We start from the raw sequence: 53,321 nt of genomic DNA on the forward strand, positions 1-53,321 counted from the left end.
CAGGATCGCGTCGGCGTCGTTGTTGCCGCTGACGAAATCGGTCTCGCGGCCATGCTGCACGTCGTTCCAGGCCTGCTCGAACAGCTGGTGCATGGCCTCGCGGGTCATCTGGTGGTGAGCGTCGGCCTTGCGGCTGCGCTTGCCGCGGCCGCTGTAGTTGAGGTGCGAGAGGTAGAACTTCTGCACGTCGTGTTCGCGCATCAGCGCCAGCAGGGCCGGCAGCTGCGGGTAGTTGTACTGCGTCAGGGTGGTGCGCAGGCCGACGCGGATGTCGTGCTGGCGGCACAGGTCGATGGCACGCATGGAGGCCGCAAAACTGCCCTTGAGCTGGCGCCAGTCGTCATGCACCGCTTCCAGACCGTCGATGCTGATACCGACGTAGTCGTAATGTGCGGCGGCGATCCGCTCGATGTTGCGCTCGTCAATCAGCGTGCCGTTGGTCGACAGGGCGACGAAGAAGCCCAGTTGGCGCGCGTACTCGGACAGCTCGAAGATGTCGTCGCGCAGCAGTGGTTCGCCGCCGGACAGGATGAGCACGCGCACCCCGGCGTCGTGCAGGTCGTCGATGACCCTGAGCGCTTCAGCTGTGTCCAGTTCATCGCGGAAGGCGCTGTCGGCCGAGGTGGCATAGCAGTGCTTGCAGGTGAGGTTGCAGCGGCGCAGCAGGTTCCAGATCACCACGGGCGGGCGGGCTGCGCCGGTGCTGCGCGCGCCGAGTACCGGCAGGGCCGGTCGAGCGAGCGCGCGCAGGTAATGGCTGATTCTCAACATGAGCGTCTCCTCGGAGCGGGCCCTGTCACGCCGTGCGGCGGGGTTCGTTGGGCGCAGCATCTCCGAGCCAGGGCAGCCCATCCTTGACCGGAAACAATAAAAAGCCCTGGTCAGGGTGCGGTCATTCATCCGCGTTCGGCGCTGCGCTCGATCTGATCGTCGTCACATTCCGCGGGGAGGATCGACCGCTGCGATAGACGCGCGCGAGCGGTCTCGATAATGTCGCGAACGCACCGCTTCCATTGGCGATGTACGGGCGGGAGGCCCAGCTCGAACAACCTGCATGCAAAAGGATTTGAAGATGGAAGGATCAGAAGCGGTCAAGGTCGACATCGACTATGCCGAGGTGCCGTTCTTCCGACGGCGCTGGTTCATTTTTCTGCTGGTGCTGGGCTGCATGCCCGCCGCGCTGATCATCGCGCTGACGGGCGATATCTATCTCAAGAGCAAAGGCGAGGTGTATCGGTTGCCGCCCAACCGCCTGAATCATCTGGTGCTCTTTGCCTACGTGATGATCGTGATCGGGCTGGTGCGGGTGTCGCTCGGCTAGGGGGCTTCGATCATGGGGCTCATCGAGTTCATTCTGCTTTACCTGGTCAGCAGCCTGTTCTGGAAATGGGTGATCAGCTGGGGCGGCGCACAGTGGCTGGAAGGTTGGAAGAGCTTCTTCATCATCGATTGGTTCGCCTGGGTCTGGACCGCCGAGCAGATCCGTCTGTACGCGCTGGTCGCCTGGGTGTTCTCCACGCTGTTTTTCCTGCTCGGCCTGTTCAAGCCCGAGTGGCGGTTCTAGCCGCAGGCGCCCGTGATGCGCCTGCGCCCACACGCAATCCGGTTTTTTTCAGAATGCGGCTACTGACGAGCATGTCGTCGTGGCGGCAGGCGTCGCCGAGCAGGCGCCGGATCTCGGCGCGGTAGGCGTCGATCTCGCCGGCGCTGCGGCCATGGACCATGGCGAACAGGTTGTAATCCCATGCCGGCCGGCGGGGGCGGCGGTAGCAATGGCTGACGAACGCTTGCGAGCCGATCAGCGGGCCGAGGCGGTCGAGTTGCGCATCGTCCACGTCCCAGACGGTCATGCCGTTGTGCCGATAGCCCAGGCGATAGTGATTGGGCACCGCGGCGATCCGGCGAATGGCGCCTTCGGCCTGCAGTCGCTGCAAGAGGCCGAGCGTGGCGTCAACGCTGATGTCTAGCCGTTCGGCCAGCCAGGCCCAGGGGTCTTCGACCAGCGGTAAGCCGGCTTCGGTCAGCGCGACCAGGCGCCTCTCCAGGATGGCGGTGCCGGGGTTGGACGGGCCGCCCGCCTCAGACGGAAAAGTGCAGGCCGACATGGTAGGTCGCCTCCTTCGGCAGGTTGAGTACCGGCAAGCCCGTTTCGGCTTCGATCCGGGCGATGGTTTCGGCGATGCCCTGCGGCGTTGCGCAACCGAGCACGAACCACATGTTCCAGGCGTGTGCGCGGCGGTAGTTGTGGGCGACCTCCGGCATGGCCGCGAGCTGATTGGCGACGGCGTCGAAGCGCGCCTCGGGCACCGAGAGCGCGGCGAGGGTGAACGCACCGCCGAGTCGCTCGATGTCGAACATCGGGCCGAAACGGGTGAGTGTGCCGTCGTCGAGCAGGGCCTGGACCCGTTCACGCAGGGCCGAGGGCTCCGCGTCCAGTTCATCGGCCAGGGCCTGCCAGGGATGGCGAACCAGCGGCATGCCGTGCTGCAGGCGATTGATCAGGCGGCGGTCGAACTCATCCACGGGCGGACTCCAGCGCGGCGGGCGGTGCGTAGCGGCCACCGCACTGCTTGAACGCACGGGTGCTGAACAGCAATTTATGGGGCACTTCGCTCAGCCCGTGCTCGGCCAGCAGCGCCTCGATCAGCGCGGTGACCTGCTCGCGCTCGCGGCCATGGACCATGCAGAAGAGGTTGTAGGGCCAGTCGGGCAGGCGGCGCGGCCGCTGGTAGCAGAGGTTGACGCCGCGGGCCTGGCCGAGTGCGCGACCGACCTCATCGACGCGATCATCGGGAATATCCATCACCAGCATGGCGTTGGCGCGAAAGCCCATGGCGCGGTGCTTGAGCACCAGGCCGACGCGGCGAAACAGCCCGCTCTCGCTCCAGTGCCGGACCTGCTCGATCACCGCGTCCTCGGTGGCGCCGACGCGCTCGGCCAGCAGCTGATAGGGTCGTGTGGCGAGCGGCAGCCCGGCTTCGAGCAGGCGCCGTAGTTGCAGGCACTGGGTGTCGTCGAGCAAGAGGGTCATGACGCCTCTCCGATGGGAAAGCCAAGGTCGATGCGGTAAGCCGCCCGCATCGGAAGATCGAGGGGTTTCAGGCCGGTTTGCGCTGCGATCGTCCGCAAGAGCGCGTCGATATGCGCGCGATCCGGTCCGGTGAGCACGAACCAGAGGTTGTAGGTGTGTTCGCGCAGGTAGTTGTGGTTGACCTCCGGCAGCCGGTTGATCTGTTCGGCGACTGCTTCCAGGCGCCGCTCCGGGACGGCGAGGGCGACCAGGGTGCTGGCGCCGGCGCGGCTGTGTTCGAACACCGGGCCGATGCGCGATAGACCACCGTTGTGCTCCAGGCATTGCAGACAGGCCAGTACCTCACCTTCGCTGCAGCCGAGCGCTTCGGCCATGGCGCGGTAGGGTTCGGCGCACAGCGGCATGCCGTGCTGGAAACGGTCGATCAGGCGGCGGCTGAGGGCGTCGATCTGCATGTCACAGCCCTGTCTCGTGGGCGCGGCTGCTGAAGAAAATGCCGCTCGGGCTCTGGGCCGGCAGCCGCTTGAGCAGCTTAAGGCTGTAGGGGTCCCAGACCTGCAGCTCGTTGCCGTCGCGCACCGACAGCCAGAGCTGGTCGCCACGGGCGGTGAACTCCATGTGCAGCACGGCGGGGCCGGGCTCGAGGGTAGCGATGATTTCGTGGGTCTCGCTGTCGATGACCTGCACCTTGCCGTTGTCCGGGTGGGCGAAGTTGACCCAGATCTGCCGGGCGTCCGGCCGCGCCATGACGAACACCGGTTGGCCAGCGACGTCGATGGCGTCGGTCTGTTTCCAGTCTGTCGAGTCCATCACCAGGACCCGGTGCTGGCCGATGGCAGGAACGAAGGTCTGGTCGCCCGCCACGGTCCAGCCCTCGAGATGCGGCATCTTATAGACCGGCAGCCTTTCCCGGCCGCGGCCATAACCGTCGAGGATGCGCTCGACGCCGCGCGTGGTGTGCCAGAGGTCGATCTTGGCCATGCCGTCCTCGCCGAACAGGCCGGCGATGTAATAGCGACCTTCCGGCGTCAGCAGCGCGTCGTAGGGTTGCTTGCCGACATTCTCGAAGCGGGTGACCTTCGGCGTGTTGCCTTCGCTGAAATCCAGCAGCCAGGTTTCGTCTGTGTCGAACAGGCTGTAGATGAAGCGCCTGCCCGGGGCGTCGATCACGCCGACCACGCGGGAATTGCGGCTGCCGTCGGCCAGTGGTGTGGCAGGGATGTCTGCTACCAGTTCCAGCGTCTGGGCGTCGAAGACCTTCACGCCACCTGGCTCGTAATTACCGACGGCGATCAGCTTGCCGTCCTGGCTGATGGCGCCGCCAATGCTGTTGCCGCCCTGGACCACGCGACGGTCGATGCGCTGACGCAGCAGGTCGACCTTGGTCAGCCCGCCGTCGCGGCCGAAGACGTAGGCGTAACGCTGATCGCGGGAGAAGACCACCGAGGCGTGGGACAGATCGCCCAGGCCTTCGATGCGGGCCAGCCGCGTCTGGCCGCTGGTTTCGATGAGCTGCAGGCTGCCGGTAGCGCGCTCCACCACCACGCCGAGATCGCCGCTGCCGCGCAGCGGCTGTTGCACGCAGGCGGTGAGCAGGGTAACGGTCGCGAACAGCAGGGTGAGGCGGATCATGGCGTTGGATATCCTTGCAGGAGTCGGTCGACCAGCCAGGCGATGTCCTGCTCGTCGAGCAGCGCTTTCCAGCCGGGCATGGCGGTGCCGGGCCGCCCGTGCGTCACGGTGGCGATCAGGTTGTTTCGGGGTTTGCCGGCCAACGCCTCGCGGGTCAGCGCGGGGCCGAGGCCGCCGGTCATTCGCAGGCCGTGGCAGGAGCCGCAGTCCTGCAGAAGCAGGTTGTCGAGCTGGGCCTGGCGTTCGGCTGTAGGGCCGTCGGCCAGGGCAGCGGAAGCGGGGAGGAGGGACATCAGGATCAGCCCCAAGCCTGTTACTGCGTGTCGGGACAGGGTCATGACGTCCTCCGAGATTACTTCTGGCTGAGCACCCACTCAGCGAGAATCTTGGCTTCTTCCTCGGTAACGGGGTTTGGCGGCATCGGGATCGGGCCCCAGACGCCCTGGCTGCCGTTCTTGATGTGGCCAGCAAGTGTGTCCGCGGCGCCTTCCTGGCCGGCGTACTTGGCCGCGACTTCCTTGAACGCCGGGCCGACCAGCTTGGAATCGATGGCATGGCAGGCTGCGCAAGGCTTGCTCTTGAACAACGTTTCGCCGTCCTGTGCCACCGCGGGCTGCAGGACCACGGCGCCGCCCAGGGCAAGCAGTGGGATTAGATACTTCTTCATGAGTAACTTCCTCAAGGCTAATTGGGGGCTCTTGACGTCCCCCGGTTTGAACTCAGTACACGTCGTGCTGAGTGTTATGGACGTTAAATTTACCGGTCGGGGTAATCAATCTTTTGTCCTTGATCACCTTTTTCAGCTTTAGCGTCTTGTCATCGACCACGACGATGGCTGATTGCTCGTCCTGACCGCTCCAGACGGAGAACCAGACTTCGTCTCCCGCTTCGTTGTACTCCGGTTGCACGACGCGCTTGGCACCGTCCGTCAGACCGGCCCATTCGGCGATGGGCAGCACCGTATAACCGGCGCCGAGGTCGTCGATCCTGAACACCGCGGCCGACTGGCTGATCTTGGCGTCCGGGTTGAAGGTGGTGTCCAGGTACATGTGGTTGGACTTCGGGTGGGTCTTGATGAACAGCGAGCCGCCACCCTGGCCCTTGAGCGTTTCGACCACCTTCCAGGCCTGGTCCGGGTGCTTGTCCGGGTCGGTGCCGATCAGCGAGATGGTCTCGTCGCCCAGGTGGCTGGTCGCCCAGACCGGGCCGAACTCGGGGTGCACGAAGTTGGCGCCGCGGCCCGGATGCGGGATCTTGCCGACGTCCACCAAGGCGGCGAGCTTGCGATCCTTGGAGTCGATCACCGCGACCTTGTTGGAGTTGTTCGCCGCCGTCATGAAGTAGCGGTGGCTGACGTCCCAGCCGCCATCATGCAGGAAGGGGGCGGTGCCGATGATGGTGGTGGAGAGGTTGTCGATGTCCTCGTAGTTGACCAGCATCACCTTGCCGGTTTCCTTGACGTTGACGATGAACTCCGGGTGTTCGTGGGACGCGATGATCGCCGCCACGCGAGGCTCGGGGTGGTATTCCTGGGTGCCGACGGTCATGCCACGGGTGGAGACGATCTGCAGCGGCTCCAGGGTCTCGCCGTCCATGATGGTGTACTGCGGCGGCCAGTAGTCGCCGGCGATCACGTACTTGTCCTCGTAGCCCTTGTACTTCGAGGTCTCCACCGAGCGGGCCTCGATGCCGACCTTGATCTCGGCGACCTTGGTCGGCTCCTTGGCCCAGAGGTCGATCATGTCAATCTTGGCGTCGCGACCGATCACGAACAGGTAGCGACCGGACGCGGACATGCGCGAGATGTGCACTGCGTAGCCGGTGTCGATGGTCTTGACGATTTCCTTGGTGTTGCCGTCGATCAGCGCGATCTTGCCGTCGTCACGCAGGGTGACGGAGAACAGGTTCGGCAGGTCCAGCTTGTTCATCTGCCTGGTCGGCCGGTCTTCCGGCTTGACCAGCACGTGCCAGGTGTCCTTCATCTGCGCCATGCCCCACTCCGGCGGTGTCGGCGGGGTGTGTTGGATGAATTTCGCCATCAGGGTGATTTCATCCTTGGTCAGCGCGTTGGACGTGCCCCAGTTCGGCATGCCGGCAGGGGAGCCATAGGTGATCAGCGCCTCAAGGAACTGCTGGCCGCGCTGCTGGGTGATGTCCGGGGTCAGCGGCTTGCCGGTGGCACCCTTGCGAAGCACACCGTGGCAGCCGGCGCAGCGCTGGAAATAGATCTCCTTGGCATGCTCGAATTCGGCGGCGCTCAGGTCCGGGGCGCCGGGCGTGTGGACGACCTGGGCGCTGGCCGGGTCGATGGTGGTCGCTTCGCCCTTGAGCGCGGCGTTGGCGTTCTCCGCGTTCACCGCTGCCTGGGCGACGGCCAGGCCCAGCAGTGAAAAGCCGGCGAGTACGCCTGCCAGTACGTGTTTGCTCATACCTTTCTCCTCTGACCGCGTTCTGCGGTTCCTGCTAATGGCAACGGTGTGGCAGTTCCTGATGTTTGCTGTGTGCGGTTGCATCCTATGGCCGTGCCGCAGGCGGAGCGCTTGATGGCAATCAAGAGTCGATTCGGCATGCCGGGGGCGTGACGCCGTGTCGCGGGCGGGCCGGCGGCGGGTGCGATTTGCAGCTGGGCTTGATCGTAATCAAGCTTCGCCGGCGAACGGCTTGAGGGGGTGGCTGGAGCAGGGCTAGCGTGGCGGCATCCGATCTATCAACCGCTGCAGTGAGGTATCGCCCATGAATACGCCCGAGACCTTCTTCGGCCCGGCCGATGCTCCGTTCTATCAATCGCTGGGCAACGAGGAGGCGCTCTTCGAGCAGGCCTGGCGACATGGCATGCCGGTGCTGATCAAGGGGCCGACCGGCTGCGGCAAGACCCGCTTCGTGCAGCACATGGCGCATCGGCTGAACCTGCCGCTGTACACCGTGGCCTGCCATGACGACCTCTCCGCCGCTGACCTGGTCGGCCGTCACCTGATCGGCACCGAGGGCACCTGGTGGCAGGACGGCCCGCTGACCCGTGCGGTGCGCGAGGGCGGCATCTGCTATCTGGACGAGGTGGTCGAGGCTCGCCAGGACACCGCCGTGGTGCTGCACCCGCTGGCCGACGATCGCCGCGAGCTGTTCATCGAGCGCACCGGCGAGGCACTCAAGGCGCCGCCGGGCTTCATGCTGGTGGTCAGCTACAACCCCGGCTATCAGAACCTGCTCAAGGGCATGAAACCGAGTACCCGGCAACGCTTCGTGGCCATGCGTTTCGACTACCCGCCGGCCGAGGAGGAGGTGCGCATCGTCGCCAACGAGGCCGGGGTCGAGACCCCGCTTGCGGCACAGGTGGTCAAGCTCGGCCAGGCGCTGCGCCGACTGGAACAGCACGATCTCGAGGAAGTCGCCTCGACCCGCCTGCTGATCTTCACCGCGCGCATGATCGGTTCCGGCATGCGCCCGCGTGAGGCCTGTCTGGCGTGTCTGGCCGAGCCCCTGTCGGACGATGCGCAAACCGTTGCGGCGTTGATGGACGTGGTCGATGTCCACTTCGCCTGAGGGCGTAGCCGTTAGGCGGCTGCCGGGTGATCTGGCGATGTGGTTCTTCATCCTCGCCGAGCTGACCGTCTTCGCCATCCTGATCCTGGCCTTCGCCGTGGCGCAGGCGCTCAACCCGGAACTGTTCGGCGAAAGCCGCAAGGCACTCGACAGCTCGACGGGTCTGGCACTGACGCTCAGCCTGCTGACGGCCGGGTTGTTGGCCGCACTGGCAGTCGAGCAAGTGCGTGCGGATTGGGGGCGGCGTGCTGCGCTGCTGCTGATGGCGGCGCTGGGGTCGTCCTGCCTCTACGTGGTGCTAAAGCTCGGCGAGTACGCGCACCTGGCTTCGCTCGGGCTGGGGTTGGAGCACGACACCTTTTTCACCCTTTACTGGATCCTGACCGGCTTCCACTTCCTGCACGTGCTGCTAGGGATGGTCATCCTCGGCTGGATGGCGCTGCGCAGCTATCGCGGCCAGTACCGACCGGATGACTGCGCCGGCCTTGAATCCGGGGTGCTCTACTGGCACATGGTGGACCTGGTCTGGGTGTTGCTCTTTCCGCTGGTTTACCTACTCGACTGATGAGGTCGCGATGTCCGCTTCCAAGAGGCTGATCGGTTGCTGGCTGGCGTTGGCGTTGCTGTCGACCGTCACCGTTCGGCTGGGCAGCGCCGGCTCGACCTTGCTGCTCGCCGGCGCCGTGCTCGCCGTTGCGGCAGCCAAGGCCTGGCTGATCACCGATGGGTTCATGGAGCTGCGCCATGCACCCGTGATGTGGCGCCTGCTGCTGCTCGGCTGGCCGGTGGCGATGGCGGGCGGGATTCTGCTGGTGATGAGCCTGTGAAGGCGCTGCGGCTATCCTGCTGAACCGCACGGCTTTGTGTAGGAGCCAGCTTGCTGGCGATCAGCGGCGGCGGTTTTACCCGCTCGACATCATGAGCGCTGCCGGACGTCTGTCCCCCATGAGTCCCCGCCACCCAGCGTCGGAGCGCGAGCAAGCTCGCTCCGACGGTTTTTCGGACGCGTGACGACCGCGCCAGATATCAAGCGCTGAGGCATGCTGATCCGCACGGCTTTTTGTAGGAGTCAGCTTGCTGGCGATCAGTGGCGGCGGTTTTACCCGCTCGACATCATGAGCGCTGCCGGACGTCTGTCCCCAATGAGTCCCCGCCACCCAGCGTCGGATCGCGAGCAAGCTCGCTCCTACGGTTTTTCGGACGCGTGACGACCGCGCCAGATATCAAGCGCTGAGGCCTGCTGAACCGCACGGCTTTTTGTAGGAGTCAGCTTGCTGGCGATCAGCGGCGGCGGTTTTACCCAGTCGACATCATGAGCGCTGCCGGACGTCTGTCCCAGGAGCTCCCCCCCATCCAGCGTCGGATCGCGAGCAAGCTCGCTCCTACGGTTTTTCGGACGCGTGACGACCGCGCCAGATATCAAGCGCTGAGGCCTGCTGAACCGCACGGCTTTTTGTAGGAGTCAGCTTGCTGGCGATCAGCGGCGGCGGTTTTACCCGGTCGACATCATGAGCGCTGCCGGACGTCTGTCCCAGGAGCTCCCCCCCATCCAGCGTCGGATCGCGAGCAAGCTCGCTCCTACGGTTTTTCGGACGCGTGACGACCGCGCCAGATATCAAGCGCTGAGGCCTGCTGAACCGCACGGCTTTTTGTAGGAGCCAGCTTGCTGGCGATCAGCGGCCACCCTGAAAACCCGACCTCCGCGTTCAGGTTTTTCTTGATTGCTATCAAGCAGGTTTCGATAGCTGCCTTCTTAAACTGGCCTCGCCAAGCCATGAGGAGGCGACCATGTCCGAGACCTTCACGAAAGGAATGGCCAGGAACATCTACTTCGGAGGAAGCGTATTTTTCCTCCTCGTATTCCTGGGCCTGACCTACCACACAGAGCAGACCTTTCCAGAGCGATCCAACGAGTCGGAAATCTCCGAAGCCGTGGTTCGCGGTAAAGCGATCTGGGAAAACAACAACTGCATCGGCTGCCACAGCCTGCTTGGTGAAGGTGCCTACTTCGCGCCGGAGCTGGGAAACGTGTTCGAGCGGCGTGGTGGCGATGCGGCCTTCAAGCCCTTCCTGCAGGCGTGGATGAAAGCCCAGCCGCTGGGCGCGCCAGGCCGCCGCGCGATGCCGCAGTTCCACCTCAGCGAAGGGGAAGTCGACGATATGGCCGAGTTCCTCAAGTGGACCTCCAAGGTCAACACCAACGGCTGGCCACCAAACAAGGAAGGCTGATCGATGGGCATTTCTGAATTCGATTCCACCCTAGGAGGGCCACGAGATGGGCATTCTTAATCCGCATCTCAAATTCCAATCGCAGGCGGTCGCTAAACCCTATTTCGTGTTTGCGCTCATCCTGTTCGTCGGCCAGATCCTGTTCGGCCTGATCATGGGGCTGCAGTACGTGGTCGGTGACTTCCTGTTCCCGCTGCTGCCATTCAACGTGGCGCGCATGGTGCACACCAACCTGCTGATCGTCTGGCTGCTGTTCGGCTTCATGGGCGCGGCCTACTACCTCATCCCCGAGGAAGCGGACCGCGAACTGCACAGCCCGAAGCTGGCCATCATCCTGTTCTGGGTGTTCGCCGCCGCCGGCGTGCTGACCATTCTCGGCTATCTGTTCCTGCCCTATGCGGGGCTGGCCGCACTCACCGGCAACGAGATCCTGCCGACCATGGGCCGCGAGTTCCTCGAGCAGCCGACCATCACCAAGGCCGGCATCGTCGTGGTGGCCCTGGGCTTTCTCTACAACATCGGCATGACGCTGCTCAAAGGCCGCAAGACCGCGATCAGCATGGTCATGATGACCGGCCTGATCGGCCTGGCGGTGTTCTTTCTGTTCTCCTTCTACAACCCGGAAAACCTGGTGCGCGACAAGTACTACTGGTGGTTCGTGGTGCACCTGTGGGTCGAAGGCGTGTGGGAGCTGATCATGGGGTCGATGCTGGCCTTCGTCCTGATCAAGATCACCGGCGTGGACCGCGAAGTGATCGAGAAGTGGCTCTACGTGATCATCGCCATGGCCCTGATCACCGGCATCATCGGCACTGGCCACCACTTCTTCTGGATCGGCGCACCCGAAGTCTGGCTGTGGCTGGGTTCGATCTTCTCCGCCCTGGAACCGCTGCCCTTCTTCGCCATGGTGCTGTTCTCCCTGAACATGGTGAGCCGCCGTCGTCGCCAGCACCCGAACAAGGCTGCGTCCTACTGGGCCATTGGCACGACCGTGACTGCGTTCTTCGGCGCTGGCGTGTGGGGCTTCCTGCACACCCTGGCTCCGGTGAACTACTACACCCACGGCTCGCAAATCACCGCCGCCCACGGCCACCTGGCCTTCTACGGTGCCTACGCGATGATCGTCATGACCATGATCAGCTACGCCATGCCACGGCTGCGCGGCCTGGGTGAAGCACCCGATGCCCGTGCCCAGCGCGTCGAGATCTGGGGCTTCTGGCTGATGACCCTGTCGATGGTGGCGATCACCCTGTTCCTCACTGCCGCCGGCGTGGTGCAGGTCTGGCTGCAGCGGATCCCGGCCGATGGCGCCGCGATGTCCTTCATGAACACCGCTGACCAACTGGCCATCTTCTTCTGGCTGCGGCTGATCGCCGGGGTGGTCTTCCTGATCGGGCTGGTCTGCTACCTGTACAGCTTCAAGCAGCGTGGCCGGGTGCCGGCCGACATCACCGCCGCCGTCGCGGCGGCCTGAGGCGAGACGCTGATGTAACCGACGGCCCGGCTGACCCAGCGGGCCGTTTCTGTTTTCGAACTGCGCTACGGAGTGATTGCCATGGCCTTTACCATCGAAGTCGAAGAGTGGGTCGGCAGTGTCTGGCACCGCTTCATCACCCGTCGCGCCAGCCCGGACTTTCCCGAGGCAGCCGTCACCCTGGAGAGCATGCAGCGTCCGCTCTCGGTGCTGTTTCGTGCCATGGGTGGTGCCAGCGGGGTGGAGGTCGGCGCTGCCAATGCCCGCGATCTGATGCTGCGCCGCAATCTGCTGCAACAGGTCGCCGGGACCTGCAAGCAATTGCCCGTCGCATGGTGCGACTCGAGCAACCTGCGCCTGCCGCAGAGCCTGGCCGTCTATCCCGAGCGGTCCCTCAACGAAGACCTCTACCGCTGGCTGGCGCTGCTCGCCGCCCAGGCTGGGGAAATGCGCCACTGGGCGCGTGACAACCAGCGCTGGACCCAGGCCATCCTCGAGCGTTTCCCGGCCATGCGAGCGCGCTATTACCGGCTGGTGGAAGCACACCTGCAACTGCGCCCCGATCCGGCCAGCCTGCCGAAGGCCGAAGGCGCGCTGGAACAGGCGATCTGCCAGGCGCTGCGCGAGCCGGGCAGCATCGTGCAGTTTCCGCGCAGCGAGGTCGCGCCCTGGCCGCTGCCGATGTGGCTGTACCCGGCCGAGAACCTGGGCGCGCCGCAGGCGACCGAGCTTGGCGAAGAGGATCAGGACAACCACCTCAGAGCCCCGTCGGCCGAGCAGAAGAGCGTGCGCAAGCGGGCTAAGCGCGTCGAGGAGACGACCAGCAAGAGCGGGCTGATGATCTTCCGCCTGGAGAACCTGTTCAGCTGGTCCGAGCACATCGAGCTGGACCGTCAGGGCGATGACAGCGAAGACGAGGACGCATCCCGTGTCGCCGAAGATCTCGACGAGATAGCCCTGTCGCGCCAGCGCATGCGCAAGGGGGGTGGGCTCAAGCTGCACCTGGACCTGCCGCCGAGCGACGTCGACGACATCCCGCTGGGCGAGGGCATCAAGCTGCCCGAGTGGGACTACCGCAAGCAGCAGCTGCAGGACGATTTTGTCAATCTGCAGATGATGCTTCCGCGCGGCTCTGAGCCCAAAGGCCTGCCGCTGCATCTCAGCCCGCTCGCCCGCAAGCTGCGCCGCCAGTTCGAGCATTTGCGCAGCGACCGCCAATGGCTGCGTGCGCAACCCCAGGGCTCGGAGCTGGACATGCAGGCCTGGCTGGATTTTCACGTCGAGCGGCAGCACGGCCAATGCGCCGAGCGCGGGCTGTTCATGGAGCAGCGGCAGAACCGCCGTGACCTGGCCTGCCTGTTGCTGGCCGACCTGTCCATGTCCACCGACGCGCACCTGGACGACGAGCACAAGGTGATCGACGTCATTACCGACAGCCTGCTGCTGTTCGGCGAGGCGCTGTCGGCGGTGGGGGACGACTTCGCCCTGTACGGCTTCTCCTCGCTGCGCCGGCAGCAGGTGCGCATGCAGGCGCTCAAGCGCTTCGGCCAAGGCTACGGCGACGACACCCGCGGCCGCATCCAGGCCTTGCGCCCGGGCTACTACACGCGCTTGGGCGCGGCCATTCGCCAGGCCACCGAACTGCTCGGCCAGCGCAAACAGCGGCGCAAGCTCTTGTTGCTAGTCACCGACGGCAAACCCAATGACCTCGACCTCTACGAAGGCCGTTACGGCGTCGAGGACACCCGCCAGGCCGTGCTCGAGGCGCGGCGCAAGGGCTTGCTGCCGTTCTGCATCACCATCGATCGCGAAGCCGGCGACTACCTCCCGCACATGTTCGGCGCCAACGGCTACACCCTGATCAAGGATCCACGGCAGTTGCCGTTCCGTTTGCCGCAGCTGTATCGGCAGCTGACGAAGGAGTAGGGGGCCGGGAGTCGGAGAGCTGGGGAGGCTGAGCGGCCGCCGCCGCAGACGACACCCCGGGCGAATAATTAGCCCCTACGGGTGGCGTTGTAGGGGCGAATTCATTCGCCCGTCGGGCCCCGATCAGTTCACCAATCCGGTTCAGAGCATGCTGATACGGGCAGTCGTCATCCGATACGCGAAGCGCCGATGGGTATGCCGCGTAACCATCCTGCAACCGACACGGGCGAATAAATTCGCCCCTCCGGGTGGCGTTGCAGGGGCGGATTCATTCGCCCGTCGGGCCCCGATCAGTTCACCAATCCGGTTCAGAGCATGCTGATACGGGCAGTCGTCATCCGATACGCGAAGCGCCGATGGGTATGCCGCGTAACCATCCTGCAGCCGACCCGGGCGTATTAATTCGCCCCTACGGGTGGCGGTGCAGGGGCGAATTCAGTCGCCCGTCGGGCCCCGATCAGTTCACCCATTCGGTTCAGAGCATGCTGATCCGGGCATTCACCATCCGATACGCGAAGCGCCGATGCGTATGCCGCGTACCCATCCTGCAGCCGACACGGGCGAATAAATACGCCCCTACGGGTGGCGTTGCAGGGGCGAATTCATTCGCCCGTCGGGCCCCGATCAGTTCACCAATTCGGTTCAGAGCATGCTGATACGGGCAGTCACCATCCGATACGCGAAGCGCCGATGCGTATGCCGCGTAACCATCCTGCAGCCGACACGGGCGAATAAATTCGCCCCTACGGGTGGCGTTGCAGGGGCGAATTCATTCGCCCGTCGGGCCCCGATCAGTTCACCAATTCGGTTCAGAGCATGCTGATACGGGCATTCACCATCCGATACGCGAAGCGCCGATGCGTATGCCGCGTAACCATCCTGCAGCCGACACGGGCGAATCAATCGCCCCTACAGGTGGCCTCGTGTTCGTAGGGGCGAATTTATTCGCCCAGGGGGCCCAATCCGCCCGTCAATCCGGTTCAGGGCGCGCCGACACGGGCATTCGGCTCAGCGCGGCAGCCACAGAATCATCACCGCGCAAAAGATCGTCAGGGCGATGCAGAAGAGGAGAAAGCTGCGTTGGCGGCGCGCGCCGGCGGTGTCGGCGAGGGCGGGGAGCGGCATGCCGCAATTCTGGCACTCGGCTTCCTGAGGGGGATTTTCGTCTTGGCAGTACAGGCACTTGGGCATGGCGGCTTCCTCTCTACTGCAGTCAGCTTGCCACGCCCCGTGCTTGTTCTCGGTTGACGGCGATCAACCGCCGCGGAAAGCCCAGGGCGAGCCTGCCGTCATTCGAATTGCTCGAGGCGTTCCCGGTCGAGGATGGTGATCTGCCGGCCGTCCTGGTCGATGATGTGTTCGTCGATCAGGCGCCGCATGATGCGTGAGAAGGTTTCCGGCTGGATCGACAGGTGCCCGGCGATCAGCTGCTTGGCCATGGGCAGTTCGAAGCTGTTGCCACCGTCGCGCACGCGTGACAGCTGGGTCATCAGGTAGCGCACCACGCGGTGAGTGGCGTTCTTCAGCGAGAGGGTCTCGATCTCGTTGATGCGTTGGTGCAGGCGCACGCTGAGCTTGCCGAGCAGGGCGAAGGACAGCCGCTGGTTGGCCTCGAGCAGGCGCATGTAGGCCGCGTTCGAGAAGCGGTAGGCCTGCGTCGGACAAACGGCCTGCGCTGAGGCGACGTAATTGGGCGTATCCATCAGCATCATGGCTTCGGCGAAGGTCTGCCGATTACCGATAACCTCGAAGACCTTCTCCTGCCCGTCGGGTGTCAGGCGGTAGATCTTCACTGCGCCGGAAATGACGAAATAGAACGAGTGCGCCGGCTCTCCCTGGTGAAAGAGGTTGTCGCCCTTGTCCAGGTTGAGCAACTGGCTGGCCGCCATGAGTTCATCCATCTGCTCGTCGTTCAGCGGCTCGAACAGGTGGTGGCTGCGGAGGATCTGGTTGTGTACGCGGTGAAGCACCATGCAAGGCATCCTGTTTCTAAGAATTGGCCATCGACCGGCGGCTGTGACGGCAGTGGGCGGACATGGCCCGTCGATCGGCTAGAGCCTAGCCCAGCACGCCGGGCGCTTTATTGACCTGCGCCGGTGTCGTGTATCGCAGCCGCTAGTGTGCGCCGGGCGCCGTGCCTTGCACGTGCGCGGCCGCTGGCATGGTGCTATGCACCGCCATGTCCAGCGCAACACCGCTGGCCAGGGCCAGGATGGTTGCCAGGGCCAGACCCCAGGCCAAAGGTTGGATAACTGCTTTCATATCGCCTCCGCATGTTGCCAGGCGCGCCGGCGGGCGCGCGATGCTCGTCGGGTTACTGGGAAGCCTTGACGAACAGGATGTTGTTTTCAAGGTGAATGTGCTGCATCAGGTCGTCGCGCAGCGCTTCGAGGCCGCGGTACAGCGCCCGCCAGGTGTTGCAGGCGTTGGCCGGCGGGGTGATGTCGTCCGTCAGCGCGGCCAAGCGGTCCAGGGCGGCGCCGTGCTGCTCGTGCTCGAAACGCATCACCGCGATCGGCCCTTGTCCCTCGGGAACACGCAGGCCGCGGCGGATCATCGGAAAGAGGATCTGTTCCTCCTTGAGCATGTGGCTTTCGAGCTCCTGCTGCATGGTCCACAGGTGTTCGGCGAGCCCGAGCGGGCAGTCCGGCTTGTTGCCATGTACGTGCTCCACGCGCGTGGCAAGGCGGATCAGCTCCGGAAACTGCTCGCGGTGGCGTTCGTGGTAGCGGTCGAGGATATGGTCGATCAGCTCGCTTGCCGGTGCCTCGCGCCAGGTGGCCTGGGCCTCGGTTTCGCTGCTCAGCGCGGCCAGCTCGCTGGCGATCAGCTGGGCGTCGAGATCGCGATGCGCGGCGGCGTCCAGCAGGCGGGTGTTGCCACCGCAGCAGAAGTCGAGCTTGTACTGGCGGAACACCCGGGTCGCACCGGGAATCTGGCAGGCGAGGCTGCCCAGGGTCTGTTCGGTCAACGCGCTTGTCATGTGAGCGTCCTTAAAAAGGTGTTGTGCCTGATGCTCCGCAAGCCCTGTGCCAACGCTAAGCGACTGATTCTTAGAAAAGAAAAATTAGTCGTGGTCGAAACCACCTGAACGGTTTAGGGTTTAAAAAACCTTGACGGTATTGGCCACCATGATGGAAGAAGCCCTGCTGGCGGACCTGATCACTGAACTCCCTAACGCCGTGCGCTTGCAACGCCTGGTGCACACGCTGCACCAGCGGTTTCGCTGCGGTGCCGTGGTGCTGCTGCGCCTGGATGAAGACACCCTGCGCCCGCTGGCTGCGGTTGGCCTGGTGCGTGAAGCGCTGGGACGGCGCTTCGTGGTGGCGCAGCACCCGCGCCTGGCCGCCATTCTTTCGCAGCGCGAACCGACCTGGTTCGAGCCGGACAGCCGCCTGCCCGACCCCTATGACGGCCTGCTCGACGAGCGCATCGGCGAACCCCTGCCTGTGCACGACTGCATGGGCGTGAGCCTGTACGTGGAGGGCAAGCTGTGGGGCGCGCTGACGCTCGACGCGCTGCACGCCGGCACCTTCGATGACGATGCTCGGCGTGACCTGCAGCGCTATACCCTGGTGATCGAGGCGGCCATCCGCATCACTCGGCTTGAACATGAAAACCGCAGCCTGCGGTTGGCCCGCAGCGATGTGTTCGAAGCGACCCAGATGCCACGGGACGGCGAGATCCTCGGGCAGAGCACGGTGATCCGCGAGCTGCTGCGTGAACTGGAAGTGGTGGCCGATTCCGAATTGCCGGTGCTGCTGCTGGGCGAAACCGGGGTCGGCAAGGAGCTGTTCGCGCGCTGGCTGCACCGCCATTCGCGGCGGCGTAACAAGCCGCTGGTGCTGGTCAACTGCGCGGCACTGCCCGAGTCCCTGGCCGAGAGCGAGCTCTTCGGTCATGTGAAGGGCGCGTTTTCCGGCGCCACCACTGATCGTCCCGGGCGCTTCGAGGCGGCCAATGGCGGCACCCTGCTGCTCGATGAGGTGGGTGAACTGCCGCTGGTGGTGCAGGCCAAGCTGCTGCGCACCCTGCAGAACGGCGAGATCCAGAGGCTGGGGGCGGACAAACCCCGGCACGTGGACGTGCGCATTATCGCGGCGACCAATCGCAACCTGCGCGAAAGCGTGCGTGACGGGCATTTCCGCGCCGATCTCTACCATCGCCTGTCGGTCTATCCGGCGCCGATCCCGCCGCTGCGCGAGCGCGGCAACGACGTGCTGATCCTCGCCGGCTATTTCCTCGAGCTGAACCGTGCGCGGCTGGGGCTGCGCAGCATGCGTCTGTCACCGGCAGCGGAGCGCGCACTGCTGGCTTACAGCTGGCCGGGGAACGTGCGAGAGCTCGAGCACGTGATCAGCCGCGCGGCGCTGCGCTTGCTCAGCCGAGGTGCGTCGCGCAGCGACATCCTCACCTTGGAGCCGGACATGCTCGACCTCGATGCTTCGGCGACGTTCGCGCCGGATAGCCTTCCCGAGATGCCGGACGCCCCGAACCCTGCGCAGATCCTTCCGCTGCGCGAGACCGTGGATGCCACCCAGCGCCAGGCAATCGTACGTGCCCTGGAAGCCAGTGGCGAAAACTGGGCACAGGCCGCGCGGCTGCTGGACGTGGATCCGAGCAACCTGCACAAACTGGCGCGACGCTTGCGGCTCAAGTGAGCGGGCAGGGCGCGGCCTCCCGCCAGCCGGTACGAGACGTCCTGGCGGGTCGGTGGTCTACTCTGAAATCTGCACAACGGAGGAGACCACGATGGCGCTGGACCATGACCAGTTCGAAAGATTGCTGAGCGAGGCGCAGACCCACGCCGACCGCGCCGCCAGCGAAAACGATCCGCAGCACTACCGGCAGGCCTTCGAAGCCAGCCTCAAGGCGATGCGCCTGCTTGCCGAGGAGTCCGGTGCCTGGCGCCAGATGGTGGCGCGAGCGACCGAGGAGTTCGAGGGGGACGAGGGTATTTGAAGGGTGCCGCGCAACGCGGTGCGTCGGGTGGGCGTGCGTTCAGCTGACGGCGTGTTGGGCGAATAAATTCGCCCCTACGGTGCGGGGCTGGCTTCGGTTTCGCAGGTGGCTGGATGGGCTCGCGGGATGCGGTGCGTCGGACGGCGTTCGTTCGGCTGATGGATTTGTTGGGCGAATAAATTCGCCCCTACGGGGAGGGTTTGGTGTCGGTTTCGCGGGTGGCTGGCTGGGTCCGCGGGATGCGGTGCGTCGGGCGGCGTTCGTTCGGATGACGGCGGTGTTGGGCGAATGAATTCGCCCCTACGGGGGGGGGGGGGCGTCGGTCTCGCGGGTGGCTGGATGGGCTCGCGGGATGCGGTGCGTCGGACGGCGTTCGTTCGGCTGATGGATTTGTTGGGCGAATAAATTCGCCCCTACGGGGTGGGTTTGGTGTCGGTTTCGCGGGTGGCTGGATGGGTCCGCGGGATGCGGTGCGTCGGGCGGCGTTCGTTCGGATGACGGCGTTGTTGGGCGAATGAATTCGCCCCTACGGGGGGGGGGGGGCGTCGGTCTCGCGGGTGGCTGGATGGGCTCGCGGGATGCGGTGCGTCGGCCGGCGTTCGTTCGGCTGATGGATGTGTTGGGCGAATAAATTCGCCCCTACGGGGTGGGGTGGGCGTCGGTCTCGCGGGTGGCTGGATGGGCTCGCGGGATGCGGTGCGTCGGGTGGGCGTGCGTTCAGCTGACGGCGTTGTTGGGCGAATTTATTCGCCCCTACGGTGCGGGGTTTGTAGGGCGGAATTTATTCCGCCAGCGGTGTTCCGGCCGATGGATTCGGCCCTGCTGTGCAGGGGCGGGCTCGCGGATGTTCGTGGTGCTTGGGGTCGGGTATGAACGCAGCGGTTCGTCCAACTCGGGCCGCATCGCGGGCTCGTGTTTGACGGGGCTGCCTTGACCTTCATCAATGCCGACCCCGGGTGCGCTACCTAGACTGCCGACTTTTCCGCCCGCACTCGGGCGGCCGCCGGGCTCTCCCGGCGCGCATGAATCGAATGTCTGGGAGTAGCCATGCACCTGGTCTGTCCGGCAGGAAGCCTGCCCGCGCTCAAGGCCGCCGTCCAGCAGGGCGCCGATGCCATCTACGTCGGTTTTCGCGACGATACCAACGCCCGTCACTTCGCCGGGCTAAACCTCGATGAAAAGCAGCTCGACAAGGGCCTGCAGCTGATCCGCGAAAAGCGTCGCCAGCTCTATGTCGCCGTCAACACCTACGCGCAGCCCGAGGGCTGGTCGCGTTGGCAGCGGGCCGTGGATCAGGCCGCGGACATGGGGGTGGACGCGCTGATTGCCGCCGATCCGGGCGTGCTGGGCTATGCCGCCAAGCGTCATCCGCAGCTCAACCTGCACCTGTCGGTGCAAGGCTCGGCGACCAACGCCGAAGCGCTGGCCTTCTATCAGCAGCGTTACAACATCAAGCGTGCGGTGTTGCCGCGCGTGCTCTCGCTCAAGCAGGTCAGGCAGGTCGCCGCGAGCAGTCCGGTGCCGATCGAGGTGTTCGCCTTCGGCAGCCTGTGCATCATGGCCGAGGGGCGCTGTCACCTGTCTTCCTACCTTACCGGCGAGTCACCCAACCTTTGCGGCGTCTGCTCGCCGGCCAAGGCGGTGCGCTGGAGTGAAGAGCCCGAAGGGCTGACCTCGCGACTCAACGACGTGCTGATCGACCGCTACGCCGAAGGCGAGTCGGCCGGCTATCCGACCCTGTGCAAGGGCCGTTTCGTGGTCAACGGTGAGCGCTTCCACGCCCTTGAGGAGCCCACCAGCCTGAACACGCTGGACCTGATCCCCGAGCTCGCCGCCATCGGCGTCACGGCGATGAAGATCGAGGGGCGACAACGCAGCCCGGCCTATGTCGAGCAGGTCACGCGGGTCTGGCGCGCCGCGCTGGATGCCTACCTGCAGGCGCCGCAACGCTACGCCGTGCAACCGGCTTGGCGCACGGTGCTCGACGGCCTGTCCGAAGGCTCGCAAACCACCCTGGGTGCCTACCACCGCGCCTGGCAATAGTGGAGCCAACCATGAAACTCAGCCTGGGCCCGGTGCTGTTCTATTGGGATCGGCAGAAGACGCTGGACTTCTACGCCGATATGGCCAGCCAGCCGCTGGATGTCATCTACCTCGGCGAAACCGTCTGCTCCAAGCGCCGCAGTATTGGGCTCGGCGACTGGATCGGGCTGGCCCGCGATCTGGCCGGGTCCAGTTCGGCGCAAGTGGTGCTGTCCGGCCTGACGCTGGTGGAGGCCGCGTCTGAGCTGTCCGCGTTGCGGCGCCTGTGCGACAACGGCGAATTGCTGGTCGAGGCCAACGACATGGGGGCGGTGCACTATCTATCGCAGAAGCGCTTGCCCTTCGTGGGCGGGCCGGCGCTCAACCTCTATAACGGTCATGCCCTGGCCGAGCTCGTCGGCAGCGGGATGATCCGCTGGGTGCCGCCGGTGGAGATGTCCGGCGCCATGATCCGCAGTGCTCGCGACCAGCTCGAGCGGCTCGACGTCGCAGTGCCGGAGATCGAGATTTTCGCGTACGGCCACCTGCCGCTCGCCTATTCGGCGCGCTGCTTTACCGCCCGCGCCGAAAACCGGCCGAAGGACGACTGCCAGTTCTGCTGCCAGAACTACCCCGAAGGCATCCCGCTGCTGAGCCAGGAAGGCGAGGCGCTGTTCACCATCAATGGCATCCAGACGCTGTCCGCCTCGGTCAGCAACCTGCTCGCCGATTACCCCGCGCTGCAGGGCAGTGGCGCCGCGCTGCTGCGCTTGAGCCCTCGGGCGGCGGGCATGACCGAGGTGATCGCCGCCTTCGATGCGGTACGCAACGGCGCGTTGCCGCCGCTCGCCGTGGAAGGCTGCAACGGTTACTGGCATGGTCAGCCCGGCATGCTGCGCGCGGAGGAGGCCGGCCTGTGCTGAACCCCCGTGAGCACCTGTTGAAAGTGGGCGAGCGGCTATTGCCGTTGGCCGCCCGTACACCCTTCGCTCTGCAGCGCCTGGCACTCGAACGCAGCCTCAACCAGCTGTTCGCCGAGCCCCTGGCCGACGAGGCCTTCGAGGCGCTCGAAGGCCTCTGGCTGCGCCTTGAAGTGGCGGACCTGAAGCTGGCCTGGTGCCTGACCTGCGACCGACAGCGCCTGCGGATTGCCGAGCAGGCGCCGGTCGCGGTGACCATTCGCGGCAACTGGCGCGAGTTTCTGCTGTTGGCGAGCCGCCAGGAAGACCCGGATACGCTGTTCTTCCGCCGCCGTCTGGTGATCGAAGGGGACACCGAGCTGGGCCTGGCGATCAAAAACCTGATCGACAGCCTCGACCCCGACCTGCTGCCGCCCTGGCTGTGGGCGCTGCTGCAGCGCGCCGGCGCGGGTGTCGCCGAGGCGGGGCGGGCACAGCCGGCGCCCGGCTGATCACACCGGGCGCAACGGCTGGCGCGCCTGCATGCGGTCGCTGGCGATGATCCGGCGCATGTCCTCGAACAGCGCGTCGGCTTCGGCCTGGCTGCAGTCCTCTCGGTAGCGCTTGCGCAGCCCGTAGCGGCTCAAGGTGATGTGCACGTTCGCCGTGACGCCGTGTTGTGCCAGGCAGGCGCGGGCGCAGTGCAGCGGGCAACCGTCGATGGCGAGGATGGCGCGCCCGGAGTTGGCCTTGTTGACCAGTGAACCGACCCGCCCGCCAACCCCGGCGATGCACGACATCTCCGCCAGCCCGGCGCGGTCGAGGCGCACCGCGAGCGTGTTGGCCAGCTGCGCCACGTTGGAGCAGCCGGAGCAGGAATAGACCAGCGGGAGGTGGGTGGCACTGGGCATCGTCATTCTCCGGTCGGTGCGAGGGAAGAGGGGTGGGCGAAATCACTCCTGATAGGCGGCCAGGCCCTGACTGTCGAGAATCTCGATGCGCCGGCGCTGCACGCTGATCATTCCCGACTCGATCAGCCGGTGCAGGATGCGCGAGAAGGTCTCCGGCTGGATGCCAAGCTTGGAGGCGATCAGCCGTTTTGGTACGTCCAGGGTCACCACGCCGCTGTCGTCTTCCTGCGACTGGTAGAGAAAGCGCACCACTCGATGGCTGGCGTTGGCCAGCGTCAGGGTGTCGATCTCGTTCATGCGTTGATGCAGGCGGATGCTCAGGGTGGCGAGGATGTCCAGGCAGATGCTCGGGTGCTCCTCGAGCATGCGCCGGTAGTGTGGCCCATGCAGGCTCGCCACCAGGCTCGCTTTGAGCGCCGTGGCGCTGACCGGGTAGTGCGGCGTGCCGGTGAACAGCAGCGCTTCGGCGAAGGATTCGCGCGGACGGATGATTTCCACGAGCTTCTCCTGCCCGTCGCACACCACGCGGTGCAGCTTCACCTGGCCGCTGAACAGGAAATAGAAGCGCTCGGCGCGGTCGCCCTGGTGAAACAGCGCGGCGCCAGCGGGCACGCGCTTGAGGTTGGCCGACATGCAGACTTCCTGCAGCGCGGCCTCCGGCAAGCGGCTGAACAGGTGGTGTCGGCGCAACTCCGCAACGAGTGAAGGTTCGGTGAGCATGGTTCCTCCGCTGCGCGCGTCCGGGATGGTTCGAGCCTGCATCCTAAGAGCCGCCAGGCGCCGGTTTCCTTGATCGCGGACAAGATCGCCGGCCGCTACGGCGCGACCTCACGTTCGTGAAAACAGCCTCGTCGACTTGACGATGGTCAATTCATCGCAGCGCTCGATCTCCTACATTGCACCGCATCTTGTGTGTTTTATTAATCTGGTATCAACATATTGTGGTGGAGGTTGTGATGGACGGGCTCGCCGAGGGGCAACGACCGGTATCGTTACGCAAGCGCGACGGCCGGCTGCTGGCATTCGAACCGGGCAAGATCGAGCGGGCTATCACCGCCGCTGGCCTGGCGACCGGTGAGTTCGATGCCGCGATTGCATGCGCGCTGGTCGACCAGGTGTTGCGGCGGTTGCCATCGCGCATCGTTGAAGTGGAGCGCGTGCAGGACACTGTCGAACGGGTGCTCATGGAGGCGGGCTACTACGACACGGCACGCGCCTACATCCTCTACCGCGAGCGCCACGGGCGGTTGCGGCGCGATCGCAAGTCGCTGGTCGATGTCGCCGCTTCGATGAACGAATACCTGTCGCGCGAAGACTGGCGCGTGCGCGCCAACGCCAACCAGGGATATTCACTGGGCGGGCTGATCCTCAACGTGTCGGGCAAGGTCACCGCCAACTACTGGCTGGACGAGGTCTACAGCGCCGAGATCGGCACGGCGCACCGCGAGGGCGATCTGCACATCCATGACCTGGACATGTTCGCCGGCTACTGCGCCGGCTGGTCACTGCGCACGCTTTTGAACGAGGGCTTCAACGGCATTCCCGGACGGGTCGAGGCCGGCCCGCCGAAGCACCTGTCCAGCGCCCTGGGGCAGATGGTCAACTTCCTCGGGACGCTACAGAACGAGTGGGCCGGTGCCCAGGCGTTCAGCAGCTTCGATACCTATCTCGCGCCCTTCGTGCGCAAGGACGGCCTGGGCTATGACGCGGTGCGTCAGGCGATTCAGGAATTCATCTACAACCTCAACGTGCCGTCGCGCTGGGGCACGCAGACGCCCTTCACCAACCTCACCTTCGACTGGGTCTGCCCCGAGGATCTGTGTGAGCAGATCCCCTATATCGGCGGCGAGGAAATGCCTTTCGCCTACGGCGAGCTGAACGCCGAGATGGCGCTGATCAACCGCGCCTACATCGAGGTGATGATGGAGGGTGATGGTCTGGGCCGGGTGTTCACCTTCCCGATCCCGACCTACAACATCACCCATGATTTCCCTTGGGACAGCGAAAACGCCGAGCGGCTGTTCGAGATGACCGCGCGCTACGGGCTGCCGTATTTCCAGAACTTCCTCAACTCGGACATGAAGCCCAACCAGGTGCGCTCGATGTGCTGTCGTCTTCAACTGGACGTGCGCGAGCTGCTCAAGCGCGGCGGCGGCCTGTTCGGCTCGGCCGAGCAGACCGGCTCGCTTGGCGTGGTGACGGTCAACTGCGCGCGCCTGGGCTATCTGCATGCCGGCGACTGGGCAGGGCTCGTCGAACACCTGGACGCGTTGCTCGACATGGCGCGCCAGAGCCTGGAGGTCAAGCGCAAGGTCATCCAGCATCACATGGATGCGGGGCTTTATCCCTACACCAGGCGCTACCTCGGCACGCTGCGCAACCATTTCTCCACCATCGGGGTGAACGGCCTGCACGAGATGGTGCGCAACTTCACCGAGGATGCCGAAGGGCTGCACACCGAGGCGGGGCGGCGCCTGGCTCTCAACCTGCTCGACCACGTGCGGGCGCGGCTGGTGCAGTTCCAGGAAGACACCGGCCATCTCTACAACCTCGAGGCGACGCCGGCCGAGGGCACTACCTACCGCTTCGCCAAGGAAGATCGCAAGCGTTTCCCCGACATCCTCCAGGCCGGCTCGCCCGACGCGCCTTACTACACCAACTCCTCGCAGCTGCCGGTGGGCTTCACTGATGATCCCTTCGAGGCACTGCTTCTGCAGGACGAACTGCAGTGCAAGTACACCGGCGGCACCGTGCTGCACCTGTACATGGCCGAACGGATTTCCTCGGCGCAGGCGTGCAAGAACCTGGTGCGCACGGCGCTCGGGCGCTTCCGCCTGCCGTACCTGACGGTGACGCCGACATTCTCGATCTGCCCGGTGCATGGCTATCTCGCCGGCGAGCACGAGTTCTGCCCGAAGTGCGACGAGGCGCTGCTGGCCAAGCAGCAGCACTGCTGTGCCTGAACTGATCTTCATATGAGCCAGCTTGCTGGCGACCATTTCCTGCGATGCACCGACCGGCGCCTCGCAGGACAAGCCCAACCCGAAGGAGAACCCCATGAACCAAGCCACCCAATTGCCCGCTTCCGAACGCCAGCGCTGCGAAGTCTGGACCCGCGTGATGGGCTATCACCGCCCGGTCGCGGCATTCAACCCGGGCAAACAGTCCGAGCATCGCGAGCGCACTCACTTCACCGAACAGGCCGCCGGGCTGGCCCGGTAGCATGGGCGCCGCGCTCAGGGTCGGGGGCCTGGTGCCCCTGACCACGCTCGATTTCCCCGATCACCTGGCGTGCGTGCTGTTCTGCCAGGGCTGCGGCTGGCGCTGTCGCTATTGCCACAATCCTGAGTTGATCCCGACTCGTGGCGCGCAGGAGCGTTGCTGGGAGGACGTCCTCGGCTTTCTCGATCAGCGTGTCGGGCTGCTCGAAGCGGTGGTCTTCAGCGGCGGTGAACCGACCCTGCAACTGGCCTTGCCTGAAGCGATCGCACAGGTGCGCGAGAGGGGTTTCAAGATCGGCCTGCACAGCGCCGGGATCAAACCCAAGCTGTTTCGCCAGGTGCTGCCGTTGGTGGACTGGGTGGGGTTTGACGTCAAGTCGCCTCCCGAGCACAGCGCGCTCATCACCGGCGTCGAGGGTAGCGGCGAAGCCAACTGGAAAAGCCTCGCAGCGCTGCTCGCTCGCGGTGTCGCCTACGAATGCCGAACCACGGTCCATTGGCAGTTGTTCGACGCCGAACGGCTCTGGGACATGGCTCAGCGCCTGCGCCGGCTGGGCGTGGAACGTTTCGCCGTGCAGTGTGTGCGCACGGCGAAGATGCTCGACGACTCGCTTGCCGACAGCCGCGCACCCTATGACCAGCAAAAGCTGTGGGAGCGCATGGGCCGGCTATTTCCCGCGTTCGTACTGAGAGGGTGACGCCGGCGCGCGCACTGAGTACAGCTTTTTGCACGAGCGAGCTTGCTCGCGATCGGGCGCCAAACGAAGGCCCTGGGCAAGAGTCGCCAGCAAGTAATGGACGTCTCCCTGGCTTATAGGGGGCGGTGTGCACTGCCATTCCCGCGCCCGTTACGGCTGCTTTTGTAGGAGCGAGCTTGCTCGCGATCGGGCGTCCAAACGAAGGCCTTGGGCAAGAGTCGCCAGCAAGCACTGGGCGTCCCCCTGGCTCATGCTGGCAGGGTGGTGTTGCCGATCAGCTCCATCCCCAGAACTGCAGATACCAGCCGTACCCGGCCACCGCCGTGGCCAGGCTGACGCAGGCGAACGCCAGCAGGCGGCGCAGGCCGTTGGCACCGTGGCGGGTGATCACTTTCCATGCCAGCGTCAGGCTCCAGCCGATGGCGCCGGCCAGCAGCAGCGCGCGTGTCGGTTGCGCCCAGGCCAGGATGAAACCCTCGTAGCGCAGCAGCTTGATGGTGGTGGCCGAAAGCCCGAGGAACAATCCGGCCCCGCCCAGGGGCGTCAGCGTCAGGGCCAGGTGATGGAAAACGCCGTCGCCGCGTTTCATCAGCCCGACGGCGCCGCGCAACAGCAGCCAGAGCGCGCCGCCGATCACCAGGGAGCAGGCTCCGATGTAGGTGAGGATGGCCGCACCGTCGAGCCAGGTGAAGGCGTCGTTGGCCTGCGGGTAATGGGTCAACAGCCACCAGGGCGCATTGGCCTCCAGCGGCCAGAAGATGTCGCGGTCGACCAGCCACTCGGCGGCGGTCTGCTTGAGGGTGATGAACCAGGGGCTGACCGTCCACTGGAAGGCGCCCATCGCCAGGCCGATCATGCCGAACAGCAGCAGGGTGCTGTCCCAGTGGCCGTGCTGGGGCTGGTTGCCGACGATGAGGATTTCCTCGTTGGGCGAGCGCGCGGCCAGGGCGACGGCGCCACGCTGGCCACTGCAGCGCCCGCAGGCGTGGCATTCGCTGTTGCCCTCCATGCGGCGGATGTCGATCAGCGGCGCGCAGTTGGGTGTCGCCAGTTTCAGGCCCTGGTTGGCCAGCCAGCGTTCCTCGTCGACCTTGTAGTGCATCGGCGCCAGACGCGCGAGCAGGCCGAACACGCCGCTTACCGGGCACAGGTGCCGGCACCAGACGCGTTTGCCGCGACCGTAGAGGAAGCCGACGATCATTGCCGCGACCGTGGAGCCTCCAAGAATCAGCGCGGCAGCGCGGCCGTAGTCGTAAACGCTGATCAGCTGGCCGTAGACGGTGGTCAGCACGAAGGCGATGGTCGGCCAGCCACTCCAGCGCATCCATTGCGGGGTGCGTTTGTTCAGCCCGCGCCAGCTTATCCACTCGCTGAGCGAACCCTCCGGGCAGAGCACACCGCACCAGAGCCGGCCGAAAAGGACCATCGACAGCAGCACGAAGGGCCACCAGAGGCCCCAGAACAGGAACTGGGCAAACACCGTGATGTTGTCCAGCATGCGCGCCTCGGAGGGCGGCAGGGCGAGCACGGCCGGGACCAGCAGCAAGACCAGATAGAAACCAACCACCAGCCACTGAATCAGGCGGATGGTCTTGGCATGCTGGCGCATCAGGTCTCCGATGCGCGCCAGCCAGGGGGCGTTGGCGATCATGCGGTGCGAGTCTCCAGGCGAGCCTCCGAATTCGGTCGCAACCAGGCCCAGACGGCCAGCCAGTACAACGCCATGACGATGACCGCGGCCAACGAGGGCATCGCACGGTAGCCGGTCAGCCCGGCAATGGTGCTGCCCAGGGTGCTGCCATCGTCGAGCAGACCCGAGGTGTCCCACAGCGGGTCGCCAAAGAGGGTGTACAGCACCTCGGGCACGTCCATGCCCATCAGTTGCCCGCTGAAGCGATCGAGCCCGGCCATCAGCAAGGCGGCGCCGAGCAACAGCAACAGCGCCTCGCTGACCTTGAAGAAGCGCTTCCAGGAGAACAGCCGGCTGCCCGCCTGCAGCGCCGCGTAGCTGATCAGGGCGAGGGCGAACCCCAGCACGCCGCCAATCACGAAACCGGTCAGGTCGGCACCTTGCTGCTGGTGGCCGATGCCATAGAGAAACACCACCGTTTCGCTGCCTTCCCGTGCGACGGCGAGCATCGCCAGCACCAACAGACCGATGCCACTGCCCTGGCTGAGGCTGGCTGCCGCGCTGTCGACCAGGTTGCGCTTGAGGTCGCGACCGTGGTGATGCATCCAGCCGACCATCTGCAAGATCAGCAGGGCAGCAACCACCAGCATGGCGCACTGGAACCATTCGCCGGCCGGGCCGGCGAGCCAGTCACCTGCGCTGAGAATGCCCCAGGCCAGCAGCGAGGCCAGGCCCAGCCCGGCGACCACACCGCCCCAGAGCATGCGCAGTGCGTGTCGATTGTCCGGTTGCTGGCGCAGCCAGGCGTGGAGGATGCCGATGACCAGCAGTGCCTCGACGCTTTCGCGCCAGACGATGAACATTGATTGGCCCATGTCGCTTCTCCTGTCACGGAACTACTTGGCGATGATTTCCCCTTCCGGGAGGTCCATGTGGAACTCGTCGAAGAAGGGGTAGCGGCCGGGTTTGAGCGGATGGATCACCACGAACGAGGTGACGCCGGGCGAGAGCACCTTTTCCACCCGCAGGGGCGTGCTCTCGAATTCGGTGGGGCCGCTGCCAGCGTTGATCACCACGATCTTGAAACGCTGGCGCGCTGGCACTTCGAGGGTCGCCGGCTCGAAGTGGCCGTCACGGATGGTCAGCTCAAAGGTCGGCAGCCCGGCCTGGGCGCCACCAGCGAAACCGGCGGCGAGCAGGGCGAGGGTCGGGAACAGGATGCGTCGCATGCCGGCCTCCGGATCAGTAACCACCTTTCTTGCCGATGCCGGCGTAGGTGAACTCGTAATTCAGCTCGCAGCGCTCGAACCAGGGGGCGACGCCGGTTTCCTTGTCGACGTGGCGGCCGAACATGGCGTGGTCGCCGCCCGGCGGCAGGATGGTGAAGGTCAGCGAATATTTGCCCGGGCCCATCAGTTTGACGTTATCGCCGTAGTGCGGGCCGTCATTGGCCACCATCGGGTGGAAGTCGCCCTCGATCTTTTCATCCGAGCCTTTCTTGCTCAGCGCGTAGCGGATATTCAGGTAGGAGACGAAGCTGCCTTCCTGCCAGCCGTTGCGGTTGTCCTCGGTGGCGGCGATGTCCGCTTCCAGGTGAACGTCTGACTTGGCGGCATCGAGCATCATGCCGGCCGGTTCCATCTCGACCGGTTGCAGGTAGACGGCACCGACTTCCATGCCACCGCACTGCTGCGGTTCACCGATGGGATATTCCTTGGCCTGGGCAAGGGGAGCGAGCAGCAGCGAAGCGACGGCGAGGGTAGCGGGAATGCGCATGGAGCCTCCGAAGGTGATGGGCAGGATGTGGGGGAAAGGGTCGCACCTGTGATGCTTAACGATAATGATTCGCGTCAATTCTGAACGAAATACTTTGTTACGTATACCCGTACCCGTTCCTGCAGAAGCCTGAGGAGACCGGCCGAGCGTAGGTGCGACGCGGCGTTGGAGTGCCAAGGTGCGTTGCGTTGTCACAGGGAGAGGGCGTGTCACCGCGCCGCTTCGGCAGGCACCGTACGCGCCACTCGACAAAGGCTTCGGTCGCGATCGATAGCGGCCTAACATGTGTTCTTTTACCGTTGGGGACTTCCATGCCGCACACCGCCGTGCTGGACGCCAGAACCGCCCGGGTGCTCCCCTGGCTGGTCGCGATCGCGTTCTTCATGCAGACCCTCGATGGCACCATCCTCAATACCGCGTTGCCGGCCATGGCACGCGACTTGTCCGAGGATCCGCTGCGCATGCAGGGCGTGGTGATCGCCTACATGCTTACCGTGGCGCTGCTGATTCCCGCATCGGGGTGGATCGCCGATCGCTTCGGCTCCCGGCGCATCTTCTTTTCCGCCATTGCGCTGTTCACCCTGGGCTCGTTGTTCTGCGCGCTGAGCGTCAGCTTCAACCAGCTGATGATTTCTCGTGTGGTGCAGGCGATTGGTGGTGCGCTGATGTTGCCGGTGGGGCGGTTGGTGGTTCTGCGCGCCTACCCGCGCAGGGAGTTCGTCAAGGTGATGACGTTCATCGCACTGCCTGGAATGGTCGGCCCTCTACTGGGCCCGACCTTGGGCGGCTGGCTGGTGGAAGTCGCGTCCTGGCACTGGATATTTCTGATCAACCTGCCGGTCGGCCTGGTCGGCTGCCTCGCTGCGCTGCGTTTCATGCCGGACCTCAAAAGCGAGGTGCGCACTCGCTTCGATAGCGTCGGTTTCCTGCTGTTCGGCGGCGCCATGGTGCTGATCACCATTGCCCTGGAAGGCCTGGGCGAGCTGCAGATGCCACATGCCCGGGTGCTGCTGTTGATGGTCATCGGCAGCGCTTGCCTCGCGGCGTACTGGTTGCGTGCCGGGCATGTCGAGACACCGCTGTTCAGCCCTCAGCTTTTCCATACGCGCAGCTTCGCCGTCGGGATCTTCGGCAACCTCTTCGCGCGCCTCGGTAGCGGCGCGCTGCCGTTCCTGATTCCGCTGTTGCTGCAGGTGGCGCTGGGTTATTCACCGGCCGAGGCGGGGATGAGCATGATCCCGCTGGCGTTGGGCGCCATGCTGATCAAGCCGTTGGCCAAGTCGCTGATCGATGGGTTCGGTTACCGCCGCATCCTGGTCGTCAATACGCTGCTGCTGGGCAGCCTGATCGCGAGCATGGCCACGGTCGATGCGCAGACGCCGACGGTCCTCCTGCTGCTACACCTGGGGTTGATCGGCGTGGTCAACTCGATGCAGTTCACCGCGATGAACACCGTCACGCTGGTGGGCCTGAGCAACCGGGACGCCAGCAGCGGCAACAGTCTGCTGTCGGTGGTGGTGCAGCTATCGATGAGCCTGGGGGTGGCGTCAGCCGGTGCGCTCCTGGGCGGCTTTACCGTGCCGGGCGCAGAAGGCGAGGCCGTGCTGCAGGCCTTTCACCTGACATTTCTGTGCATCGGTGCGATGTCGATGCTGGCCGCGACGCTGTTCTTTCAGTTGGACAGCAAACAGACCATGGCTGCCCGGCTGATCGACGAAGAATGAGCCGCGCCGGAGGGCTGGCGCCCCCCGCAGGCGAGTCGCTGAGTCAGCCGAGGCAGAGCTCGGCTTCCTCTTCTTCGGGCATTTCGTCGGTGACGATCACCCGCGCATGACAGGCGGTTTCTTCCTCCATCCGGAGGCCGAAATACCGCGTGTCATGCGCATCCCAGAACGCTTCGACCTGTGCCATGGTGGCGGCCTCGAGAAGGACCTCCAGGCTGTGTTCCAGGACGATCGTATAGAGTTTTTCGGCAGACATGATTGGCAGGCTCGCGCTCGATTCGGGACAGCCACTGCGTCGTTGCAGCGGTGATGTCATTCTGACAGTCACCGGCGCATTTACGGTGCCCACTCATCGCCTGTTCACTGTCATCCGCTGAACGGTTGGTTCGCGCGGCTGTCTATGTGGCCCCTCGCCAGTGCTTCCCCGCCGGTCATACCGAAATCAACAATATGCAAGCTTAGGCGACATATCTGCAGCCAAATCGCCGTGCGTCAAGGCCTACGAGCACAGCGCTGTCGTCATTTTCTATTTTCGATCCCAGCGACGGGCCGCCAGAACCTGCTTCGATTGTTTACCTGTGCAAGTAAACAATATCGACCTGTCATCTAACGAGACATATCGTTCCGCTAGCTGGCGAATGCCGGCCCAACAGAAGGAATTGATATGAGCGGCTTGAGCGTGGTGTGGTTGATGATGGGAATCGCAGTGTGCGTCGTGTTGGTCCTGACGATCCTGCTCTGGCTGCAATGGCTCCGCGCCGAGCAGCGCAAGGCGGAGCTCAGCGTGTTGCGCCACCTGGTCCAGAGCCTGGGCGAGGTCATTCATCGCCTCGAGCGCGAAAAGGCCGAGCTCGCGGCCGGTTTGCGGGCCGAGCAGGGCCAGGTGGAGCAACTGAAGCGACGGTTGATCTAGACGGCCCCGGTGCGACCGGCCTGGGCGGTGCCGGCATGTCGCCAGGCCGAACAGCGATTGGCGAACCACTCATTGACCTGGGCCAATGGTGTTTTCCGCACGCGTTGCAACAATGCTCAGGCATGACCTGAACAGGGTTGGACACGCGAGGAGACGACATGACCGCTGACGAAGCCGGGCTCACCCCCCAGACCCGCGCCGGCGCGGCTGACCGGCCGACCACAGTGCCCTGGCATGCCCTTTCGCCCGGGGAGGTCGAGACGATGCTGGAGGCGAGCCCCGACGGGCTGACGGCGGCCGAGGTCCAGGCGCGCCTCTTGCGCGACGGGCCGAACGCGTTGCCCACGCCTAAGGCGCGCAGCCTGATCGTTCGCTTTCTGTCGCAATTCAACAATTTGCTGATCCTGGTCCTGCTGGGGGCCGCCGTGCTGACAGCCATTCTGGGTCACTGGACAGATGCCGGGGTGATCGTCGCGGTTTGCCTGCTCAACGCCACGGTCGGCTTCGTACAGGAGGGCAAGGCCGAGCACGCGCTGAGCGCGATCCGCCACATGCTATCGGCCAGCGCCACGGTGCGGCGTGATGGTCATCGTCTGGCCGTACCGGCCGAGCAGCTCGTCGCGGGCGACCTGGTGCTGCTCGAGGCCGGAGACAAAGTGCCGGCCGACTTGAGGCTGCTGTGGGCGAAGAATCTGCAGGTGCAGGAGGCTGCGCTGACCGGCGAATCCGTGCCCGTCGACAAGGCGATCGAAGCGGTGCCTCACGAAGCCCCATTGGGGGATCGGATCTGCATGGCATTTTCCGGCACCCTGGTGACCCACGGGCAGGCACGTGGCGTTGTGGTCGCTACCGGCACCTCAACCGAGATCGGGCGTATCAGCCGCCTGATGGCCGGGCTCGATCCCATCGAGACGCCTCTGCTGCGGCAGATGACCGGCTTCGCCCGCACCCTGACTGCCGTCGTGCTGGGCATCGCCGTGCTGGTGTTCTGCTTGGCAGCGCTGGTGCATGACTACGGTCTTGGCGATCTGTTCATGGCAGTGGTCAGCCTGGCGGTTGCGGCTATCCCTGAAGGGTTGCCGGCCATCCTGACCATCACCCTGGCGATCGGTGTGCAGCGCATGGCCCGCTGCAGCGCGATCATTCGGCGTCTGCCGGCGGTCGAGACGCTGGGCTCGGTGTCGATCATCTGTACCGACAAGACCGGGACCTTGACCCGCAATGAGATGACGGTGCGTAGCGTCGCCCTGTCGGCTGCACAGGTCGTTGTGGAGGGTGTCGGCTACGAGCCGCACGGCGGCTTCAGCGTCGAGGGGCGGGATCGCCTGGCCGAGGATGTTCCGACGCTGGTCGAACTGGCGCGCGCCGCCGCGTTGTGCAACGACGCCGCCTTGCGTCAGCAGGGCGAGGCCTGGAGCGTGGAAGGCGACCCGATGGAGGCCGCGCTGCTGGTGCTGGCGGCCAAGGCCGGCATCGATCGCGCCGAAGAAGCTCGGCGCCTGCCGCGTACGGACCTGATTCCCTTCGAGTCCGAACACCGGTTCATGGCCACGCTGCACCACGATCATCAGGGGCGCGGGGTGGTCTACGTCAAGGGTGCGCCGGAGCGGATCCTCGCGATGTGCGCTTCGCAGCGCGACGAGGCAGGTGATCTCCCGCTCGAGGCCGAGGCCTGGCACGCCCGGATACAGGCGATGGCCGAACAGGGCCAGCGGGTGTTGGCACTGGCCACGCGAGCGGGTGACCCGTCACGGCAACCCCTCCAGTTCGCGGACGTAGAAAGCGGTCTGGTCCTGCTCGGGTTGGTGGGCATGATCGACCCGCCACGAACCGAGGCCATCGCCGCCGTGGCCGACTGTCGGGGCGCCGGTATCCGGGTCAAGATGATCACGGGTGATCATGCCGTGACGGCACGCGCCATCGCTGCGCAAATCGGTTTGCAGAACACCGCCTCGGCGCTGACCGGCGCGGACATCGAGGCATTGGACGACCCGGCCCTGGCACGCATTGCCCCCGAGATCGACGTGTTCGCGCGGGCCAGCCCCGAGCACAAGTTGCGGTTGGTGCAGGCGCTTCAAGGGCAGGGTTTTGTCGTCGCGATGACCGGCGACGGCGTGAACGATGCGCCGGCACTCAAGCGAGCCGATGTCGGGATCGCCATGGGACAGAAAGGGACCGAAGCGGCGAAGGAGGCGGCGGAGGTCGTGCTGGCCGACGACAATTTCGCCTCCATCGCCCGCGCCGTGCATGAGGGCAGAACGGTATATGACAACCTGAAGAAGGCCATCGCGTTCCTGCTGCCGATCAACGGGGGCGAGTCACTGAGCGTGGTCATCGCCATCCTCGCCGGGCTGACCCTGCCGATCACACCGCTGCAGATCCTCTGGATCAACATGGTTAGCTCCATCGGGCTGGCGTTGGCGCTGGCCTTCGAGCCAGCCGAGCGCGACGTGATGCAACGCCCGCCGCGGGCAGCGGGCGAAGCCTTGCTGTCGCGTTTCCTGATCTGGCGGATCGCCTTCGTCTCGCTGCTGATGACGCTCGGCATCTTCGGCCTGTTCGAGTGGGCCCTCTGGCAGGGCGCCGACGAGGCGACCGCGCGTACCGTCGCCGTCAATACGCTGGTGGCGATGGAAGTCTTCTACCTGTTCAGCGTGCGTTACTTGAATGCACACTCGCTGACGTTCCAGGGCGTGCTCGGCACTCCGCCGGTCCTTATCGCCATCACCGTGGTGACCGCCCTGCAGCTGGTGTTCACCTACGCCCCTTTCATGGCCGCACTGTTCGACTCCCGACCGTTGACCCTGATGCAGGGCGTGCCCGTTCTGGTCGCCGGCGTCCTGCTGTTCGCGGTGTTGGAGGTGGAGAAACGGATCCTGCGAAGGAGGCGGGCGGCGGCTGGGTGAGAAAGGTGGCGTCTCGAAGAGATCGCAGATGTGGGTTAGCCCAGAGGCTAGGCCGCGATGATGATTGCAAGCGCGATGCTGAGCCCGATGATGCAATCGGCGCAGATAGACATCGCCATCAGCTTCGTGCGGTCGTGGTTAGAGAAGGGGACTCGATTGGCAACGCTGGCAACAAGGCCAAACCCAAGAGTGACCATGGCAGACTCCTTTTTCGCGCATGCTAATCCGTCGCGCTGGAAAGGGGGGTGAGGTGAGTCGCTGTCTGCCCAGGATTAGGCGGATTGAAAAAGCAAAAACCCCTGATTCGCCAAGAAATCAGGGGCTTCAGCCGGGGGGGATTTGAACCCCAATCTGTGCTTCGCTTTTTCCTGCAAAGCCCCGCTTTATGGGCCTTTTCTCCTCGTGTTGCGCGCATTGTGCTGCGTTAGCCAGCAGTGATCTCGACACTCTTTCGACACAGTAGCTGTGTGGCGTATCAATCCTGATTTAAGCTGCCAAGATATCCGGTGCCATATCTGGAGCGCGTTGGAGTAAAGCCGCTGCGGCGACAGGGGTGTGACATAAGGTGTCAATCAAATATTTTTCTGCTCGTCAAGCTTAATTTAACAAGCATGGAGTAACTGTTGTGGTTGAGGGAATTAAGAAAGGCTGGCGATGGGCGCTGGGGAATTTCTGGAATGTATTTAGTATTGTGGGTGTGATTGCGACGTTTTATTTTGGACTGTTCTACATACCCGACTACGCAAGAGAAAACCTCTACAGCAGGTCTGCACTAGCCCAGGAAGAGATAATTCATGAGGTCGGTGAGCGCTTGTTCGCTGGTGAAGCCATTCCGATTAAAGATATAGAGTTCGCGATTGAGCAAAAAGAAATTTTCTACAAAATCGATTTTCCCTATAGCACAAAGCAAATATTGTTACTCATTAGTAACGATTTTTCCAAAAATAACTACATACCACTAGCCAAGCGAAATGAAGTAAAGTCTGAAATTAATAAAATTATAGATGAAATCAAGCGGCCGCCGGTCAAAGGGGTGAAATGGTTTGATTTTAACTATTTTCAGTTAATGCTGATTGTGCCGTTTTTGGTGTCAGGGATAATTGGTCTTTTTAGCATTGTCCAAAAGAATAAAAAGGATTCTGAGATTGAGATAGAGTTGGATGAGGAAAATATTCCGTTTGAAGAGGGGACGGTTAGGTATAGAGAGCATGAATATTTTCTGATGGTAGAGGACGCTCTCAAAGAGTTGGGCTTGGAAATATCGAAACCATCTAAAGTCGGTTCTCAGTCGTTTGGTCCTGACTTTGAAATAACTTCTCAGAATGGTGGTTTTGTTATAGAAACTAAAGCCTATCGGCAGAAGGTAGGGGTTAACACTATTCGGAGTTTTATATACATAGTTAGGCAAATGGATAAACCTGGTATTTTGGTTTCTACCTCGACATTGACTGTGCGGGCAAAGCAATTGCTTCAGCAGTACAATGAGAAGAATGAAAAGATGAAAGCTTATTTTGTTTTCGGTGTAACTAAGAGTGATATTAAGGCGGGCATCAAATCCAAGTTGGATAGTTGCGGCTTGTAATGTCGGCCTGCCTTTATTAATTAGTTCGGCAAAGGCGAAGCGAGCTGTGATGAAGTTTGGCTAAGGCGGGAGTGAAGAAATGGCTGAGAATACAAATAAAGTGCCTGAAATTAACAAAACAGCTTTTTGCTGCCCTCATTGTAGCGCCTACACTACGCAGCATTGGAGCTGCCTATATTCAAGCCCTTATCCAGCGGACAATAAAACTCCAAATATTCCGGATCAAGGGTTGAAGAAGCAATTTCAAGATGATCGAGAGCTAAAGGGCGAGATGAAAGCTCGGCTTATTGAGTGGATAGATAGAATGTCTGTCGGCAAGCCGTTTATCGAGATCAAAGAGGATTCTAAATACCTCCGTCGTGAGCTGATGAACCTAAATATTTCTGAGTGTTATAACTGTAATGATATCGCTATTTGGGTACATGATCAGTTGGTTTGGCCTAACTCAAAGATTGACATCCAGCCTAATCAGGACCTTCCTTTGCATGTTAAGAGTCTTTTCGAGGAGGCGCGGGAAATCGTTGCGTTGTCGCCAAAGGGGGCTGCTGCTCTTCTCCGGCTTAGCATTCAACACCTATGCAAAGAATTAGGGGAGAGCGGCAAGAGTATTGATAAGGACATTGCAAGTCTTGTTGCAAAGGGATTAAACCCATTGGTTCAACAGGCGTTAGATGTTGTTAGGGTCATCGGGAATGAAGCTGTGCATCCGGGCGAGATAGATCTCGATGATAACCGAGATACGTCACTTCAGCTGTTCAATCTAATTAATCTAATATGCAATCAAATGATTACCCAGCCCAAAGAAGTTAAAGCTCTTTATGACAGGCTTCCTGAGAAAAAGCTTCAAGGGATTGATCAGCGAAATAGAAAGGCAATTGAGGGGGAGGGAAGTGACTAGCAGTTACGTTCCGCCGCTCACTATCTAAACGTGCGCTGGGCGATACCATCGCTTAGCTACTTCCAGTGTGATTGCTATCCCTCGCTGGGTTGGCTCAAGTTCCGGTTGGCTTCGTCGTAGTCGGGGCTGGTTTGGCCGATCTCCGGGGCTATCTGCCCGCTCGCAATCCAAAAAGCATATTGAGGGAACATCTTTACGATGGCCTCTATGTCTTCTTCGTTTGCACGTCTCTTGCCGTTTCGCAGGTGATACCAGCTGCTTCGGTCGATACCCGTCAGCTTTTCGAGCTTAGGAGCCGAGAGCCCTTGGCTGTCCCAAACGGATATCAATCTATCTCTTATCATTCCGAAAACGTCTAAAAAGCTTGCACATAGTGGTGGTTTCTATGTGAAGACTAGCCTATATCTTGTTCGTTCCTTGCACTATTTGCAATGTATTTAATGCTGGATATAGCAGAACAAAGCGGAGATCACGGGAATGCTACCACCAGAAGGGATCGACTCCCAGAAGCTGCACGGCGCTCCACCACTGATGCCCTGGCAGAAGTTCACCGAGTGGATCGGCATGGGTGACGAACCCATCGTGGTGCGCACCTGGTTGGATCGTAGCTACCTGCCTTCGAAGAAGGTAGGCAAGCGCACGATGGTCAACGTGGCCCTGCTACAGCAGCAGCTTCTCGAGCAGGAGTGGACGCTATGAGCAAGGCAGACGACAGCCTCGACCTGTGCAGCCTCAAGACCTTCGCCGGAATGGCCGGTGTATCCGTCGAAGAAGCCGCCGATTGGGCCGCCACCGGCACGATTCCGACGATGCGCCTCGCCGACTTCCGCATGGTCAACCTCGCGCGCCTGCGGGCCGACCTCGGAGTGAGAGCTGACGAACGAGCAGATAGCCGAACTGCTGGAGTGGATCCGCAGCGGCTGCGATAGCCCGCATGTCGCGCTGGTGGCAATGATCTGTCTGGCGACCGGGGCGCGATGGTCCGAGGCCGAGAGGTTGCAGCCAGGAGCTATCCGAAACGGAGTCTTCACGTTCAGCAGGACCAAAAGTGAAGGTTCGGTCGGTCCCAATCTCGCCGGAGCTGGAAAAGAAGATAACGAAGCACTGGAAGCGCTACGGGCATTTCACCCCGGCGATAACCTCGTTCCGGCGTGCGCTGGCAAGAACCACGATCAGGCTACCGAAAGGGCAGGCCGCTCATGCACTGCGGCACACCTTCGCCAGCCACTTCATCCAGAACGGCAGCAATATTCTTACGCTACAGAAGATCCTGGGGCATTCGAGCTTGGCCATGACGATGCGGTACGCGCATCTGGCGCCGGATAATCTTTTAGACGCAGTGAAGCTAGGCCCCTTGCGTAGCTTCGGGGAGTGAGTAGGAGACGTTTTTCCCGTTCGCCTTCACATATCCACTTTTGCGCAGTGTTGCGTAGATTTGCTCAATCTCTTTGATCGGGGTTGATTTACCGACCTTCGAATGGATGGTGTTAAGTAGTGTCTTGGTCGTCTTTGGCTTAGATGTCTTTCGCCCAATTAGATCGGCTATGACGGCTTTGACCACAGGATCTTCAGCCGTTGGCGCAGGAGCTTTTGCAGTAGCTTGAGGCTTTGGCTTGGGGGGCGGACTGACCGGCTTAGGGGTTGCCTCACCGGAAGTCTTGAAGCAGGGCATCTCTTCAATCGATTCTGAGCGTAACGCGAAGATTCCCTTGCTCTTTAGGTGCTTCAGAAGCGGGTCGAAGCCTTTATCCCGGGAGATTATGTGGTAGAACCCGGTAGGGTCCGCATTAGCCAACTGCCCGAGGTAATAGGCAATATGAAAGTCCAATGCATTAGCGCCAGGGGTGTCGAGCTGGATGTAGTCGGCTCGCTGACCTAGTCGATGTACCGATACCGCCAGCTCTGTAGGAAGCCTGGTGTTATTTGGGCCTAAAAAAACCCTCAGGCAGAAGTGCGGTTCGCTGAGCAGCGCCAGGGACGACGCTTGGACATTCTCGTAATCGATCAAAACGTAATTGGTGCGCATCCTTTCGTCCTAGGTCTTCCTTGCGAACATCTGCCGCCGTGCTCAAAGGTTGGAATTGCCGCCCAAGCTGCGACACTTCTTCGATACCCGCTACTCCAGACAGCAAAAACCCCTGAAATTCTGTAGGAAAATCAGGGGTTTATGTGCTTCTAATTGGTGGAGCCGGGGGGATTTAAATTACATGTATAACCTATTGTTTTAAATAGATTTATTTGCAGATCCATTATTAAGTGCCCCCATAAGTGCCCCCGTGCACGTATTTCCGATGAGCGGCTATTTGAGGAGTTGAACTGGCGTCCTGAATTATCGTGCTGCGACCGGGCGAGTCCAGTCAGCCACCGGCGAGTGTTCAATGGAGTCGGTCGTGTACAGCATAGCCTCGGTTATCTGGCTACGAGGGTTTAAGTCCAGCTCAGACCGGACGCTGGGTAGATGTAAGGTCACGTAGTTGGGTATTTTCAGCGGTAGCGCACCATAGGCTCATCTAGGACGATTTGAGCTGAGGTGCGGTATGAGACACTCGATGGCTACCTGCCACAACTGTGGCAAAGCTATGGTTCCGAGAGCGACATATAGCCCTGGTTTCTGGGGATATTCGCCTTCGTCGAATCACTGTCCCTTTTGCCTTAGTGAGAACTGGCACGGCGGGAATCCAGGATTAGGAGCTCAACTGTTCGCTTTGGTTGGCCTGACTTTGGGCGTTCTGACCTGTGTGTTGGTGGGGGCATTTTTCTTCAAAGTGCAGTGGTGGCTCGGCATTGAAGGGCAATGGCCTCTATTGACCCTTGTAACCTGCGCGGTGTCGGTTTTTGCGGGATATCGTTTTTACAACTGGTTTGTGGATTGCTGACAAGGTGGTAATTCAGGGACGACAGGCAGGAACCGGCCAGCTAGCGGCCTGTCGTAAGCGGCGTAATCTGTAGACGAGCCACCGATACTGCGCACAAGCGAAACGCTCCAGCTGCTCGATTGAGGCCATCTGGGTAAGGCGTTTACGTCGGGACTAGTCATGCTTCCGCAGTCAGCGGCGAGGTAGTCCCTGAGCTCACTGGAGCCCAGGGTTTCGAAGCAGGCCGTCTTCAGCGTCTTCCTCGATGAATTGACTCTCAAGCCAGCCTTAGCCGCGCTGAGATAAGATCGTCTCGAGCAAACCAGGAAATCGATTGTTCAAATCATCCCTGCGCAACGAGTTCATATGGGTCGTGCCGATGGTTTGGGTTTGGACCAACCCGGCATCTCGCAGCACCCTGAAGTGATGGGACATGGTGGACTTTGGTCGGCCACCGTCCAATTCGCCACAGCTGGCTTCGCCCAGTTCGGCAAGGCGTCGGACGATCTCCAGGCGCACAGGATCGCTCAAGGCGTATAGCAGACGCTCGAGGACGATTTCAGTGACGGGAGGGTGTTTGTAGGGGCGCATGAACGAAGCATACACGGGTTTGCTCTATCTCCATAGTTCGAATACTATCGAATTAACGTAATAGACAACCCTCGGAGAAACCAATGTCTGCGCTGTTCCAACCCTTCACGCTTAAAGACGTCACGCTTCGCAACCGTATTGCGATTCCCCCTATGTGCATGTACTCGTCAAACGATGGCCTGATCAACGAGTGGCACAGAGTTCACTACGCCTCCCTTGCGCGTGGCGGGGCGGGGTTGGTGATTGTCGAAGCAACCGCTGTAGCGCCAGAAGGGCGGATCACTCCTGGCTGTGCGGGTATTTGGAACGATGAGCTGGCCCAGGCCTTCGTACCGGTGGTGCAGTCGATCAAGGCAGCCGGCTCGGTCCCCGGCCTGCAGATCGCCCACGCCGGTCGCAAGGCAAGCGCAAACCGTCCATGGGAAGGCGATGACCACATCGCTGAAGATGACGCCCGTGGCTGGCAGACCATCGCTCCATCGGCCATAGCTTTTGGCGGTCACCTGGCCAAGCAGCCGCAAGCCATGACGCTGGAAGACATTGCCCGTGTGCGTGAGGATTTCGTCGCAGCCGCTCGCCGTGCGCGTGACGCTGGCTTCGAGTGGCTGGAGCTGCATTTCGCCCATGGTTATCTGGCCCAGTCGTTCCTGTCCGAACACTCCAACCATCGCGATGACGCCTACGGCGGCAGTTTCGACAACCGTAGCCGCTTCCTGCTTGAAACGCTGGCGGCTGTTCGTGAGGTTTGGCCGGAGCACCTGCCGCTAACCGCTCGTCTAGGGGTTATCGAATACGACGGCCGGGACGAACAGACGCTGACCGAGGCTATCGAACTGACACGTCGCTTCAAAAATGGTGGCCTGGATCTGCTGAGCGTCAGCATTGGTTTCACCATCGCTGAAACCAACATTCCCTGGGCGCCTGGCTTCATGGGCGAAGTTGCCCAGCGCGTGAAGCGTGAGGCGGGGATACCAGTGGCTTCGGCATGGGGCTTCGGCACGCCAAGCGTTGCCGAAGAAGCGGTCAAGAGCGGTCAGCTGGACTTGGCGATGATTGGGCGAGCACATCTGGCCAATCCAAATTGGTCCTATCTTGCCGCCCAAGAGCTGGGCGTAGAGCGTGCGTCCTGGACCTTGCCGGCTCCCTATGCTCACTGGCTTGAACGCTACAAGTGACCCGCCGGTGCGAGACGGCTGACCTGGCCTGATCGCCCGCTGCCCCAGCGCTATGAGCGCTGGTGGCTACCTGGCTGAGCCGCTCATGGCTCGGTCCTTCCGATAGATAGCTGAGGATTACGCTATGTCTCGCGTCATACGCTTTCATCGCACCGGTGAACCGGAGGTTCTCCAGATCGACGAGATCGACGTGCCAGCTCCCGGCGCGAACGAGGTTCAAATCAACGTCAGGGCGCTCGGCATCAACCGGGCTGAAGTGATGTACCGCACAGGCCAGTACGTCATCGAACCGACGTTTCCCGCCATGCTGGGCTATGAAGCGGCTGGGAACGTGGCTGCAGTGGGGCCCGGTGTGGTCGGCTTCGCTGTTGGCGATGTGGTCAGCGTAGTGCCCGCGTTCTCCTTTGACGAATACGGCTTGTACGGTGAGTTGGTCAACGCACCGGCTCACGCGGTGGTCAAACACCCGGAAGTGCTCTCTTTCACGGAGGCAGCAGCGACCTGGATGAAGTTTGTCACCGCCTATGGCGCATTGATCGAGCTCGGTGGGCTGCAGGCCGGGGAGGCTGTGCTGATCCGTGCGGCGTCCAGCAGCGTGGGGCTTGCCGCTATCCAGATTGCGAACATGGTGGGCGCCGTTCCTGTGGCGCTGACCCGCACCAGCGACAAGCGCGAAGCCTTGCTTCAAGCGGGGGCGGCGGCAGTCATCGCGACCCAGGAGCAGGACATGGTGGCTGAGGTCATGACGGTGACTCATGGCAAAGGCGCTCGCATGGCCTTCGATCCCGTTGGCGGACCCGAAGTGGCCTTGGTGCTCAAGGCGCTAGCGAACCACGGCATCTTCTTCCAGTACGGCGCTTTGGACACTCGGGATATCCCTGTGTCGGTCATGGACCTGCTCGGCAAGCATCTGACGCTGCGCGGTTATCAGCTGTTCGAGATCACCCAGAATCGAGAAAAACTCGAACGGGCCAAGCACTTCATCAATGAAGGGCTCGCCTCTGGACAGCTGCGTCCGGTGATCGACCGTACATTCAGCTTCGACGAGATGGCCGAGGCTCACCGGTACATGGAATCGAATGCCCAGGTGGGCAAGATTGTCGTAACGCTGTAAACCACGTTCAGGTCTTCGCGGCATGGCCGGTAGGGTCACCTTCGGTAAGCCCATGCCAGTTCGATGCGTCTTTCACACATGCACAGACAGGAGGTTCGATGACCACCCCACTCACACTGGTTGCCACATTGGTCGCCAAGGCCGGCTCCGAAGATGAGCTCCAGCAGACGCTGCAGGATCTGCAAGGCCCAAGTCGCGCCGAAGCGGACTGCATCCAATACGACTTTCATAAAGATGCAGAACAGCCTCGCACCTTCCATATGGTTGAGCAGTGGCGAGACGAAGCGGCGCTGACTGCGCACGAGGCCACCCCGCATTTCCAGGCAGCGCTGCCGGTTATCGAGCGCGCCGCCGAAAAATTCTCCGTCATGAAAATGTACCGCGTCTCCTGAGGAGCTCCGAATGAAAGCGATTGCACACTTCAAATGCCTGCCTGTTGAGAACCCTGACGCCCTCGTGGAGATCGATCTACCCGAGCCAGTGCCGGGGCCGCGCGACCTGCTGGTAGAAGTCAAGGCCGTATCGGTCAACCCGGTCGATACCAAAGTCCGCCAGGGCTACGTGCCGCATACAGACGAAACACAGCCGCGCATCCTCGGTTGGGACGCTGCCGGCGTGGTCAAGTCGGTCGGTTCCGACGTAACGCTGTTCAAGCCCGGTGACAAGGTGTGGTACGCCGGGTCGCTGATCCGCCCGGGCAGCAACAGTGAGTTGCAGCTGGTAGACGAGCGCATTGTCGGATCGATGCCACAGTCGCTGGAGTTCGCCCAGGCCGCGGCGCTTCCCCTGACGTCTCTGACCGCTTGGGAATTGCTATTTGATCGCCTCGGCGTAGCGCGCGACACCACCGACCGTGGCGAAACGCTGCTGATCATTGGCGCTGCAGGCGGGGTGGGTTCAATCATGACTCAGCTGGCGCGTCAGTTGACCGGCCTGACCGTCATTGGTACGGCTTCGCGCCCTGAAACCCAGGCCTGGGTCACCGAACTCGGCGCCCATTACGTGATCGATCACACCAAACCACTGAGCGAAGAGCTCAAGCGCATCGGCCTTCCGCAGGTCAGCTACGTCGCAAGCCTGACGCAGACCGATCGGCATTACGAGCAGATCATCGAGTCACTGAAGCCACAGGGCAGGTTGGGCCTGATCGATGACCCGGCCACGCTGGACGTCGTACCGCTCAAACGCAAGAGCCTGTCGCTGCACTGGGAGCTGATGTACACGCGCTCGCTGTACGAGACCGAGGACATGCAGGAGCAGCACAACATCCTCAATGAAGTGGCCCGCCAGATCGATGCGGGTGTGTTGCGCACCACCGTTGGCGAAAACTACGGGCGTATCAGCGCCGAAAACCTACGTCGCGCCCATGCCTTGCTGGAGAGCGGCAAGGCAAAGGGCAAGATCGTTCTGGAGGGCTTCTGACGGTATCTGGCTACCGGCTCATGCGGTAGGTAGCCAATGCTGGATTCAAGAGTAGCGCCCATGAGCGATTCAGTGAGCGCCTTGAAATGCCTCCTATTGAGATCGTCTCGCAAGACCATCACCCAGCCGTCAACGACTTCATCCGAAACGTCCAACTAATAGGAACCCCATATGAACAACGCTACCGGCTATGCCTGGACTTGCCCCTACAAAACCGGACACCAACTCCCCGTTAAATTGATGCTGCTGCCAAGCGCCTGAACTCCCTCGGCGAGCGGTATTTCAAAGCGCTGTGCGGATGCTGCTCGTTGTAATGCTCGAAGGCAATTGCCAGGTTGCGCAGCGCCGTTTCTCGATCCGGTTTGGGCATGTGCGCCACGTAGTCACGCTTGATCGTCTTCACGAAGCTCTCAGCCATGCCGTTGCTTTGCGGGCTGCGAACTGGGGTGGTCACCGGCTGCAAGCCGATCTGTCGAGCAAACAGGCGTGTCTGTTCGGCGGTGTACGCCGAGCCGTTGTCGCTTAGCCATTGCACCGGCGTGGCGGGCAGTTGATCACCAAAGCGCTTCTCCACGCTTTCCAGCATCAAATCGCGGATATCATCGCCGCTGTACCCGGTCGGGCTCGCGACCCAGCCGATGGCTTCGCGATCACAGCAATCCAGGGCGAAGGTCACGCTCAGTTTGGCGCCGTCCTTGCAACGGAACTCAAAGCCGTCCGAGCACCAACGCGTATCGCTGGCTTCCACCGCAATACGGCCTTCGTGCCGACGCGGCACACCGGGCTGTTTGATGCGGCGCTCAAGCAGCAAGTTGTGATCACGCATGACCCGGTAAACCCGCTTCACATTGATCGCCGGTAGCGACTGGGTTTCACGGGCGCGACGCAGCAATCCCCAGACGCGGCGGTAGCCGTAGCTGGGAAGTTCGCTGACCTGTTGCTGGATTTCAACTACCAGATCAGCATCGTTCACAGGCCTGCTCCGCCGTACTTTGGGGGATGCCGATTGCTTGATTCGAACCGTTAATTGCGAGCGCGCCACACCGAGACATTCGCTGACCAGCTTCACTGGTCGTCCCCCGGCAACAAGGGTGAGTGCGCAATCCATTTTCGCGACCGGGCGATCTCCACGGCCTCTTTGAGGATTTCTGCTTCCATCGTTTTCTTGCCCAGCATCCGTTGCAGTTCACGGATCTGCTTGAGCGCATCGCTCAGCTCGGAGGCAGGTACCACGGCTTCGCCAGCACTGACCGCCGACAAACTGCCGTCTTGGTAAAGCTTGCGCCACAGGAATAGTTGGTTGGCATTGATGCCGTTACGCCGAGCCACCAACGAAACGCTCTGCCCGGGCTCAAGGCTCTCTCGAACCATGGTCAGCTTTTGCTCAGGGCTCCAGCGGCGCCGCCGCTCCCGACCCAAAAGCTCCCCACTCTTATCGTTGCTATTAGTCATAAACATAACCGTTTGCCTATCCCTTATCGTAAGGGGGAAACGGTGTCCTGTCTTTCAGGGGGCTCGTTCATCGATTGGGTTAACGCCGCTGGCTTTAATCTTTACCAGTACCTGCCCTTGTTGTGGCGAAGGCTTTGCGACTTCGACTTCAAGCAGGGTGCTCGCGTCATAGCTGTCTAGGCGCAAGGCCTTCATCAGTCCCCCACTCGAAAGCGATTCAGTTACGTTGCTCACAGCTTTTCACTCCATATAAGCGGGGCCTGACGCCGAAGCGGCAGGCCCTAAACTCATTAGAATTCCTGCACGGTTGGGCGCAGAACGATCTCGTTAATATCCACGTCAGCAGGCTGCTCAATTGCGAAGGCGATAGCTCGAGCGACCGATTCGGCGGGAATTGCATGCTTGTAGAAGTCCACCACGAAATCGCGGCTCTGTTGGTGGGTGCTGCCGAATTTCAGTTCGGAGTCCACGGCGCCCGGTTCGATAGTCGTGGTGCGGATGCTGCCACCGACTTCGTGACGCAGTCCTTCGGAGATAGCCCGCACAGCAAACTTGGTGCCGCTGTACACGGTGCCACCTGGGCTAAACACCTTCAGGCCTGCAACCGATGCGATGTTGATGAAGTGACCACTGTTTTGTTTCTGGAAGACTGGCAATGCAGCCGCGACTCCGTACAGCAGACCCTTGATGTTGATATCGATCATGCGATCCCACTCGTCAGTGCGAGCATCGCTGAGCGGTGCAATCGCCATCAGTCCGGCATTGTTGACCAGTACATCAATGCGACCGTAGGTGTCCACGGCACCTTGAATGAGCGTTTTGACCTCTTCCTGAGAGGTAACATCGGTCTGATACGCGATTGCCTGACCACCTGCATTGGTCAGCTCAGCCACCAATGCGTCGAGTTTATCTTTGCGACGTGCAGCCAGCACTACGCGAGCGCCAAGCGCAGCAAGGTGGCGCGCAGTAACCTCACCCAGGCCGCTACTGGCACCGGTGATAACGACAACTTTTCCAGAAATGTTATTGCTCATGCTGAGAACCTCATCGGCGGGTTTGTACTTCGCCATGGCTGGTTAACCTGGCAGTGCGCAAACTTTAGACCCATGATTGATCTCAATAAATGGAAATGATTAGATTATGCTATTCCTGAAAATGGAATAAATGAGAGGGGCAACATGCTTAACCGCATGGAGATGGTTAGGATTTTTTGCACAGCAGCAGAGGCAGGTAGCTTCCGCCAAGCGGCAACTCGATTAGGCATCTCCCCACAAGGGGTGACTCGAGCCATTCAAGCCCTGGAAACTGAGCTTGGCGAATCACTGTTCCACCGCAATACCCGCCAGGTGAGCATCACTGCTTTCGGTCAGGATTACGCCAAAGATGCCAGGTCAGCTCTGGATCATTTCGATACGCTATTCCGGTCGCACAGGACGGAGCCTGAGCTGTCAGGTAGGGTGGGGATTACGGCTCCACATGCTATTGGCAGGCGCTTCCTGATACCGTTTCTTCAGCCCCTGGCCGCTGCACATCCTGACCTGCAATTCGATCTCCGCTTGGAAGATCAGATGACTGATGCTGTTGAGGCGCATATCGATATTGGTATCAGGGTGGGGGTTATTCGCGACCGGCGCTACGTTGCACGTGCCTTAGCTCCCGTGCCGTTTTACGTTGTCGCGTGCCCGTCTCTCATAGGCCAAAAGACACCACCTGAATCTTTGGATGCCTTAGCTAAGCTGCCACTTTCAGTCCTGATCGACCGGAAAAATGGCCGCCCTTGGCCTTGGCTATTTGCCGACGGGCAAACGTTCACGCCCAGGCAGCCAGCGCTTATCTGTGATGATCCAGATACGGAATTGGAAGCCACCCTGGCAGGCATGTGTTTTGGCCAAATTCCTGCCTATCTGGCTGAGCCTCATCTGCGGTCAGGAAAGCTGGTTGCTGTTTTGGCTGATCTCGCTCCAGCGCCATGGGATCTGTTCATATACCGCCCGCAGCAGGGTCCTGTATCGAAGCGGGTGCGATTGGTGTACGACCACCTTAAGCAGGCTTTCTCAAACCCCAAGCTATTTCCCCAAGGCCTGGGGACATAGCGATGCATACCTGCCAGCCAATCGTCCGCTATTGGCCGGTTAGCGACCATTTTTCTGGCTAGCCATGCTTGGCCTCCCACATGTGGAGGACTTGCCATGAACATCACTGCTACCTGCACCCGCCGGCCCTGGAACAAAGGAAAGTTGGTCGGACAGAAAACCCCGCTCCGGCTGAGAGATATCTGGGCCATCCGAGTAAGGCTTCAGCTTGCAGAACGAACCCGGGATCTGGCTCTGTTCGATCTGGCCATCGACAGCAAGCTTCGAGCCTGCGACTTAACTAAGCTCCGTGTATGCGACGTTGCTCATGGCGAGCATGTGTCATCACGAGCAATGGTTATGCAGCAGAAAACGAAGCGACCAGTGCAGTTCGAAATTACTGAGCAAACACGGTCTGCTCTCGCGGCCTGGATACACCAAGCCCAGCTCCGTAGCCAGGACTGCCTTTTCCCGAGCAGGCTGCACACCTCAGACCATCTATCCACTCGTCAATACGCTCGTATCGTCAAAGGCTGGGTGCAAGCCATTGGCCTTGATCCGGCCATGTATGGCACTCACACAATGAGACGTACAAAGGCATCACTGATCTATCGCAGGACAAAGAACTTGCGGGCCGTTCAACTTCTGCTTGGCCATACGAAGCTGGAGAGCACCGTTCGATATCTTGGGATTGAGGTCGACGACGCCTTGGAAATGGCAGAGCAGACCGAGGTTTGACCATGTATAGCGACGGTCGAAGNAAAGGCATCACTGATCTATCGCAGGACAAAGAACTTGCGGGCCGTTCAACTTCTGCTTGGCCATACGAAGCTGGAGAGCACCGTTCGATATCTTGGGATTGAGGTCGACGACGCCTTGGAAATGGCAGAGCAGACCGAGGTTTGACCATGTATAGCGACGGTCGAAGTCAGGCCGTCGCTAACCGGCCAAAAGCGACCAGTCGTAACGGGCAATCATCGGCCAACTATTTAGTGCTTCACAATCACCCAGAGCAAGAATAGAGTAAAGATTACTACCTAATAGGTATTCTACTCTACATGAATAGTTGGCTATCTCTGATCATCGCCTTGCCGACCGCTAACGCCACAGAGCGGATGCGTGCCTGGCGTGCCCTCAAGAGCAGTGGCGCAGCGGTACTGCGCGATGGTGTCTATTTGCTGCCTGATACTCCCGCCTGCCGGGAAGCGTTGGAAGCTGTTGAGCGCGACGTGCTGGGTAGCAATGGCACGGCCTTTCTGTTGCCCATCAATGATCCGCAAGGCGAGCGCTTTATCGAGTTGTTCGACCGTAGCGAGGACTACGCCAAGCTGCGCGTCGAGATCGAGGCGTGCCAGGCTCAACTGACTTCGGATAACGCCCTCACTAGCACCAAGCAGGTACGCAAGCTGCGCAAGGCATTTGCGCAGCTTGCGGCCATCGACTTCTTCCCTGCGGCAGCGCGGAAACAGACCGACACGGCCCTCAAAACACTTGAAACGGCCATCAGTCGGGCACTTTCGCGGGATGAGCCGAGCAGTCAGGATCAGCCTATCGAACAGCTGGATCGCCGCGACTACCAGGGCCGCCTCTGGGCTACGCGCAAGCGGCCCTGGGTCGACCGCCTGGCCAGTGCCTGGCTGATTCGGCGCTGCATCGATCCGAGAGCCCGCATTCTCTGGTTGGACACACCGAATGATTGCCCTGCTGACGCGCTGGGCTTCGATTTCGACGGTGCGACCTTTAGCCATGTCGGCAGTCGCGTCACCTTCGAAACCCTGCAAGCCAGCTTTGCACTGGTCGAGCCAGGCCTAAGCCGCATCGCGGCTCTGGTGCATTACCTGGATGTCGGTGGCGTTCAACCCGCTGAGGCTGTTGGCATCGAGCGTGTATTGGCCGGGCTGCGCGAAACCATCCTCAATGACGACCAGTTGCTAACGGCTGCTTGCGCCATCTTCGATGGGTTGCTGGCGGCATTTGTGAAAGAAGAGACCCCTGATGAATGAAACCACACTGCCGCCTGTAGAGCAGGATCTGCCACGTGCCGAGCCTGTCAGTTTGTTCCAGGCTTTTCTGTTCTGGCTCAAGCTCGGTTTCATCAGTTTCGGCGGCCCAGCCGGACAGATCTCGATCATGCACCAGGAGCTGGTGGAGCGTCGGCGCTGGATCTCTGAGCGGCGTTTTCTGCATGCGCTGAACTACTGCATGCTGCTGCCCGGCCCGGAGGCCCAGCAACTGGCCACCTATATCGGCTGGCTGATGCACCGCACCTGGGGTGGTGTGATTGCCGGGGTGCTGTTTGTGCTGCCCTCGCTGTTTATCCTGATCGCGCTGTCGTGGGTCTATATCGCTTTCGGTGATGTGCCGGTGGTGGCCGGACTGTTCTATGGGATCAAGCCCGCCGTGACCGCCATCGTGGTGCAGGCCGCTCATCGCATCGGCTCCCGTGCCCTGAAGAACAACTGGCTGTGGGCGATAGCTGCCGCCTCGTTTGTGGCGATATTCGCCCTCAACCTGCCGTTCCCGCTGATCGTGCTGGTGGCCGCAGTGATCGGTTATTTCGGTGGGCGTTTCGTCCCAGAGAAGTTCAGCATCGGCGGTGGTCATGGCGCGGCCAAGCAGTCTTACGGCCCAGCGCTGATTGATGATGAAACCCCGACACCGGAACATGCGCGCTTCCGCTGGCCACGACTGCTCTTGCTGGCAGCGATAGGTGCAACGCTGTGGGCGTTGCCCATGGGGCTGTTGACCGCTCTATTCGGCTGGGAAGGCACGCTGACGCAGATGGGCTGGTTCTTCACCAAGGCCGCACTGCTGACCTTCGGCGGTGCCTATGCGGTACTACCCTATGTCTACCAGGGTGCAGTCGGCCACTACGGCTGGCTGACCCCGACACAGATGATCGACGGTCTGGCTCTGGGTGAAACTACGCCAGGGCCACTGATCATGGTGGTGGCCTTCGTCGGTTTTGTCGGTGGCTACGTGCAGCAGGTATTCGGTGTCGATCAGGCCTTCTTGGCCGGTGTCGTGGCCGCCAGCCTGGTCACCTGGTTCACCTTCCTGCCGTCCTTCCTGTTCATTCTTGCGGGCGGCCCGCTGGTGGAATCGACCCACAACGAACTGAAGTTCACCGCGCCGCTGACGGCCATCACCGCCGCCGTGGTCGGGGTAATCCTCAATCTGGCGCTGTTCTTTGGTTATCACGTGCTCTGGCCGCAAGGCTTCGAGGGGGCTTTCGACTGGCCTTCGGCGCTAATTGCCCTGGCGGCAGCGGTAGCCTTGTTTCACTTTAAACGCGGTGTCATCCAAGTGCTGATGGCCTGTGCTTTGGCCGGACTGGTGGTACACCTGCTGCAAAACTGAGAGGTAGAAGATGAGCAGAATCTCGATATGCGAACTGGCGGAATGGCAGGCAGCAGATCGGGCGTTCACTTTGCTGGATGTGCGCCGTACGAGCGTGCGGCTTGCCGATGCCGAAGAAATTCCCGACGCACACTGGCGTGATCCCGAGGCTGTCTTCACCTGGAAAGATCAGGTTTCACGGGACAGGCCAGTGATTGTCTATTGCGCCAAGGGGCGTGAAATCAGCCAGGGCATCGCCGCCACATTGGAGGCCATGGGCCTGGATGCTCGCTTCTTGATCGATGGCTTTGCTGGCTGGTACGGCGCTGGCCGGCCCACCCGTAGCATATCGAGGTAGTGGATCTCCGCCGATATGACGCGATAGTCGCTGGCACTAGCCGAGCGAGCGGATCATGTGTAGTACGGCCAGATGCCCGGGGTAGAACCAATAACCCCAGCGCTTGACCGGCCAGACCCTGAACTGGCGCAGTCGGCGCAGCAGCCACAACCCAAGCAAGGGTGCGACAAACGCAGTGATCACGATCAGCAAGGTATAGGGCTGCAATTCCCACTCGGCGAGCCAGCGGTTGCGACTATTGGCCAGTACGCACAGTGCGGCAGGCAATAGCCACACAAGCCCTGGGCGCTGAATGGCCAGCAGCAACGCTGCCGGCAGCAGTGCGCCGAAAACGCCGTACATCAGGCGCTCTTGCATCAGCACCGCGACAGTCACGCCGGCCAGAGCCAGGATCAAACCGTCGCGACCACGGTGATGTGCTCCCCAGGTGATAAGCAGGCCCAACAGCAGCGAAGGCATAACGTTGAGCGTGCTGCTGTCGTTAGAAAGCAGGCGATAGGGCAACTCCGAGATCACTGCAAACGCAGTCATCCAGCACATGTAGCGAACGTTGTTATCGGAATACAGCTCACCTGTTTGCGAGCGCGCGACATTGGCGGCGATCCCCAGGCAGAACATTGGAAAGGCTAAGCGCCCAACGATGAACAACCATCCGTTGTCAGGCCAGATGTAGCGCAGGTGATCCAGCAGCATGGTCAGCATCGCCAGCCACTTGATCAGATCCAGGTTGGTGTCGCGCTTCTGCAGGCTCACCCAAACCACCCAAGCGTCATGGCAGCTAGTGCCAGATAGCGAGTGGTCTTAGCCAGCATCACGATCAACAGAAAGCTCCAGAAGGGTTCTCGCATGACACCCGCGACGACTGTGAGTGGATCACCAATGATCGGCACCCAACTGAGCAGCAGTGACCAGCGACCGAAGCGGTGATAAGCCTGCTGAGCCTTTTCCAGTTTGCCCTCGCTGACGGGA

Annotated in this window: 61 protein-coding genes (2 of these 61 cut by a window edge); 33 read left to right on the forward strand and 28 right to left on the reverse strand. The window is 62.0% G+C overall.

Annotation, left to right across the window (positions count from 1 at the left end; translation table 11 throughout):
- On the reverse strand, positions 1-771 hold the 5' portion of the coding sequence (nirJ, locus tag MST27_RS10455) for a heme d1 biosynthesis radical SAM protein NirJ (protein ID WP_243605908.1). 411 nt of this gene lie to the left of the window's left edge; 771 of the gene's 1,182 nt are visible here — the first part of the coding sequence; it begins with the start codon at positions 769-771; its stop codon lies beyond the left edge, outside the window.
- Between the two features lie 301 nt (positions 772-1,072).
- Here nirJ and MST27_RS10460 point away from each other — a divergent pair, with 301 nt between their 5' ends.
- Positions 1,073-1,321, forward strand: a complete 249-nt coding sequence (locus tag MST27_RS10460; protein WP_243605909.1) for a hypothetical protein — start codon at positions 1,073-1,075, stop codon at positions 1,319-1,321.
- A gap of 12 nt (positions 1,322-1,333) precedes the next feature.
- Positions 1,334-1,564, forward strand: coding sequence for a hypothetical protein (locus tag MST27_RS10465; RefSeq protein ID WP_243605910.1), 231 nt, complete (start codon positions 1,334-1,336; stop codon positions 1,562-1,564).
- Here MST27_RS10465 and ahbB (MST27_RS10470) read toward each other — a convergent pair.
- Genes ahbB (MST27_RS10470) through MST27_RS10505 form a run of 8 tightly spaced genes read right to left on the reverse strand, consistent with a single transcriptional unit; the run spans position 1,542 to position 7,092 of the window.
- The gene (gene ahbB / locus MST27_RS10470; RefSeq protein WP_243605911.1) at positions 1,542-2,105 is read right to left on the reverse strand and encodes a siroheme decarboxylase subunit beta; all 564 of its coding nucleotides are present in this window, start codon (positions 2,103-2,105) and stop codon (positions 1,542-1,544) included. The two genes, MST27_RS10465 and ahbB (MST27_RS10470), sit on opposite strands and share 23 nt — an antisense overlap.
- A complete protein-coding gene (locus MST27_RS10475; RefSeq protein WP_243605912.1) occupies positions 2,080-2,523 on the reverse strand; it encodes an Lrp/AsnC family transcriptional regulator in 444 nt (147 codons plus the stop codon). Before MST27_RS10475 ends, ahbB (MST27_RS10470) begins: the two co-directional genes overlap by 26 nt.
- Positions 2,516-3,031: a siroheme decarboxylase subunit beta gene (gene ahbB / locus MST27_RS10480; protein WP_243605913.1), complete on the reverse strand. Its 516-nt coding sequence runs from the start codon at positions 3,029-3,031 to the stop codon at positions 2,516-2,518. The genes MST27_RS10475 and ahbB (MST27_RS10480) overlap by 8 nt, the downstream gene beginning before the upstream one ends.
- Complete coding sequence (locus tag MST27_RS10485) at positions 3,028-3,486, reverse strand: Lrp/AsnC family transcriptional regulator (RefSeq protein WP_243605914.1); 459 nt, start codon at positions 3,484-3,486, stop codon at positions 3,028-3,030. The genes ahbB (MST27_RS10480) and MST27_RS10485 overlap by 4 nt, the downstream gene beginning before the upstream one ends.
- A gap of 1 nt (position 3,487) precedes the next feature.
- The gene (locus MST27_RS10490; protein WP_243605915.1) at positions 3,488-4,663 is read right to left on the reverse strand and encodes a cytochrome D1 domain-containing protein; all 1,176 of its coding nucleotides are present in this window, start codon (positions 4,661-4,663) and stop codon (positions 3,488-3,490) included.
- Positions 4,660-5,001, reverse strand: a complete 342-nt coding sequence (locus tag MST27_RS10495) for a c-type cytochrome (RefSeq protein WP_243605916.1) — start codon at positions 4,999-5,001, stop codon at positions 4,660-4,662. Before MST27_RS10495 ends, MST27_RS10490 begins: the two co-directional genes overlap by 4 nt.
- Before the next feature lie 14 nt (positions 5,002-5,015).
- On the reverse strand, positions 5,016-5,330 hold the full coding sequence (locus MST27_RS10500; RefSeq protein ID WP_243605917.1) for a c-type cytochrome: 315 nt from the start codon (positions 5,328-5,330) through the stop codon (positions 5,016-5,018).
- A 52-nt stretch (positions 5,331-5,382) separates the two neighbouring features.
- Positions 5,383-7,092: a nitrite reductase gene (locus MST27_RS10505; RefSeq protein ID WP_243605918.1), complete on the reverse strand. Its 1,710-nt coding sequence runs from the start codon at positions 7,090-7,092 to the stop codon at positions 5,383-5,385.
- Between the two features lie 304 nt (positions 7,093-7,396).
- Between MST27_RS10505 and MST27_RS10510 the strand changes: the two genes are divergently transcribed.
- The 6 genes from MST27_RS10510 to MST27_RS10535 all read left to right on the forward strand — a co-directional run bounded on the left by MST27_RS10510 (position 7,397) and on the right by MST27_RS10535 (position 13,832).
- Positions 7,397-8,203, forward strand: a complete 807-nt coding sequence (locus MST27_RS10510) for a CbbQ/NirQ/NorQ/GpvN family protein (protein WP_243605919.1) — start codon at positions 7,397-7,399, stop codon at positions 8,201-8,203.
- Positions 8,187-8,768: a cytochrome c oxidase subunit 3 gene (locus MST27_RS10515; protein ID WP_243605920.1), complete on the forward strand. Its 582-nt coding sequence runs from the start codon at positions 8,187-8,189 to the stop codon at positions 8,766-8,768. Before MST27_RS10510 ends, MST27_RS10515 begins: the two co-directional genes overlap by 17 nt.
- 10 nt (positions 8,769-8,778) lie before the next feature.
- The gene (locus tag MST27_RS10520; RefSeq protein WP_243605921.1) at positions 8,779-9,030 is read left to right on the forward strand and encodes a cytochrome C oxidase subunit IV family protein; all 252 of its coding nucleotides are present in this window, start codon (positions 8,779-8,781) and stop codon (positions 9,028-9,030) included.
- A gap of 961 nt (positions 9,031-9,991) precedes the next feature.
- Positions 9,992-10,432: a c-type cytochrome gene (locus tag MST27_RS10525; RefSeq protein WP_243605922.1), complete on the forward strand. Its 441-nt coding sequence runs from the start codon at positions 9,992-9,994 to the stop codon at positions 10,430-10,432.
- Positions 10,433-10,478: 46 nt separating this feature from the next.
- A complete protein-coding gene (locus MST27_RS10530; protein ID WP_243605923.1) occupies positions 10,479-11,906 on the forward strand; it encodes a cbb3-type cytochrome c oxidase subunit I in 1,428 nt (475 codons plus the stop codon).
- An 81-nt stretch (positions 11,907-11,987) separates the two neighbouring features.
- Positions 11,988-13,832 carry a nitric oxide reductase activation protein NorD gene (locus MST27_RS10535; protein WP_243605924.1) on the forward strand — a complete coding sequence of 615 codons (1,845 nt, stop codon included), beginning with the start codon at positions 11,988-11,990 and terminating at the stop codon, positions 13,830-13,832.
- Between the two features lie 1,008 nt (positions 13,833-14,840).
- On the opposite strand, the gene MST27_RS10540 is transcribed toward MST27_RS10535, so the two are convergent.
- The 4 genes from MST27_RS10540 to ytfE form a co-directional block, all read right to left on the reverse strand.
- Positions 14,841-15,023 carry a DnrP protein gene (locus tag MST27_RS10540; RefSeq protein WP_243605925.1) on the reverse strand — a complete coding sequence of 61 codons (183 nt, stop codon included), beginning with the start codon at positions 15,021-15,023 and terminating at the stop codon, positions 14,841-14,843.
- A 98-nt stretch (positions 15,024-15,121) separates the two neighbouring features.
- On the reverse strand, positions 15,122-15,805 hold the full coding sequence (locus MST27_RS10545) for a Crp/Fnr family transcriptional regulator (protein ID WP_243605926.1): 684 nt from the start codon (positions 15,803-15,805) through the stop codon (positions 15,122-15,124).
- Positions 15,806-15,947: 142 nt separating this feature from the next.
- Positions 15,948-16,094: a hypothetical protein gene (locus MST27_RS10550; RefSeq protein ID WP_243605927.1), complete on the reverse strand. Its 147-nt coding sequence runs from the start codon at positions 16,092-16,094 to the stop codon at positions 15,948-15,950.
- Between the two features lie 52 nt (positions 16,095-16,146).
- On the reverse strand, positions 16,147-16,815 hold the full coding sequence (gene ytfE, locus MST27_RS10555) for an iron-sulfur cluster repair protein YtfE (protein WP_243605928.1): 669 nt from the start codon (positions 16,813-16,815) through the stop codon (positions 16,147-16,149).
- Between the two features lie 148 nt (positions 16,816-16,963).
- Between ytfE and norR the strand changes: the two genes are divergently transcribed.
- The 5 genes from norR (at position 16,964) to ubiT (ending at position 22,227) form a co-directional block, all read left to right on the forward strand.
- A complete protein-coding gene (gene norR / locus MST27_RS10560) occupies positions 16,964-18,493 on the forward strand; it encodes a nitric oxide reductase transcriptional regulator NorR (RefSeq protein WP_243605929.1) in 1,530 nt (509 codons plus the stop codon).
- 91 nt (positions 18,494-18,584) lie between these two features.
- Positions 18,585-18,794 carry a hypothetical protein gene (locus MST27_RS10565; protein ID WP_243605930.1) on the forward strand — a complete coding sequence of 70 codons (210 nt, stop codon included), beginning with the start codon at positions 18,585-18,587 and terminating at the stop codon, positions 18,792-18,794.
- A gap of 1,047 nt (positions 18,795-19,841) precedes the next feature.
- Complete coding sequence (gene ubiU / locus MST27_RS10570; protein WP_243605931.1) at positions 19,842-20,837, forward strand: ubiquinone anaerobic biosynthesis protein UbiU; 996 nt, start codon at positions 19,842-19,844, stop codon at positions 20,835-20,837.
- 11 nt (positions 20,838-20,848) lie between these two features.
- On the forward strand, positions 20,849-21,739 hold the full coding sequence (locus MST27_RS10575; protein WP_243605932.1) for a U32 family peptidase: 891 nt from the start codon (positions 20,849-20,851) through the stop codon (positions 21,737-21,739).
- Complete coding sequence (gene ubiT, locus MST27_RS10580) at positions 21,733-22,227, forward strand: ubiquinone anaerobic biosynthesis accessory factor UbiT (RefSeq protein ID WP_243605933.1); 495 nt, start codon at positions 21,733-21,735, stop codon at positions 22,225-22,227. Before MST27_RS10575 ends, ubiT begins: the two co-directional genes overlap by 7 nt.
- Here the strand turns inward: ubiT and MST27_RS10585 are convergent, their stop codons facing one another.
- Positions 22,228-22,626 (reverse strand): putative zinc-binding protein, encoded by a 399-nt coding sequence (locus MST27_RS10585; RefSeq protein WP_243605934.1) that lies wholly within the window; start codon positions 22,624-22,626, stop codon positions 22,228-22,230.
- Positions 22,627-22,668: 42 nt separating this feature from the next.
- Positions 22,669-23,346 carry a Crp/Fnr family transcriptional regulator gene (locus MST27_RS10590; RefSeq protein WP_243605935.1) on the reverse strand — a complete coding sequence of 226 codons (678 nt, stop codon included), beginning with the start codon at positions 23,344-23,346 and terminating at the stop codon, positions 22,669-22,671.
- Positions 23,347-23,582: 236 nt separating this feature from the next.
- Here MST27_RS10590 and MST27_RS10595 point away from each other — a divergent pair, with 236 nt between their 5' ends.
- The 3 genes from MST27_RS10595 (at position 23,583) to MST27_RS10605 (ending at position 26,545) form a co-directional block, all read left to right on the forward strand.
- Positions 23,583-25,589 carry a ribonucleoside triphosphate reductase gene (locus MST27_RS10595; RefSeq protein ID WP_243605936.1) on the forward strand — a complete coding sequence of 669 codons (2,007 nt, stop codon included), beginning with the start codon at positions 23,583-23,585 and terminating at the stop codon, positions 25,587-25,589.
- A gap of 94 nt (positions 25,590-25,683) precedes the next feature.
- Complete coding sequence (gene nrdD, locus MST27_RS10600; protein ID WP_243605937.1) at positions 25,684-25,848, forward strand: anaerobic ribonucleoside-triphosphate reductase; 165 nt, start codon at positions 25,684-25,686, stop codon at positions 25,846-25,848.
- A gap of 1 nt (position 25,849) precedes the next feature.
- The gene (locus tag MST27_RS10605) at positions 25,850-26,545 is read left to right on the forward strand and encodes an anaerobic ribonucleoside-triphosphate reductase activating protein (protein ID WP_243605938.1); all 696 of its coding nucleotides are present in this window, start codon (positions 25,850-25,852) and stop codon (positions 26,543-26,545) included.
- A 274-nt stretch (positions 26,546-26,819) separates the two neighbouring features.
- Here the strand turns inward: MST27_RS10605 and MST27_RS10610 are convergent, their stop codons facing one another.
- From MST27_RS10610 to MST27_RS10625, 4 genes are read right to left on the reverse strand one after another with little or no spacing between them, the layout of a single operon-like run.
- Positions 26,820-28,196 carry a 4Fe-4S binding protein gene (locus MST27_RS10610; protein WP_243605939.1) on the reverse strand — a complete coding sequence of 459 codons (1,377 nt, stop codon included), beginning with the start codon at positions 28,194-28,196 and terminating at the stop codon, positions 26,820-26,822.
- Complete coding sequence (locus MST27_RS10615; RefSeq protein ID WP_243605940.1) at positions 28,193-29,050, reverse strand: FTR1 family iron permease; 858 nt, start codon at positions 29,048-29,050, stop codon at positions 28,193-28,195. The genes MST27_RS10610 and MST27_RS10615 overlap by 4 nt, the downstream gene beginning before the upstream one ends.
- A 21-nt stretch (positions 29,051-29,071) precedes the next feature.
- Complete coding sequence (locus MST27_RS10620) at positions 29,072-29,404, reverse strand: cupredoxin domain-containing protein (protein ID WP_243605941.1); 333 nt, start codon at positions 29,402-29,404, stop codon at positions 29,072-29,074.
- 13 nt (positions 29,405-29,417) lie between these two features.
- The gene (locus MST27_RS10625; protein WP_243605942.1) at positions 29,418-29,951 is read right to left on the reverse strand and encodes an iron transporter; all 534 of its coding nucleotides are present in this window, start codon (positions 29,949-29,951) and stop codon (positions 29,418-29,420) included.
- A 311-nt stretch (positions 29,952-30,262) separates the two neighbouring features.
- On the opposite strand from MST27_RS10625, the gene mdtD reads away from it, so the two are divergent.
- Entirely contained in the window at positions 30,263-31,675 is a 1,413-nt protein-coding gene (mdtD, locus tag MST27_RS10630; protein WP_243605943.1) for a multidrug transporter subunit MdtD, read from the forward strand.
- 43 nt (positions 31,676-31,718) lie between these two features.
- On the opposite strand, the gene MST27_RS10635 is transcribed toward mdtD, so the two are convergent.
- Positions 31,719-31,931 carry a hypothetical protein gene (locus tag MST27_RS10635; RefSeq protein ID WP_243605944.1) on the reverse strand — a complete coding sequence of 71 codons (213 nt, stop codon included), beginning with the start codon at positions 31,929-31,931 and terminating at the stop codon, positions 31,719-31,721.
- Between the two features lie 408 nt (positions 31,932-32,339).
- Here MST27_RS10635 and MST27_RS10640 point away from each other — a divergent pair, with 408 nt between their 5' ends.
- Positions 32,340-32,588 carry a hypothetical protein gene (locus MST27_RS10640; protein WP_243605945.1) on the forward strand — a complete coding sequence of 83 codons (249 nt, stop codon included), beginning with the start codon at positions 32,340-32,342 and terminating at the stop codon, positions 32,586-32,588.
- A 158-nt stretch (positions 32,589-32,746) separates the two neighbouring features.
- Entirely contained in the window at positions 32,747-35,494 is a 2,748-nt protein-coding gene (locus tag MST27_RS10645) for a cation-transporting P-type ATPase (protein ID WP_243605946.1), read from the forward strand.
- A 47-nt stretch (positions 35,495-35,541) separates the two neighbouring features.
- On the opposite strand, the gene MST27_RS10650 is transcribed toward MST27_RS10645, so the two are convergent.
- On the reverse strand, positions 35,542-35,691 hold the full coding sequence (locus MST27_RS10650; protein WP_243605947.1) for a hypothetical protein: 150 nt from the start codon (positions 35,689-35,691) through the stop codon (positions 35,542-35,544).
- A gap of 428 nt (positions 35,692-36,119) precedes the next feature.
- Between MST27_RS10650 and MST27_RS22515 the strand changes: the two genes are divergently transcribed.
- From MST27_RS22515 to MST27_RS10680, 5 genes are all read left to right on the forward strand, one after another.
- On the forward strand, positions 36,120-37,076 hold the full coding sequence (locus tag MST27_RS22515; protein ID WP_243605948.1) for a restriction endonuclease: 957 nt from the start codon (positions 36,120-36,122) through the stop codon (positions 37,074-37,076).
- A 79-nt stretch (positions 37,077-37,155) separates the two neighbouring features.
- A complete protein-coding gene (locus MST27_RS10660; RefSeq protein WP_243605949.1) occupies positions 37,156-37,974 on the forward strand; it encodes a DUF4145 domain-containing protein in 819 nt (272 codons plus the stop codon).
- A gap of 477 nt (positions 37,975-38,451) precedes the next feature.
- On the forward strand, positions 38,452-38,673 hold the full coding sequence (locus tag MST27_RS10670) for a DNA-binding protein (protein ID WP_243605951.1): 222 nt from the start codon (positions 38,452-38,454) through the stop codon (positions 38,671-38,673).
- Positions 38,670-38,903, forward strand: a complete 234-nt coding sequence (locus MST27_RS10675) for a hypothetical protein (RefSeq protein WP_243605952.1) — start codon at positions 38,670-38,672, stop codon at positions 38,901-38,903. The genes MST27_RS10670 and MST27_RS10675 overlap by 4 nt, the downstream gene beginning before the upstream one ends.
- Before the next feature lie 119 nt (positions 38,904-39,022).
- Entirely contained in the window at positions 39,023-39,349 is a 327-nt protein-coding gene (locus MST27_RS10680) for a tyrosine-type recombinase/integrase (protein ID WP_243605953.1), read from the forward strand.
- On the opposite strand, the gene MST27_RS10685 is transcribed toward MST27_RS10680, so the two are convergent.
- The gene (locus tag MST27_RS10685; RefSeq protein ID WP_243605954.1) at positions 39,320-40,000 is read right to left on the reverse strand and encodes a PIN domain-containing protein; all 681 of its coding nucleotides are present in this window, start codon (positions 39,998-40,000) and stop codon (positions 39,320-39,322) included. The genes MST27_RS10680 and MST27_RS10685 overlap by 30 nt on opposite strands.
- A gap of 1,117 nt (positions 40,001-41,117) precedes the next feature.
- A complete protein-coding gene (locus MST27_RS10690; protein ID WP_172767913.1) occupies positions 41,118-41,420 on the reverse strand; it encodes an ArsR/SmtB family transcription factor in 303 nt (100 codons plus the stop codon).
- A gap of 83 nt (positions 41,421-41,503) precedes the next feature.
- On the opposite strand from MST27_RS10690, the gene MST27_RS10695 reads away from it, so the two are divergent.
- The 4 genes from MST27_RS10695 to MST27_RS10710 all read left to right on the forward strand — a co-directional run bounded on the left by MST27_RS10695 (position 41,504) and on the right by MST27_RS10710 (position 45,131).
- A complete protein-coding gene (locus MST27_RS10695; protein ID WP_031653041.1) occupies positions 41,504-42,595 on the forward strand; it encodes an NADH:flavin oxidoreductase/NADH oxidase in 1,092 nt (363 codons plus the stop codon).
- Between the two features lie 124 nt (positions 42,596-42,719).
- On the forward strand, positions 42,720-43,709 hold the full coding sequence (locus MST27_RS10700; protein ID WP_100548378.1) for a zinc-dependent alcohol dehydrogenase family protein: 990 nt from the start codon (positions 42,720-42,722) through the stop codon (positions 43,707-43,709).
- 98 nt (positions 43,710-43,807) lie between these two features.
- On the forward strand, positions 43,808-44,101 hold the full coding sequence (locus tag MST27_RS10705; RefSeq protein ID WP_033999984.1) for a putative quinol monooxygenase: 294 nt from the start codon (positions 43,808-43,810) through the stop codon (positions 44,099-44,101).
- Positions 44,102-44,111: 10 nt separating this feature from the next.
- A complete protein-coding gene (locus MST27_RS10710; protein WP_003288728.1) occupies positions 44,112-45,131 on the forward strand; it encodes a zinc-binding alcohol dehydrogenase family protein in 1,020 nt (339 codons plus the stop codon).
- A 232-nt stretch (positions 45,132-45,363) separates the two neighbouring features.
- Here MST27_RS10710 and MST27_RS10715 read toward each other — a convergent pair.
- The 3 genes from MST27_RS10715 to MST27_RS10725 all read right to left on the reverse strand — a co-directional run bounded on the left by MST27_RS10715 (position 45,364) and on the right by MST27_RS10725 (position 47,617).
- Positions 45,364-46,583 (reverse strand): IS3 family transposase gene (locus MST27_RS10715; protein ID WP_371263641.1). Its coding sequence is split into 2 segments (ribosomal slippage): positions 45,364-46,238 and positions 46,238-46,583, totalling 1,221 coding nucleotides; the frame shifts between segments, so codons are not numbered across the junction.
- Positions 46,584-46,637: 54 nt separating this feature from the next.
- Positions 46,638-46,817, reverse strand: coding sequence for a hypothetical protein (locus tag MST27_RS10720; RefSeq protein ID WP_127838526.1), 180 nt, complete (start codon positions 46,815-46,817; stop codon positions 46,638-46,640).
- Positions 46,818-46,873: 56 nt separating this feature from the next.
- On the reverse strand, positions 46,874-47,617 hold the full coding sequence (locus tag MST27_RS10725; RefSeq protein WP_031310677.1) for an SDR family oxidoreductase: 744 nt from the start codon (positions 47,615-47,617) through the stop codon (positions 46,874-46,876).
- Between the two features lie 144 nt (positions 47,618-47,761).
- Between MST27_RS10725 and MST27_RS10730 the strand changes: the two genes are divergently transcribed.
- The 5 genes from MST27_RS10730 (at position 47,762) to MST27_RS10755 (ending at position 52,352) form a co-directional block, all read left to right on the forward strand.
- Complete coding sequence (locus tag MST27_RS10730) at positions 47,762-48,676, forward strand: LysR family transcriptional regulator (protein WP_021206411.1); 915 nt, start codon at positions 47,762-47,764, stop codon at positions 48,674-48,676.
- Positions 48,677-48,772: 96 nt separating this feature from the next.
- A complete protein-coding gene (locus tag MST27_RS10735; protein WP_003152807.1) occupies positions 48,773-49,393 on the forward strand; it encodes a tyrosine-type recombinase/integrase in 621 nt (206 codons plus the stop codon).
- A 320-nt stretch (positions 49,394-49,713) separates the two neighbouring features.
- Positions 49,714-50,658 carry a chromate resistance protein ChrB domain-containing protein gene (locus tag MST27_RS10745; protein WP_042924881.1) on the forward strand — a complete coding sequence of 315 codons (945 nt, stop codon included), beginning with the start codon at positions 49,714-49,716 and terminating at the stop codon, positions 50,656-50,658.
- Complete coding sequence (chrA, locus tag MST27_RS10750; protein WP_042924883.1) at positions 50,651-52,015, forward strand: chromate efflux transporter; 1,365 nt, start codon at positions 50,651-50,653, stop codon at positions 52,013-52,015. The genes MST27_RS10745 and chrA overlap by 8 nt, the downstream gene beginning before the upstream one ends.
- A 10-nt stretch (positions 52,016-52,025) precedes the next feature.
- The gene (locus MST27_RS10755; RefSeq protein WP_042924886.1) at positions 52,026-52,352 is read left to right on the forward strand and encodes a rhodanese-like domain-containing protein; all 327 of its coding nucleotides are present in this window, start codon (positions 52,026-52,028) and stop codon (positions 52,350-52,352) included.
- Between the two features lie 36 nt (positions 52,353-52,388).
- Here the strand turns inward: MST27_RS10755 and MST27_RS10760 are convergent, their stop codons facing one another.
- The gene (locus tag MST27_RS10760; RefSeq protein ID WP_081262884.1) at positions 52,389-53,114 is read right to left on the reverse strand and encodes a TraX family protein; all 726 of its coding nucleotides are present in this window, start codon (positions 53,112-53,114) and stop codon (positions 52,389-52,391) included.
- A protein-coding gene (locus MST27_RS10765) for a YqaA family protein (protein WP_042924888.1) crosses the window boundary here: on the reverse strand, positions 53,102-53,321 show its final stretch. 221 nt of this gene lie beyond the right edge of the window; only the last 220 of its 441 coding nucleotides appear in the window; its start codon lies off the right edge, out of view; it ends in the stop codon at positions 53,102-53,104. The genes MST27_RS10760 and MST27_RS10765 overlap by 13 nt, the downstream gene beginning before the upstream one ends.

Source organism: Stutzerimonas marianensis, assembly GCF_022810315.1.
In the GTDB taxonomy this organism is placed as follows: domain Bacteria; phylum Pseudomonadota; class Gammaproteobacteria; order Pseudomonadales; family Pseudomonadaceae; genus Stutzerimonas; species Stutzerimonas marianensis.

Excerpts from the sequence above, each read along its gene's own strand:
- MST27_RS10465 (WP_243605910.1), top strand. The coding sequence starts at position 1,334 with ATGGGGCTCATCGAGTTCATTCTGCTTTACCTGGTCAGCAGCCTGTTC.
- MST27_RS10685 (WP_243605954.1), bottom strand. The coding sequence starts at position 40,000 with ATGCGCACCAATTACGTTTTGATCGATTACGAGAATGTCCAAGCGTCG.
- MST27_RS10690 (WP_172767913.1), bottom strand. The coding sequence starts at position 41,420 with ATGCGCCCCTACAAACACCCTCCCGTCACTGAAATCGTCCTCGAGCGT.
- MST27_RS10670 (WP_243605951.1), top strand. The coding sequence starts at position 38,452 with ATGCTACCACCAGAAGGGATCGACTCCCAGAAGCTGCACGGCGCTCCA.
- MST27_RS10525 (WP_243605922.1), top strand. The coding sequence starts at position 9,992 with ATGTCCGAGACCTTCACGAAAGGAATGGCCAGGAACATCTACTTCGGA.
- MST27_RS10625 (WP_243605942.1), bottom strand. The coding sequence starts at position 29,951 with ATGCGCATTCCCGCTACCCTCGCCGTCGCTTCGCTGCTGCTCGCTCCC.
- MST27_RS10755 (WP_042924886.1), top strand. The coding sequence starts at position 52,026 with ATGAGCAGAATCTCGATATGCGAACTGGCGGAATGGCAGGCAGCAGAT.
- MST27_RS10500 (WP_243605917.1), bottom strand. The coding sequence starts at position 5,330 with ATGAAGAAGTATCTAATCCCACTGCTTGCCCTGGGCGGCGCCGTGGTC.
- MST27_RS10575 (WP_243605932.1), top strand. The coding sequence starts at position 20,849 with ATGAAACTCAGCCTGGGCCCGGTGCTGTTCTATTGGGATCGGCAGAAG.
- ytfE (WP_243605928.1), bottom strand. The coding sequence starts at position 16,815 with ATGACAAGCGCGTTGACCGAACAGACCCTGGGCAGCCTCGCCTGCCAG.
- chrA (WP_042924883.1), top strand. The coding sequence starts at position 50,651 with ATGAATGAAACCACACTGCCGCCTGTAGAGCAGGATCTGCCACGTGCC.
- MST27_RS10485 (WP_243605914.1), bottom strand. The coding sequence starts at position 3,486 with ATGCAGATCGACGCCCTCAGCCGCCGCCTGATCGACCGTTTCCAGCAC.
- MST27_RS10700 (WP_100548378.1), top strand. The coding sequence starts at position 42,720 with ATGTCTCGCGTCATACGCTTTCATCGCACCGGTGAACCGGAGGTTCTC.
- MST27_RS10565 (WP_243605930.1), top strand. The coding sequence starts at position 18,585 with ATGGCGCTGGACCATGACCAGTTCGAAAGATTGCTGAGCGAGGCGCAG.
- MST27_RS10495 (WP_243605916.1), bottom strand. The coding sequence starts at position 5,001 with ATGACCCTGTCCCGACACGCAGTAACAGGCTTGGGGCTGATCCTGATG.
- MST27_RS10735 (WP_003152807.1), top strand. The coding sequence starts at position 48,773 with ATGAACATCACTGCTACCTGCACCCGCCGGCCCTGGAACAAAGGAAAG.
- MST27_RS10490 (WP_243605915.1), bottom strand. The coding sequence starts at position 4,663 with ATGATCCGCCTCACCCTGCTGTTCGCGACCGTTACCCTGCTCACCGCC.
- MST27_RS10610 (WP_243605939.1), bottom strand. The coding sequence starts at position 28,196 with ATGATCGCCAACGCCCCCTGGCTGGCGCGCATCGGAGACCTGATGCGC.
- MST27_RS10730 (WP_021206411.1), top strand. The coding sequence starts at position 47,762 with ATGCTTAACCGCATGGAGATGGTTAGGATTTTTTGCACAGCAGCAGAG.
- MST27_RS10620 (WP_243605941.1), bottom strand. The coding sequence starts at position 29,404 with ATGCGACGCATCCTGTTCCCGACCCTCGCCCTGCTCGCCGCCGGTTTC.
- nrdD (WP_243605937.1), top strand. The coding sequence starts at position 25,684 with ATGAACCAAGCCACCCAATTGCCCGCTTCCGAACGCCAGCGCTGCGAA.
- MST27_RS10530 (WP_243605923.1), top strand. The coding sequence starts at position 10,479 with ATGGGCATTCTTAATCCGCATCTCAAATTCCAATCGCAGGCGGTCGCT.
- MST27_RS10595 (WP_243605936.1), top strand. The coding sequence starts at position 23,583 with ATGGACGGGCTCGCCGAGGGGCAACGACCGGTATCGTTACGCAAGCGC.
- MST27_RS10585 (WP_243605934.1), bottom strand. The coding sequence starts at position 22,626 with ATGCCCAGTGCCACCCACCTCCCGCTGGTCTATTCCTGCTCCGGCTGC.
- MST27_RS10505 (WP_243605918.1), bottom strand. The coding sequence starts at position 7,092 with ATGAGCAAACACGTACTGGCAGGCGTACTCGCCGGCTTTTCACTGCTG.
- MST27_RS10675 (WP_243605952.1), top strand. The coding sequence starts at position 38,670 with ATGAGCAAGGCAGACGACAGCCTCGACCTGTGCAGCCTCAAGACCTTC.
- MST27_RS10605 (WP_243605938.1), top strand. The coding sequence starts at position 25,850 with ATGGGCGCCGCGCTCAGGGTCGGGGGCCTGGTGCCCCTGACCACGCTC.
- mdtD (WP_243605943.1), top strand. The coding sequence starts at position 30,263 with ATGCCGCACACCGCCGTGCTGGACGCCAGAACCGCCCGGGTGCTCCCC.
- MST27_RS10695 (WP_031653041.1), top strand. The coding sequence starts at position 41,504 with ATGTCTGCGCTGTTCCAACCCTTCACGCTTAAAGACGTCACGCTTCGC.
- MST27_RS10590 (WP_243605935.1), bottom strand. The coding sequence starts at position 23,346 with ATGCTCACCGAACCTTCACTCGTTGCGGAGTTGCGCCGACACCACCTG.
- MST27_RS10550 (WP_243605927.1), bottom strand. The coding sequence starts at position 16,094 with ATGAAAGCAGTTATCCAACCTTTGGCCTGGGGTCTGGCCCTGGCAACC.
- MST27_RS10650 (WP_243605947.1), bottom strand. The coding sequence starts at position 35,691 with ATGGTCACTCTTGGGTTTGGCCTTGTTGCCAGCGTTGCCAATCGAGTC.
- MST27_RS10710 (WP_003288728.1), top strand. The coding sequence starts at position 44,112 with ATGAAAGCGATTGCACACTTCAAATGCCTGCCTGTTGAGAACCCTGAC.
- MST27_RS10545 (WP_243605926.1), bottom strand. The coding sequence starts at position 15,805 with ATGGTGCTTCACCGCGTACACAACCAGATCCTCCGCAGCCACCACCTG.
- norR (WP_243605929.1), top strand. The coding sequence starts at position 16,964 with ATGATGGAAGAAGCCCTGCTGGCGGACCTGATCACTGAACTCCCTAAC.
- MST27_RS10640 (WP_243605945.1), top strand. The coding sequence starts at position 32,340 with ATGAGCGGCTTGAGCGTGGTGTGGTTGATGATGGGAATCGCAGTGTGC.
- MST27_RS10535 (WP_243605924.1), top strand. The coding sequence starts at position 11,988 with ATGGCCTTTACCATCGAAGTCGAAGAGTGGGTCGGCAGTGTCTGGCAC.
- ahbB (WP_243605911.1), bottom strand. The coding sequence starts at position 2,105 with ATGTCGGCCTGCACTTTTCCGTCTGAGGCGGGCGGCCCGTCCAACCCC.
- MST27_RS10515 (WP_243605920.1), top strand. The coding sequence starts at position 8,187 with ATGTCCACTTCGCCTGAGGGCGTAGCCGTTAGGCGGCTGCCGGGTGAT.
- MST27_RS10540 (WP_243605925.1), bottom strand. The coding sequence starts at position 15,023 with ATGCCCAAGTGCCTGTACTGCCAAGACGAAAATCCCCCTCAGGAAGCC.
- MST27_RS10660 (WP_243605949.1), top strand. The coding sequence starts at position 37,156 with ATGGCTGAGAATACAAATAAAGTGCCTGAAATTAACAAAACAGCTTTT.
- MST27_RS10520 (WP_243605921.1), top strand. The coding sequence starts at position 8,779 with ATGTCCGCTTCCAAGAGGCTGATCGGTTGCTGGCTGGCGTTGGCGTTG.
- MST27_RS10460 (WP_243605909.1), top strand. The coding sequence starts at position 1,073 with ATGGAAGGATCAGAAGCGGTCAAGGTCGACATCGACTATGCCGAGGTG.
- MST27_RS10510 (WP_243605919.1), top strand. The coding sequence starts at position 7,397 with ATGAATACGCCCGAGACCTTCTTCGGCCCGGCCGATGCTCCGTTCTAT.
- MST27_RS10615 (WP_243605940.1), bottom strand. The coding sequence starts at position 29,050 with ATGGGCCAATCAATGTTCATCGTCTGGCGCGAAAGCGTCGAGGCACTG.
- ahbB (WP_243605913.1), bottom strand. The coding sequence starts at position 3,031 with ATGACCCTCTTGCTCGACGACACCCAGTGCCTGCAACTACGGCGCCTG.
- MST27_RS10725 (WP_031310677.1), bottom strand. The coding sequence starts at position 47,617 with ATGAGCAATAACATTTCTGGAAAAGTTGTCGTTATCACCGGTGCCAGT.
- MST27_RS10705 (WP_033999984.1), top strand. The coding sequence starts at position 43,808 with ATGACCACCCCACTCACACTGGTTGCCACATTGGTCGCCAAGGCCGGC.
- MST27_RS10635 (WP_243605944.1), bottom strand. The coding sequence starts at position 31,931 with ATGTCTGCCGAAAAACTCTATACGATCGTCCTGGAACACAGCCTGGAG.
- ubiU (WP_243605931.1), top strand. The coding sequence starts at position 19,842 with ATGCACCTGGTCTGTCCGGCAGGAAGCCTGCCCGCGCTCAAGGCCGCC.
- MST27_RS10645 (WP_243605946.1), top strand. The coding sequence starts at position 32,747 with ATGACCGCTGACGAAGCCGGGCTCACCCCCCAGACCCGCGCCGGCGCG.
- MST27_RS10745 (WP_042924881.1), top strand. The coding sequence starts at position 49,714 with ATGAATAGTTGGCTATCTCTGATCATCGCCTTGCCGACCGCTAACGCC.